The sequence below is a fragment of the Caproiciproducens sp. genome (assembly GCF_053840905.1).
In genome coordinates, this window is the sequence record NZ_JBNLXQ010000004.1 from 56,110 (window position 1) to 112,931 (window position 56,822).

The 56,822-nt window shown below is 51.1% G+C and carries 60 protein-coding genes and 1 riboswitch (2 of these 61 only partly in view); of the genes, 14 read left to right on the plus strand and 46 right to left on the minus strand.

Annotated elements, in window-relative coordinates:
• The 22 genes from ACQGQ5_RS04975 to ACQGQ5_RS05080 form a co-directional block, all read right to left on the minus strand.
• On the minus strand, positions 1–177 hold the 5' end (the start) of the coding sequence (locus ACQGQ5_RS04975) for a hypothetical protein (protein WP_455735470.1). 294 nt of this gene lie to the left of the window's left edge; 177 of the gene's 471 nt are visible here — the first part of the coding sequence; its start codon is at positions 175–177; its stop codon lies off the left edge, out of view.
• Positions 178–190: 13 nt separating this feature from the next.
• Complete coding sequence (locus tag ACQGQ5_RS04980; protein ID WP_455735471.1) at positions 191–1,891, minus strand: hypothetical protein; 1,701 nt, start codon at positions 1,889–1,891, stop codon at positions 191–193.
• Positions 1,892–1,957: 66 nt separating this feature from the next.
• Complete coding sequence (locus ACQGQ5_RS04985; RefSeq protein ID WP_455735472.1) at positions 1,958–2,530, minus strand: DUF6550 family protein; 573 nt, start codon at positions 2,528–2,530, stop codon at positions 1,958–1,960.
• Between the two features lie 108 nt (positions 2,531–2,638).
• Positions 2,639–3,184 carry a hypothetical protein gene (locus tag ACQGQ5_RS04990; RefSeq protein WP_455735473.1) on the minus strand — a complete coding sequence of 182 codons (546 nt, stop codon included), beginning with the start codon at positions 3,182–3,184 and terminating at the stop codon, positions 2,639–2,641.
• Positions 3,185–3,192: 8 nt separating this feature from the next.
• Positions 3,193–3,588, minus strand: coding sequence for a DUF4320 family protein (locus tag ACQGQ5_RS04995; RefSeq protein ID WP_449290493.1), 396 nt, complete (start codon positions 3,586–3,588; stop codon positions 3,193–3,195).
• Entirely contained in the window at positions 3,582–4,238 is a 657-nt protein-coding gene (locus ACQGQ5_RS05000) for a hypothetical protein (protein ID WP_449290492.1), read from the minus strand. The genes ACQGQ5_RS04995 and ACQGQ5_RS05000 overlap by 7 nt, the downstream gene beginning before the upstream one ends.
• Before the next feature lie 11 nt (positions 4,239–4,249).
• On the minus strand, positions 4,250–5,122 hold the full coding sequence (locus ACQGQ5_RS05005; protein ID WP_449290491.1) for a secretion protein F: 873 nt from the start codon (positions 5,120–5,122) through the stop codon (positions 4,250–4,252).
• A 10-nt stretch (positions 5,123–5,132) separates the two neighbouring features.
• Complete coding sequence (locus tag ACQGQ5_RS05010) at positions 5,133–6,062, minus strand: type II secretion system F family protein (protein ID WP_449290490.1); 930 nt, start codon at positions 6,060–6,062, stop codon at positions 5,133–5,135.
• A complete protein-coding gene (locus tag ACQGQ5_RS05015; protein ID WP_449290489.1) occupies positions 6,059–7,591 on the minus strand; it encodes a type II/IV secretion system ATPase subunit in 1,533 nt (510 codons plus the stop codon). The genes ACQGQ5_RS05010 and ACQGQ5_RS05015 overlap by 4 nt, the downstream gene beginning before the upstream one ends.
• Positions 7,585–8,400 carry a ParA family protein gene (locus ACQGQ5_RS05020; RefSeq protein WP_449290488.1) on the minus strand — a complete coding sequence of 272 codons (816 nt, stop codon included), beginning with the start codon at positions 8,398–8,400 and terminating at the stop codon, positions 7,585–7,587. Before ACQGQ5_RS05020 ends, ACQGQ5_RS05015 begins: the two co-directional genes overlap by 7 nt.
• Complete coding sequence (gene cpaB, locus ACQGQ5_RS05025; protein WP_449290487.1) at positions 8,400–9,224, minus strand: Flp pilus assembly protein CpaB; 825 nt, start codon at positions 9,222–9,224, stop codon at positions 8,400–8,402. Before cpaB ends, ACQGQ5_RS05020 begins: the two co-directional genes overlap by 1 nt.
• A gap of 32 nt (positions 9,225–9,256) precedes the next feature.
• Positions 9,257–9,385, minus strand: a complete 129-nt coding sequence (locus tag ACQGQ5_RS05030; protein ID WP_449290486.1) for a hypothetical protein — start codon at positions 9,383–9,385, stop codon at positions 9,257–9,259.
• The gene (locus tag ACQGQ5_RS05035; protein ID WP_449290485.1) at positions 9,382–9,834 is read right to left on the minus strand and encodes a prepilin peptidase; all 453 of its coding nucleotides are present in this window, start codon (positions 9,832–9,834) and stop codon (positions 9,382–9,384) included. Before ACQGQ5_RS05035 ends, ACQGQ5_RS05030 begins: the two co-directional genes overlap by 4 nt.
• Complete coding sequence (locus ACQGQ5_RS05040) at positions 9,824–10,054, minus strand: DUF6133 family protein (RefSeq protein WP_455735474.1); 231 nt, start codon at positions 10,052–10,054, stop codon at positions 9,824–9,826. The genes ACQGQ5_RS05035 and ACQGQ5_RS05040 overlap by 11 nt, the downstream gene beginning before the upstream one ends.
• 11 nt (positions 10,055–10,065) lie before the next feature.
• The gene (locus ACQGQ5_RS05045) at positions 10,066–14,010 is read right to left on the minus strand and encodes an S-layer homology domain-containing protein (RefSeq protein WP_449290483.1); all 3,945 of its coding nucleotides are present in this window, start codon (positions 14,008–14,010) and stop codon (positions 10,066–10,068) included.
• 10 nt (positions 14,011–14,020) lie between these two features.
• Entirely contained in the window at positions 14,021–14,377 is a 357-nt protein-coding gene (locus ACQGQ5_RS05050; protein WP_455735475.1) for a SpoVG family protein, read from the minus strand.
• A gap of 33 nt (positions 14,378–14,410) precedes the next feature.
• Entirely contained in the window at positions 14,411–14,674 is a 264-nt protein-coding gene (locus ACQGQ5_RS05055) for a DUF6133 family protein (protein ID WP_449290481.1), read from the minus strand.
• Between the two features lie 55 nt (positions 14,675–14,729).
• Complete coding sequence (locus tag ACQGQ5_RS05060; RefSeq protein WP_455735476.1) at positions 14,730–15,281, minus strand: YodL domain-containing protein; 552 nt, start codon at positions 15,279–15,281, stop codon at positions 14,730–14,732.
• Between the two features lie 41 nt (positions 15,282–15,322).
• A complete protein-coding gene (locus tag ACQGQ5_RS05065; protein ID WP_449290479.1) occupies positions 15,323–15,895 on the minus strand; it encodes a hypothetical protein in 573 nt (190 codons plus the stop codon).
• A 64-nt stretch (positions 15,896–15,959) separates the two neighbouring features.
• The gene (locus ACQGQ5_RS05070; RefSeq protein WP_449290478.1) at positions 15,960–16,790 is read right to left on the minus strand and encodes a DNA adenine methylase; all 831 of its coding nucleotides are present in this window, start codon (positions 16,788–16,790) and stop codon (positions 15,960–15,962) included.
• A gap of 8 nt (positions 16,791–16,798) precedes the next feature.
• Positions 16,799–17,131 carry a hypothetical protein gene (locus ACQGQ5_RS05075; RefSeq protein ID WP_449290477.1) on the minus strand — a complete coding sequence of 111 codons (333 nt, stop codon included), beginning with the start codon at positions 17,129–17,131 and terminating at the stop codon, positions 16,799–16,801.
• 139 nt (positions 17,132–17,270) lie between these two features.
• Entirely contained in the window at positions 17,271–17,561 is a 291-nt protein-coding gene (locus ACQGQ5_RS05080) for a hypothetical protein (RefSeq protein ID WP_455735477.1), read from the minus strand.
• Positions 17,562–17,836: 275 nt separating this feature from the next.
• On the opposite strand from ACQGQ5_RS05080, the gene ACQGQ5_RS05085 reads away from it, so the two are divergent.
• Genes ACQGQ5_RS05085 through ACQGQ5_RS05100 form a run of 4 tightly spaced genes read left to right on the plus strand, consistent with a single transcriptional unit; the run spans position 17,837 to position 25,350 of the window.
• The gene (locus ACQGQ5_RS05085; RefSeq protein ID WP_449290476.1) at positions 17,837–18,049 is read left to right on the plus strand and encodes a helix-turn-helix domain-containing protein; all 213 of its coding nucleotides are present in this window, start codon (positions 17,837–17,839) and stop codon (positions 18,047–18,049) included.
• Between the two features lie 42 nt (positions 18,050–18,091).
• Positions 18,092–21,085, plus strand: a complete 2,994-nt coding sequence (locus ACQGQ5_RS05090; RefSeq protein ID WP_449290475.1) for an Eco57I restriction-modification methylase domain-containing protein — start codon at positions 18,092–18,094, stop codon at positions 21,083–21,085.
• Positions 21,086–21,101: 16 nt separating this feature from the next.
• Positions 21,102–22,727, plus strand: a complete 1,626-nt coding sequence (locus ACQGQ5_RS05095) for an Eco57I restriction-modification methylase domain-containing protein (RefSeq protein WP_449290474.1) — start codon at positions 21,102–21,104, stop codon at positions 22,725–22,727.
• 19 nt (positions 22,728–22,746) lie between these two features.
• On the plus strand, positions 22,747–25,350 hold the full coding sequence (locus ACQGQ5_RS05100; RefSeq protein ID WP_449290473.1) for a TrlF family AAA-like ATPase: 2,604 nt from the start codon (positions 22,747–22,749) through the stop codon (positions 25,348–25,350).
• Positions 25,351–25,692: 342 nt separating this feature from the next.
• On the opposite strand, the gene ACQGQ5_RS05105 is transcribed toward ACQGQ5_RS05100, so the two are convergent.
• The 7 genes from ACQGQ5_RS05105 to ACQGQ5_RS05135 form a co-directional block, all read right to left on the minus strand.
• The gene (locus tag ACQGQ5_RS05105; RefSeq protein WP_455735478.1) at positions 25,693–26,283 is read right to left on the minus strand and encodes a helix-turn-helix domain-containing protein; all 591 of its coding nucleotides are present in this window, start codon (positions 26,281–26,283) and stop codon (positions 25,693–25,695) included.
• 428 nt (positions 26,284–26,711) lie between these two features.
• Positions 26,712–27,059, minus strand: coding sequence for a tyrosine-type recombinase/integrase (locus ACQGQ5_RS05110; RefSeq protein WP_455735479.1), 348 nt, complete (start codon positions 27,057–27,059; stop codon positions 26,712–26,714).
• Entirely contained in the window at positions 27,052–27,975 is a 924-nt protein-coding gene (locus ACQGQ5_RS05115; protein ID WP_455735480.1) for a tyrosine-type recombinase/integrase, read from the minus strand. The genes ACQGQ5_RS05110 and ACQGQ5_RS05115 overlap by 8 nt, the downstream gene beginning before the upstream one ends.
• Positions 27,976–28,107: 132 nt before the next feature.
• Complete coding sequence (locus tag ACQGQ5_RS05120; RefSeq protein WP_455735481.1) at positions 28,108–28,467, minus strand: hypothetical protein; 360 nt, start codon at positions 28,465–28,467, stop codon at positions 28,108–28,110.
• Positions 28,468–28,481: 14 nt separating this feature from the next.
• The gene (locus ACQGQ5_RS05125; protein ID WP_455735482.1) at positions 28,482–28,703 is read right to left on the minus strand and encodes a helix-turn-helix domain-containing protein; all 222 of its coding nucleotides are present in this window, start codon (positions 28,701–28,703) and stop codon (positions 28,482–28,484) included.
• A 44-nt stretch (positions 28,704–28,747) separates the two neighbouring features.
• A complete protein-coding gene (locus ACQGQ5_RS05130; RefSeq protein ID WP_455735483.1) occupies positions 28,748–29,302 on the minus strand; it encodes an amidohydrolase family protein in 555 nt (184 codons plus the stop codon).
• A 16-nt stretch (positions 29,303–29,318) separates the two neighbouring features.
• The gene (locus ACQGQ5_RS05135) at positions 29,319–29,918 is read right to left on the minus strand and encodes an oligopeptide/dipeptide ABC transporter ATP-binding protein (protein ID WP_455735484.1); all 600 of its coding nucleotides are present in this window, start codon (positions 29,916–29,918) and stop codon (positions 29,319–29,321) included.
• Positions 29,919–30,036: 118 nt separating this feature from the next.
• Here ACQGQ5_RS05135 and ACQGQ5_RS05140 point away from each other — a divergent pair, with 118 nt between their 5' ends.
• The 5 genes from ACQGQ5_RS05140 to ACQGQ5_RS05160 all read left to right on the plus strand — a co-directional run bounded on the left by ACQGQ5_RS05140 (position 30,037) and on the right by ACQGQ5_RS05160 (position 35,559).
• Positions 30,037–33,288 (plus strand): RHS repeat domain-containing protein, encoded by a 3,252-nt coding sequence (locus ACQGQ5_RS05140; RefSeq protein ID WP_455735485.1) that lies wholly within the window; start codon positions 30,037–30,039, stop codon positions 33,286–33,288.
• Between the two features lie 718 nt (positions 33,289–34,006).
• Positions 34,007–34,228, plus strand: coding sequence for a hypothetical protein (locus ACQGQ5_RS05145; RefSeq protein WP_455735486.1), 222 nt, complete (start codon positions 34,007–34,009; stop codon positions 34,226–34,228).
• Positions 34,229–34,231: 3 nt separating this feature from the next.
• Positions 34,232–34,636 (plus strand): hypothetical protein, encoded by a 405-nt coding sequence (locus ACQGQ5_RS05150; protein WP_455735487.1) that lies wholly within the window; start codon positions 34,232–34,234, stop codon positions 34,634–34,636.
• A gap of 141 nt (positions 34,637–34,777) precedes the next feature.
• Positions 34,778–35,224: a VOC family protein gene (locus tag ACQGQ5_RS05155; RefSeq protein WP_455735659.1), complete on the plus strand. Its 447-nt coding sequence runs from the start codon at positions 34,778–34,780 to the stop codon at positions 35,222–35,224.
• Positions 35,221–35,559 carry a helix-hairpin-helix domain-containing protein gene (locus ACQGQ5_RS05160; protein WP_455735488.1) on the plus strand — a complete coding sequence of 113 codons (339 nt, stop codon included), beginning with the start codon at positions 35,221–35,223 and terminating at the stop codon, positions 35,557–35,559. The genes ACQGQ5_RS05155 and ACQGQ5_RS05160 overlap by 4 nt, the downstream gene beginning before the upstream one ends.
• Positions 35,560–35,721: 162 nt before the next feature.
• Here the strand turns inward: ACQGQ5_RS05160 and ACQGQ5_RS05165 are convergent, their stop codons facing one another.
• From ACQGQ5_RS05165 to eutJ, 17 genes are all read right to left on the minus strand, one after another.
• A complete protein-coding gene (locus ACQGQ5_RS05165) occupies positions 35,722–38,082 on the minus strand; it encodes an HAD-IC family P-type ATPase (protein ID WP_455735489.1) in 2,361 nt (786 codons plus the stop codon).
• 59 nt (positions 38,083–38,141) lie between these two features.
• A riboswitch (Fluoride riboswitch) is annotated at positions 38,142–38,202 on the minus strand.
• A 309-nt stretch (positions 38,203–38,511) separates the two neighbouring features.
• Positions 38,512–38,793 (minus strand): EutN/CcmL family microcompartment protein, encoded by a 282-nt coding sequence (locus ACQGQ5_RS05170; RefSeq protein ID WP_455735490.1) that lies wholly within the window; start codon positions 38,791–38,793, stop codon positions 38,512–38,514.
• 47 nt (positions 38,794–38,840) lie between these two features.
• Positions 38,841–39,626, minus strand: a complete 786-nt coding sequence (locus tag ACQGQ5_RS05175) for a flavoprotein (RefSeq protein WP_455735491.1) — start codon at positions 39,624–39,626, stop codon at positions 38,841–38,843.
• 95 nt (positions 39,627–39,721) lie between these two features.
• Positions 39,722–40,300, minus strand: a complete 579-nt coding sequence (locus tag ACQGQ5_RS05180) for a BMC domain-containing protein (protein ID WP_455735492.1) — start codon at positions 40,298–40,300, stop codon at positions 39,722–39,724.
• 59 nt (positions 40,301–40,359) lie between these two features.
• Positions 40,360–41,808 (minus strand): aldehyde dehydrogenase family protein, encoded by a 1,449-nt coding sequence (locus ACQGQ5_RS05185; RefSeq protein WP_455735493.1) that lies wholly within the window; start codon positions 41,806–41,808, stop codon positions 40,360–40,362.
• An 80-nt stretch (positions 41,809–41,888) separates the two neighbouring features.
• Positions 41,889–42,179: a BMC domain-containing protein gene (locus tag ACQGQ5_RS05190; RefSeq protein WP_455735494.1), complete on the minus strand. Its 291-nt coding sequence runs from the start codon at positions 42,177–42,179 to the stop codon at positions 41,889–41,891.
• A gap of 29 nt (positions 42,180–42,208) precedes the next feature.
• Positions 42,209–42,547, minus strand: a complete 339-nt coding sequence (locus ACQGQ5_RS05195; protein WP_455735495.1) for a BMC domain-containing protein — start codon at positions 42,545–42,547, stop codon at positions 42,209–42,211.
• Positions 42,537–43,190, minus strand: a complete 654-nt coding sequence (gene pduL, locus ACQGQ5_RS05200) for a phosphate propanoyltransferase (RefSeq protein ID WP_455735496.1) — start codon at positions 43,188–43,190, stop codon at positions 42,537–42,539. Before pduL ends, ACQGQ5_RS05195 begins: the two co-directional genes overlap by 11 nt.
• Before the next feature lie 36 nt (positions 43,191–43,226).
• Positions 43,227–44,003, minus strand: coding sequence for a propanediol utilization microcompartment protein PduB (gene pduB / locus ACQGQ5_RS05205; RefSeq protein WP_455735497.1), 777 nt, complete (start codon positions 44,001–44,003; stop codon positions 43,227–43,229).
• A 47-nt stretch (positions 44,004–44,050) separates the two neighbouring features.
• Positions 44,051–44,329 (minus strand): BMC domain-containing protein, encoded by a 279-nt coding sequence (locus tag ACQGQ5_RS05210; protein ID WP_455735498.1) that lies wholly within the window; start codon positions 44,327–44,329, stop codon positions 44,051–44,053.
• Positions 44,301–44,777: a EutP/PduV family microcompartment system protein gene (locus ACQGQ5_RS05215; protein ID WP_455735499.1), complete on the minus strand. Its 477-nt coding sequence runs from the start codon at positions 44,775–44,777 to the stop codon at positions 44,301–44,303. Before ACQGQ5_RS05215 ends, ACQGQ5_RS05210 begins: the two co-directional genes overlap by 29 nt.
• A gap of 1 nt (position 44,778) precedes the next feature.
• Positions 44,779–45,054, minus strand: coding sequence for a BMC domain-containing protein (locus ACQGQ5_RS05220; protein ID WP_455735660.1), 276 nt, complete (start codon positions 45,052–45,054; stop codon positions 44,779–44,781).
• Between the two features lie 77 nt (positions 45,055–45,131).
• Entirely contained in the window at positions 45,132–46,118 is a 987-nt protein-coding gene (locus ACQGQ5_RS05225; RefSeq protein ID WP_455735500.1) for a glycyl-radical enzyme activating protein, read from the minus strand.
• A gap of 81 nt (positions 46,119–46,199) precedes the next feature.
• On the minus strand, positions 46,200–48,836 hold the full coding sequence (locus ACQGQ5_RS05230) for a glycyl radical protein (protein ID WP_455735501.1): 2,637 nt from the start codon (positions 48,834–48,836) through the stop codon (positions 46,200–46,202).
• Positions 48,837–49,047: 211 nt separating this feature from the next.
• Entirely contained in the window at positions 49,048–49,587 is a 540-nt protein-coding gene (locus ACQGQ5_RS05235; RefSeq protein WP_455735502.1) for a BMC domain-containing protein, read from the minus strand.
• Positions 49,584–50,933, minus strand: coding sequence for a 4Fe-4S dicluster domain-containing protein (locus ACQGQ5_RS05240; protein ID WP_455735503.1), 1,350 nt, complete (start codon positions 50,931–50,933; stop codon positions 49,584–49,586). Before ACQGQ5_RS05240 ends, ACQGQ5_RS05235 begins: the two co-directional genes overlap by 4 nt.
• A complete protein-coding gene (eutJ, locus tag ACQGQ5_RS05245; RefSeq protein WP_455735504.1) occupies positions 50,923–51,792 on the minus strand; it encodes an ethanolamine utilization protein EutJ in 870 nt (289 codons plus the stop codon). Before eutJ ends, ACQGQ5_RS05240 begins: the two co-directional genes overlap by 11 nt.
• Positions 51,793–52,204: 412 nt before the next feature.
• Here eutJ and ACQGQ5_RS05250 point away from each other — a divergent pair, with 412 nt between their 5' ends.
• From ACQGQ5_RS05250 to ACQGQ5_RS05270, 5 genes are all read left to right on the plus strand, one after another.
• A complete protein-coding gene (locus ACQGQ5_RS05250) occupies positions 52,205–53,446 on the plus strand; it encodes a sensor histidine kinase (RefSeq protein WP_455735505.1) in 1,242 nt (413 codons plus the stop codon).
• A complete protein-coding gene (locus ACQGQ5_RS05255) occupies positions 53,443–54,552 on the plus strand; it encodes a helix-turn-helix domain-containing protein (RefSeq protein ID WP_455735506.1) in 1,110 nt (369 codons plus the stop codon). The genes ACQGQ5_RS05250 and ACQGQ5_RS05255 overlap by 4 nt, the downstream gene beginning before the upstream one ends.
• A gap of 183 nt (positions 54,553–54,735) precedes the next feature.
• On the plus strand, positions 54,736–55,050 hold the full coding sequence (locus tag ACQGQ5_RS05260) for a hypothetical protein (RefSeq protein ID WP_455735507.1): 315 nt from the start codon (positions 54,736–54,738) through the stop codon (positions 55,048–55,050).
• Positions 55,051–55,177: 127 nt separating this feature from the next.
• Positions 55,178–56,476, plus strand: a complete 1,299-nt coding sequence (locus tag ACQGQ5_RS05265) for an acetyl-CoA hydrolase/transferase family protein (RefSeq protein ID WP_455735508.1) — start codon at positions 55,178–55,180, stop codon at positions 56,474–56,476.
• Between the two features lie 74 nt (positions 56,477–56,550).
• Positions 56,551–56,822, plus strand: partial view of a hypothetical protein gene (locus tag ACQGQ5_RS05270; RefSeq protein ID WP_455735509.1) — the 5' portion only. Its footprint extends 55 nt past the window's final position; the window shows 272 of its 327 coding nt (coding positions 1–272); its start codon is at positions 56,551–56,553; its stop codon lies off the right edge, out of view.

A 56,822-nucleotide genomic window follows, 5' to 3' on the forward strand; every position in this document is an offset into this window, starting at 1 on the left:
TTCCTTCATGACGGTCATTTCCATAAGCCTCAGGGTGTCTGCGAGAGAAATGCAGAACCAGCACTCACGATCTCCAAATCGCCGGATGCGCCCATCCTGCAATATTGCATCCAGCCGGTCCTTTTGCGTGTAGTGGTACAGGCTGCCTTTTGGTGCCTCAATTCGTTCATATGCCATTGTATCCTCCCTGTTATGGCTTCTTAGGAGCGACGTGCCAGTCCTGCCACAAGTTGCCCCTTATGGTCAGGCTGTCTGTAAGGTTGGCCGACAGCATTCCATCCGGAGTCCACCCATCAATGAGCCATGTGTTAACGGTATATGCTCCGTCCGGCATCCAGATCGGGCTGAAATGGGTGCGGTTTTTGTAGGTGGAGTAAGGGTTTTGCTGAAGCTCAAACCGCCCCGATCCCATGCGCTCCAAGAGCCGCCAATAGGTTTCATAGGCAAATTCGGGAAAATAGCTGACCGCATTCTGCGGCTGGGTAACCGCCGAGCTTTGGTTGGAGCTGATACTTCCGGTGACGGTCTGGTTGATGCCATATCCCGATTTCATCGTTCTTCCGCTGGCAGTCGGATTCATGCTGTCGCATTTGATGCTCATGGCGGCGGTCAGGCTGGCACTGTAACGGTCCAGGTCAAACTCCCACCATCCGTGATCGCACCAATATCCGTTATCATTTCCTTCATCGTCATAATCACTGTGCCACACCCAATATTCCTGCCACCACGGTCGCCAGACACTCCAGCTTGCCGAGCTTTTTGCAGCTCTGTTTGGTACTGCAGAGGCACGGAAGCTATCGTTGCGGTCATCGGCTACGGGATTGGGCGGAGGGTTCTTATCAAGGTCAAGGATTTTGACGTTGAGGGTCGTTTTCGCCGTACTGCCGGAACCGGATACCGTCACCTGAATTGTCATGTTCTGCTCAGTATCGGGGGTCTTCCATTTTACCCACGCAAGCTGGCTATCGCCTTCGGGGTAGTAGACATTGCCCACACTGTAGGTTTGCCCACCGATATTAAAGCTGACGCGGGTGGGCCTGTCGGGATCGGACTGACCTCCGCTGATCCTCACCGCCGTGATGACATTGGTGTTTACCCGGTACTCATAATCGTAGGCGTCAATCTGAGGTTCCTCCGGTTTCTCCGTAAAACGGACAATGCCAAGTCCAAGGCTGGACTTGATATCCGCATTGGATGCGGCGCTGCTTTTGCTGCCTCCCCATGCGGGATAGCCGAGGTCGCCTACCTCCAAAAACATGGCGAGGGGCAGATTCTTGTGGGTAAGAGACACCATTCTTCTGCGGAGCAGACCGCTAACCTGTTCATCATATAGGGCGGCTTCGGTAGCGGTGGTGGCAATCATAACTCCCTCAAATTTGTAGTAGGCAATGGGCTCCAAGAGGATTTTATACTCACCGCCGATGAGAACATCGTAATTCATGCCTGTTACATCTGCAATGCGTTTGATGACATATTCCGAGCAGAAATACTTCTTGATGGCGGCAATATTGTTACTTCCGTTGGTACTGATAATGCGGGGTATGGTTTGAGCTGGATTGATATAATGGTACACACTTGTGGTAGGGCTTAATTGCTGACCGGAGCTATAGAACAGTTTGCTTACCTTTCCAAAATGAACACGAATATTGTCCGGTTTCTTATTTGTAAAATCTACCGGCGTGGTGACCGTTGTGTGATCACTTGCCCGAACCACAGTAATACGCACACCTTCGTTACCGCCGCTCCATGTGTTGGTGCTGGTTCCACTGCCCATGTCTCCACCGCCGCCATCGATATTTCCGCTGCCGCCGGTATCAGCAAATGCGGTTAGGGGGCAGAATAGGCAAAGCACCAGCATAAGACTGGCTATGCTCTTGAATAATTTCTTCATTGCGGCCTCCTTTTTGCAAAAGTAAAGGCACGGTCTGTTTCAACCGTGCCTTGTGAAAGTATTCTGTTATTCCCCCATATTGCCGACTTGTTTATTGATATCGCCGTCACCGTCTACAGTTGTGCCTTGACCGCCACCGCCGTTATCGTCAATCCACCCGAAACCCGGCACATAAATCTTGCCGTCCTTGGTTTCGCCGCCCTGCGGCTGATTGTCATTTTTGGGGGTATTCTTGGGCTTTTCCACCTTATCATGGTCGACGGGCTTGGGAGGCTCCGTGACCTTTTCGCCGTCAGGTTTCTGCGTGGGGTCTTTGAGCTGTTCCTCAGTATGTTCCGGCTTGGTTGCATTGCTTTGGATGGTCTGTTCCGTGCCGCTGGAAACTGCACCGTTGTCGATGTTTGTCGGTTGGGTGGTATCAGGCGGGGCTACGGTGCTCTCTTTTTCTTTCTCTGTGCTATCCGGCATCCTGGGGTCCACCGTCACATTGCTCACCTCGGAGCTTTGGGGCGAGGGCGGGGTATCCACCGGCTTTGGGGTTATGAATTGCTGTCCGATCAGTACCACAAGCACCGCACAGAGGGCGAGGCATCCGGTTACGGCCAGCCATTTCTTCGTTTTGGCATTCATATTTTTCATAAGAGTGTCCTCCTATTTGTTAAATTTTGATAGGTTCCTGTTAAGTCACACCCTACCACGAACTTTTCAAAAAGTCTATCATTATTCCAAGAAAACTTCTCCACAGGGTTAAAACCTCGGTGTGTATCCGGCGCTGGTCTTGACTTTGATTGTCATGGGGGGCAGCAGTTTTCCGCCAAAAGACACGGGAACCTCCAGCATGATGGTACTGTCAGCTTCAAAGCGGGAGGAGGCTTGGTCGCCCGATGCAAAGGGAGCGTTTCGGATATCCACCTCCAGATTCCACACCTTAAATTCCAGCTTGCCGTCCGGAGTGCGTTTTTCATGATAGCCGCCGCTGTAGGAAAGACCGAGTACACCATCCAGCCTGTCATAGATATCGCCGTAATCAATGCTTTCCTCAAAATCCTCGGCAATGGGCTGGTAGGCTCCCGAATAACCCTCCCGCACGCCGTGGTACACATCGTCATAATTGTCATTGACGGTGGAAATAACGGCGGTCTGCACCGCATCCCGCACACCCTGCGCCACGATCGTAAGCCTGAAATATTCCGAGATGCCGGTGAAGACAATCATCAGCGACAGGGTGACGGCGATGATGAGGGGAAAGCCTGAGCCGCTTTTGTCCTTGAGGATACGCTTGATTTTTTCCATCTCATCACCTACTTCCAATAGACTTCTGATTTTCCCGCGGCATCAGACCTGAGTGTAATCGGGAAGGAGCCGAATCCACCAAACAGTCCGATGTCGGTTTGGTAGGTGACCGTCACCGAAACTTCCTCATTGAGCTGAATTCTGCCGGTTTTGGACCATGTAACTGTGGGGATTAGTCCGGTCTTTTCCCTCAGAAACTGCTCCCGGCGGCTGGTTTCGCTGCCGATCTGTCCGGCAATTTCCGCTTCCCGCATGAGCTCTACGGCAAAGGTGTCGATCTGCTGCTTTTGGATATAGACGGGGAACACCTTCACACCAAGGGCAATGACCAGCATAGCGCACAGCACCAGCACCGCCACATCAATATATCCCTCGCCACGCTTGTTTTTCAGAATTTTCAGCACATGGTCACCCCCTGCTCAAAAGGAGGCTGCTCCTGTTCCGGCTCCCGAATGTAATCGCTTAACATACGCCAGGTACCCTTACTAAAACTGACACTACGGACTTCCTGGTCCAGCAGTTCTTCTGCGGTGATTTCCACGGCATATTCAGGATCACCGGGATGCCCTTTTATGCTCTGTCCGGACAGCAGAAGTTGTGCTTCTTCCGGTGTCAGGTACACAAAGCCTCCGGGAGTCATCATGTCGAGATTTGCACAGGGATGGCGCTCAATGAATTCCCGCACGGTGATTTTTTTATCCGTTGCAGGGATCGGCGTATATTCCGGGTCAAGGGCATAATTCTGTTCCGCATCGCCCTTGTCCATCAGACTCCAGAGTGCATGATTCAGTTCCTCGCTGAAATCGACCGATTGCTCTGATATCCACTGATCCCTTGCAACCTCCAGGGGATTTTCAAAACGCAGGAGGTATTCCATGTAATCCTCCGGATACCCGCCGCCGTACAGCTCGTTATATACAAAGCGGGCGGCTGTGATCTCATCGCTTTTTCCAATGAGAACGCCTTTTGAAAGTCCGTCCAGCTCACCCACGTAATCGTTCCAGTTGCGGTCGAGCTTTTCCCGCAACGTATCTATTATCTGTTCTCGCTGCATTTGGCACCTCCTTAGAACATCCCGCCGAGGGATGTGATGATTTCATAGACAATAATCGCCATGTAAGTCATAAGAAAGCACATGAGCATGGCAAAGGAGAACACGCGGATTTTGGGTGGTATCTTCATAGCCTGCGCCTTGAGGCGTTGGAGCTCCAGTTGCTTCATGTCGTGTGCCAGCATCTGAAAATACATCCCACCGTCATCCCCGCGCAGTACGCCGATCAGCCCTCGCGTGATATCTGAGAGCATAGGCGAATTGAACCTCGCCTCAAAGCGGGTCAATGCCGCTTCGTAGCTGGAGGAACGCATATCCGCCGTGAGGATATCAAGCTCTGCGGCGAAGTCCTCGCCCGCATTCCTCTTGAAATTCTCCAGCATAGATAGCACATCCCGGCTGGCTTTCAGCTCCTGGGTGATGGTTACCACAAAGCGGGGCAGCTCCTGTTCGATTTTACCGCGCTTGGCTGCCAGGGCTTCATCCGCCTTGCGGATTTCCTTGAAATAAACCAGTATGGCGGTGAACAGCACAATGGGCGCCAGCAATGGCAGGACGATCAAGCAGGGAATGATGCAAAGCGCAATACTCATCGCCTTGACGATTGCCATTGCCGTGAACAGCTCCGGCGAGTCGGAAAGCCCTGCGGCCGACAGCACATTTGCCATCCTGCTTTTCTTATACTCATCCATATGGATGTAGCGAGATAGCCGGACGGCAGCATTTCGCAGCAGCGCATCGGTGGCTTTAGGTTTTGCTTTGGCCTGCTTTCCTGCCGACAGCATCGCCTTTTGAGTAGCGAGTGTGGGCAGCCGCAGCAGATCGGCGGCAATGAAAAAGAGCCCTGCCGACAGGAGGACTCCGAATAAAAAGAGATAGATTGTCATGGGCGTCCTCCTATCTTCGATATTCAATGGGCTGGGTGAGCTTGATGACAAACGCCGTGGAAACGAAAATCACGGCAGCGCAGATGGTCAGGATAATCTGCCCCAGAGGTGTGTGCATCAGCGTGTGGTACCAGTCCTGATTCAAAAAATACATAAGCGGGATATTGCCTACCACCAGAATCTGCATGATGATGAATTCCTTTCTCGGCTCAAAGACCATATTATCAAGCTCGCCGTTGACCACCCGCATATCACTGAGCTTGCTGACGATGGGGGTCAGGGTAGTCTTGAGGCTGCGGTCATGCTGGCAAGCGATGAGGGCATCGCACCACTCGGCATATACAGCGTTGTCAATCCGGTCTTTCAGGTCATGGAGTGCTGCCGTCACATCGGGGTCAACCAGCCTGACACGGGACACAAATCCCTTGAACACCGACAGCACAGGCGGGTTCAGGTATGCGATGTTTTCCTCCACCGCCGTCAAAATGTCCTCGTTTCTGAGGTAGGCGGTGGTGATGATGCTGAGTGCCGTTTCCAGCTCCGCCGCAATATCCCGCTTGAAGTGGCTGGCCGTGAGCTTTACCCACCAGAAGGGCAGGAACATACAGCCTGCCGCCATGACAGGAACAAGGAAAAAGTTCGGGAGCATGACGGCGATGGAGGCGCCCACGGCAAAGAATAACAGGGACAGGGCGCAGAGCATGGGAAAGCATGCCGTCCTGCCGGTTACCTTGAGGATGGATTGCACCTCGGCAATTTCACGGCGCAGATAGGACAGTTTTTTCCTGCGAGTGAACTCGCCCACCTCGTCCCGAAGGGACTTGGGCCTGTCGGTGAGCTTTTCGAATACTGCAGCCGTGAACTCCATGGGTGTGAGACCGAGCAAAATAAAAAAGCCTGCTATCATTCCGATACAGGCAATCAAAAGTACCGTTGTCATGCGCTGTGCGCCTCCTTTCCCCGCAGGCTCTCAATAACCGCCTGGGGCATACCGTTCTCCAGCAGCCGTTTGGAGAGGCTGTCCGAGATGGTGTTCACCTGTGCGTGTGTACCCTCTATAATGAATTTACCATCCTCCATGCGGTTTTCGGTAATGACATACTGGAACAGCGGGCGGTAGCTCCTTGAGCCGTCCGGGAGGATCTCGCATTCCTGAATTTCCATCATGCGGCGCTGCTTGTTTTCAAGCTGCTTGCAGAACACCACAATAGGATAGGCTTCGGTGACATAGTCCATGAGGGTCTGGTCCGACATATCCACCGCACGTTTGCACAGGGATACCATTCTTCGGTAGGTGGCTTCACATGAGTTTGAGTGGATGGTAGTCAGCACCGCCACGCCGGTTCGGGCGGCTTCTTGGGCGGCATTGGCTTCCGCACCGCGCATCTCGCCCACCACAATGATATCCGGATTAAAACGGAGTGCATAGTCCAAGAGGTTGGTCTGATCAATGCGCTGGCGGTCATTGTCGCTGTCGCGGGTCAGGGTATGGATGACCGAATTGACCACCTTTCCGTCCTTTTCTCTGACGAGAGCCAGCTCACGGGAGCCGTTTTCTATGGTGTAGATTCTTTTGTTGTCCGGCACAGTAGTCAGTACCCAGCCTGCCACGGTGGTCTTGCCGGAGCTGGTGGCTCCCGCCACGCAGACCGATATGCCGTAGCGGATGCAGAGGGATAAAAAGTCCAGCATGGGGTCTGTCGCAGTGCCGCTCCTGACAAAGTCCTCTTTCTTCATACTCTGCGGGTTTACAATACGGATGGAGGCCGCCACACCCACATCCTCGTCCACGATGGGGCTTTTCAGCACGGCGATTCGGATGTTTTTGGAAAGATGCCCAAGTACAATGGGGCTGGCGTTGTCTAAAACCATGCCACTGATGTGGAGCATCCTGCGAATCACATTGACGGCGTGTTGGGGGCTTTCAAAGCGTTCCTCCAGCTTGACCGTGCGGCCGTCAGAATACTGTACTTCAATATCCCGCCACGAGTTGATGTCGATTTCCTCGATACCTGTGCCGAAGATGTATTTCGTCAAAAATCCGAACTCCGCCATTTCGGTGTAGAGTGCCTCTGCCAGTTTTCCGCCGCTCATGTCGTTTACTGAGACACGATGGTCCTGGACGTATTTGGTGATGTAGCGTTTGAGCTGTGCCTTGGCATCCTCGCCGCCTGCGGTGATGAGGGTGCTGTAATGCTCGGAGATGTACTCCTGCACATCGGCAAGGACCGATGAGAAATCCTTGCCCTCGGCTTCAGGAGTGAAGAACAGCGTATGGGCGCGGTTTGCGCCTGCAAGATCCACTGGGCGGCCCGTTGCGGACTCTTGCTCTCTGATGTTGTTTAAAGCGGGAGCCGCTGTTGGGGGGATGGAAGAGTGGTTCTGTGCCGTTTTTTTCTGCTTCTGTTCTGCCTGCAGCTTATTTTTCTGCCCCTCAAATGCCGGGGTATTTCTCTTTTTGCCTAACATCCGAACACCTCCTTTGCGATTTTTTCGATTTCCCTGCGGAACAGGCGGCTGTCCTTCAGGGATAAATCCGCAAGCAGATTCCCTGCGAGATACTGTTCCTCCAGCTCCTGAGAATGGGTCAGGGTAAATGCCACCGAGCCCAGCGCCTGTCCAATCTGTTCCCCGGCCTGCTGGGGTTTTATATTGCTGGCAACCTTGTATTGCTTATCCGTATCCCACTTGGAATCCCGAAGCAGTGGGAGCTGACTGGAGAGATAGCTTACCGATTTGAGGTCGGCATTGGCGAGGCGCAGGACGCTGTCGGCCTCCATGAGCGCCACAGCGGAGAGGATGTCGTTTGCGATATAGCTGCCGCAGTCCACCACTGCGAATGGGGCGATTTCACGAAGCCCATCCAACAGCTCTTGCGCCTGTATCTGCTCATAGGGCGGGTAGGTGTATTCGTTCTCGCCCTTTTTCATGCCGAGGATGGTGAGGTAGCTGTTCTTTTTCAGCGTTACCAGATTGTGTTTGATGAGAGCTTCCGTCACATGGGTGGCGGCAAGAATACTGCCCAGCGAATGCTCACACTCCAGCTCGGAGGGTGGAAAGATGCAGGGCAGCATGGGTGCGGTCGCATCACAGAGCAAAAGCACCACGTTTTTCTTCCGGTCGGCAAGGTGCTTCGCAATCTTTACGGCTGTAACCGTCTTGCCGCTGCCGGGGGAGCCCCAAACGGCAAGAATGCCGCCCTGCGGCTCCTGATCCGGCTGGGCATCCTCTCTCGCAGGCTGGCGGGTGAAGATGCCCTTTTTCTTAAAGTTCAGCATCACTGCACCCCGCTTTCTGTGGGTGCTTCGGATACGGCACTTTCCTCCGATCCCTGGGACTTCGGTTCAGAAGAGCCGTCCTCCGGCTGCTCCGTGGAGTACAGGGCGGCGATTACCTTATCCTGCGCCTCTATAAATTTGGCGGTATTGGCAGGAGTGCCGCGATAAACGAGGGACAGGTGGAGCTTGCCGTCAGCCTCCAGCTCCGCCAATACCTTGCTCTGTTCCGGGGAAACCAGCAAGGTCACCGTGGAGGGCAGCTCACGCTCGTCCTTCTCGGACTTGGCTTCTCCGGTGTTGGCGTCATAGCCGGAGGAGGCGGTCACGCTGATGACCTCCACATATTTCAGCTCGGCAGGGATGACAGTCATTCCTTGCTTCTTATAGTCGGCGGCAATGACCGACACGATGTCGCCGCTCTGGAGCTTGCCGGAAAGACCGTTTGCAAAGCTCTTGATGGTCACCGACATGGCCTGCTTGGTACCGTCCAGATTGTAAAGGTAGGCATTTTCCGCAGCCGGGGTGTCGGACAGCTTGGTATTTAAGATATAGTCACCGATGGAGAGGTCGGCTTTGGCGTATTTGCCGATGACCGTTTCGCTTTGGCGAATGACATTTTCGGGCAGTCCGAAACCGCCCACCTCCACGGTCTGGACCATATCTTTGGTGATTTCATCGCCTGCCTTGATTTCCTTGGTCACACGGACAATCTCGGTTTTTTGGCTGACGGATTTATTGAACAGCGGCGTTACGCCGAAGCAGATAAGCAGGGACAAAAGGATGCAGATTGCACCGACAACCGTGCGGTTTTTGAAAAAGCTCATGAGTTTTCCTCCTTGATTTCATTTGGTGTTGCTTAAACGGAAGTGTGTTTCCTGCGGCTGTGCGCCCTGACCGCCATGGGAATAAAGGCTGCCGCCGCCAGCGAAACGGCGATACCGGCAATGAGAATGGTCCTTTTTCTGCTGATATGGATTCTTTTCATAGGATGTTTCCTCCAATATTTAGAATGGTTACGACAAGAAAGCCGAGGGATAAAAACGGCGCCATGGGCAGGGATGCCTGTGCCGCTCTCTGCGGCTCCAGTTTTCGGAGCCTTCTGATGGTCTGATTCAAGAGATAAAAAAAGAGGGATGCAGTCAGGCCGAGTATCAGCCCTGCCGTGCATCCCCAAAATCCCAAAACAATGCCTGCGGCAGCAGTGAGCTTGATGTCCCCGCCTCCGATGCCGTCCGGCTTGCATAGGGCAGCAATCAAAAGCGGAAGCGCCGCAAGGATTCCCAAAAACTTGACGGGGCTGAAATCAATCAGCCCCGTCAGTGCAATCAGGAGGCAGATGCTGTCCGGGATGATCCGTTTGCGGAGATCCCACACAGAAGCCGCCATAAGCAGGAAAGAAAAAAGCACCGCCTGTGCGATGCCATTAGCCTCCATAGTTGAACATTTCCTTGATCCGCTGAGTCAGGGTCGGCAGCACCGTTTCTCCGAACAGGGCATAAAGCCCCGCAAGGAGCAGGGCGCCAAGGACAACCGCCAGCAGGATTTTGATGGCTGTGTCAATGTAGCCCTCCCCGCTGATATCGGAAAGGATATAGCGGGTTTTGGAAACTGCTGTGACGGTCTTTTTCTTCAGCTTGCAAAACAGAAATTTCATGGATTTCCCTCCTATTCAAAGTGGTAGGTCACCGAGTAGGTGATGTTTGATTTGTTGTACATACAATCATGATTCGTATAGTAGTAAAACTCCAGTTTGGTATACACGCCTGCGCCAAGGGTGCGGGTGAAGGTGATGCCGTTTGAGGTCGTACCATAGTCAAGCTGATCCCACTGGCCGGTCAGCTTGTTATATCCGCGCACTCTGCCAAAGTCAGAGCCGCTGTGACCGCTGACAGGCGGAACGGTGAAGGTATACTCCGTGATGGTGGCACCCTCAAGGCCGTTTTCCAGAATCACTGAATCGGGGCCGGTGAGAGTCATGCCGCCGCTGCCGTTTGAGTCAGCCACAAAGAAAACGATGGCAGACCAGGGAGATTCAGCTCCTGCGGAATCCACTGCTTTGACACGCACCACATTCCTGCCCAGCGGGTAGGTCTGCGTTTCGGCATTTCTGCCCTCCCAAACGAGGGTGACAGGATCGCCATCGGGGTCGGAGCTGGTTGCCTTGATGGTGACCGCTGTTCCCGGCGGTACACTGTTGCCGCTTGGCGTCCTGGTGATGACCGGCGCAGTCGGCGCTGAGTTTGTGATTGTAAATGTCCTCGATACCCACTCCGAATACAGCCCTGTTGCATCCTTGGCACGGACACGGATGGTGTGGGTACCAACGGCGTAGTAGTTGTCTGACGCCTTGTTTTCCCATTCCAGCGTGGTTGCGTCGCCGTCTGCATCGGATGCTGCGGCGCTGATATTGACAAGGAATTTACCGTTATTCGCTGTTCGGGTGGGGGTTGCGGTCAGGGTTACAGTCGGTGCGGAGCTGGTGATGGTAAAGGTTTTTTCTGCCCAAGGGGAATAAGCTCCGGCAATGTCTTTTGCACGGACACGGACGGTATGGGCGCCTGGGGCATAGTAGTTGTCTGACGCCTTGTTTTCCCATTCCAGCGTGGTTGCGTCGCCGTCCGCATCGGACGCCTGGGCGCTGATGTTGACAAGGAATTTGCCGTTCTTGACCGTGCGGGTCGGTTCGGCTGTCAGGGTAACGGTGGGGGCGGCATTGGTCACGGTGAAGGCTTTCTCGGTCCACGGTGAATAAGCCCCGGCGATATCCTTTGCCCTGACGCGGATGGTGTGGCTGCCCGGTGCATAATAGCTGTCAGCCGTGGTGTCCTCATATTCCAAGGTCACCGCATCCCCATCGGGATCGTCAGCACTGGCGGTGATGTTTACAAGGAACTTGCCGTCCTTTGCTGTACGGGTGGGAACCGCCGTTACCACAGGGGCATTCGGCGCAGTGTTGGTTACCGTGATGCTCTCCGAATGGGAGGTTATACGCCCTGCGCTGTCAATAACGGAAGCAGTCAGGGTAAATTCTCCGGTGTCGCGGATGGCGATTCTGCCGCCGTCATTGCCCAGGGTGCCCTGATACGGTGTGGTATTGCCATCCTTTTGAAGCGTCCAGGTCACGGCATAGCTGCCGATATGCTGAACATCTTTTGCGGCAACATCAAACTCCACACCGTAGTGAACAGTCTGCGGCATGGTGAATGCGTATTGAACCACCGGCAGGATGCGGATGCTTTCACTATGGGAGTAGCTGCGGTTGAGGTAATCGGTCATGGCTGCGGTGAGGATATATTCGCCATCGCTTCGGAAAGTGATTTTGCCGCCCTGGGGGGTGAGGTTTCCGCCAAACGCCTCGGAGAGCGGAATGCTCTTGTCGTCCTTACTGGCGGACCACTCCACAGGCAAAACATTATTGTTGCCGTGGGTTCTGAGATCAATGGCGGTATCGGTGTAGGCAAAGGCGGGAAGTTCAAAGCCGATGGTCAGCACGGGAAGCACCTCGCATCTGTCCTTGCTTTCGTACAAAAATACCCGGCCTGTTTCATCGGTGATTCTCGCCACCAACTCATAGATACCGGCTCTCTTAAATCGGATGGTGCCGCCATCGTTTGTGAGGCTGCCACTGACATAGGTCGGCCAATCCTGAAAACCATAGGTGTTATCCACCAGCCATTGGATGGTGAGACCGTCCAGATCGGCAGTTTCAGTTTGGACCACCACATCGGTGTCGGTATGGGCGTGCTTTGGCAGGCTGTAGCTTACAGCAGGCACAGGATATACCTTGAAACTCTGCTCATAGCGGTAGCTTCTGCCGCCATCATCGGTAAACTCCGCTTTCAGGACATAGCTGCCCTTGGAGTGGAACTTCAGCTCTCCGCCGCTATTGCCCAGCGTACCCTCTGCCGCATCGGTGAGGGTCACCTCTTTGCCGTCACGCAGCAGCGACCATCTGGCGGTATGGCTTCCGATCTCCCCGAACACCGCTTCTACTATCACGGTTTTGTCGGTGTGGAAGATTTCGGGCAGATAAAATCCCGCGGAGCCTACCGGATAGACGGTGATGCCCGCGGTACCGGCAAACACTCTGCCGGTTGCGTCAGTGAGAGAAGCAGTCAGTGCATACACGCCTTTTCCCTTGAAACGAATGCTGCCATTGGAGGGGTTTCCTTCAATCCATGTGCCGATTTCGGCGGGTTCGCCATTTCGGGTCAGGGTGTAGGCCAGCGTGAGACCGTCCGTTTCTTTTGTTTCTGTCTGTAGGGTGATGGTTTTATCGGTATGGGAAACTGCTGGCAGGGTGAGTGTTACCTCCGCCACAGGATAGACGGTGATACTGCTTTCGGCAGTGATGGCTTTGCCCAGCTCGTCTGTGATGGAAGCCGTCAGCGTATAGCTGCCTTTTTCCTTGAACAGCACCGTACCGCCGGTGAAATCCAGCTCTCCGGTGAGGGCTTTGTCTATATCAGTGGCAGCCCCGTCTTTTTGAAGGAACCACATCACCGAATTGATGCCAAGGTTTTCAGTGGAAAGCTCCACCGCCACGGCTGTGTCGGTGTGGGCAGATTCCGGCAGCGTGAAGTCAGCCGTCACCACCGGGTAAATGCCGATTGTCTGCTCATGGGTTACCATGGTGCCACGGCTGTTTTTTGCTGTGGCAACGAGGGTGATGCTGCCTGTCTGCGTGAATTTCACCTTGCCGCCGTTTGCGGTCAGCGCACCGTCTGCCAGATCGGAAAGCTCGGCTGGAAGTCCGTTTCTGAGAGCTGACCATGTCACACCGCTCACATAGCGGCTTTCCGGCTTGATCTCAATTTCATCGGCAGTGTAAGCGGTTTTGGGCAGCGTAAAACTAAACTGCGGTGCGGGGACATAGGAAGAGCCACCGCCGCCAGAGTCGCCGGAACCGGATGGCTTATCCTCCGGCTTGGTGGGTACAGGCGGCTTGGGTGGTTCTTCTTTCTTGATTTGCTCCTTTGCCTTATCCGCATCCACCAGCATTTCAAAGGCTTCTGCGCGGGTGGCTTTGCCGTCCGGCTTTACCGTACCGTCCGGGTAGCCATCCACAATGCCGTACTTTTTACCGGAGCAGATACAGGCTTTATCCTTATCACGGAGCCCTCCGTCATCTGAAAAGCCGGTAACGCAGGAACAGGATGCGTCATGGTCGCCTTTGCCGATGGCCCTCACCAGCATACGGATCATCTCCATGCGGGTGATGGGTTCGTCCGGCAGGAACTTCGTGCCGTAATCGTCCTTTTGGATGACTCCCGCAATGATGAGAGCCTCCACATGATGCTCTGACCAGTGACCGGCAATGTCGGTAAAGTGAATGGTGACTTCACTTTTACTTGGCTCCGGCAGCTCCATTGTCCTGGCAATCAGGGCTGCAAACTCACCTCTGGTAATGATTGCATCGGGGTGTACCAGACCATCGGGATAGCCGCTGATGACACCCTTATCCGTAAGGATTTGAATGGCTTCCTCCGCCCAATGACCTTTGGCATCCTCAAAATATCGGTTTACCGCATAGGCGCTGCCTGCAAACAGGAAACCCACGAGGCAAATTACGAGGAGGATGCCGAGAGGTTTTTTCATCTTCTCATTCATAGGTTACCTCCTACATCCCGCCCATAGCAGGCTGGTTTTGCTCCTGCTGGGGTTCGGGAGATTCCTGTTTCTGTGCGGCGGCCTGCCCCTGGGTGAGCGCCTGCTGGTAGGCTCCGATGACCGCCTTGTCAAATTCCGCTTTGGCCTCCTTCGTACAAGGGAAGCAGATATCTTTGTATTCGTTTCCGGCCTTATAGCTGGGCATGGAAACGAACAGCCCCTTGGAGCCCTCCATGATCTTTATGCCCCGCACGGCAAAATCGCCGTAGACGTTGACCGAGGCGGTGGCCTTGCAGCTTCCCTCCGGGCGGATGGAGTGGATTTTCACATCGTACTTGGGAACGGCCGGTGTTGTATTCTTAGGCATGGTTTTTCCTCCTTCTCAAAATTTCCGGCATCTTTAACCGGCGTAGTTGAACATCTCTTTGATGCGCTGGACCAGGGTCGGCTGCACAGTTTCCCCAAACAGGGCATAGAGCCCCGCAAGGAGAAGGGCGCCAAGAACAACAGCCAGCAGGATTTTGATGGCCGTGTCAATGTAGCCCTCTCCGGCATTGCCTGAGAGGATGTGTCTGCCACGGAATGCGAGGCTGGCGGCGGTATCCTTAACCGCCGTGATCTTGTGTGAAACTGCGGCCTTCGCCTTTTGGATAAAATGAACCATATTGTTTTCCTCCGTTCTATATGATGGGGCATAAGAAAAGACAGCCCAAGGCTGCCTACATACTCATGCCCATGGTTTGGGTCTGCTCCGGGGACTCGAAGCTGATTTTCTGGAATCCGAAGCGGTCGCAGTAGTGGTACTCGCTACCCTGTGTGTCGTAAAGCTCCACCACATCCGACATGGAAAGGGAATGCCCGTTATATCCGGACGGGTGATTCACATTGCACCTTGCATAGATAGCTTCAGGGTCGTTGGTATCAAGCTGTCCGTCATAGGCGATGCGGTAAGCCTCAGGAGACGGCGCTCCGAACTGCCGCACCATTTCTTCATAGGGTATAAACTTCATGCATACATCCACATCGGGTTTGAGCTGCCAGATGCGGACATTTTTCAGTGGAGCGGCAGTTTCGCCACCCAGCCGTTCCCCGGCGAGGAGCCGCTCCATCACGCCATCCGTCCACTGGGGCGTTAGGGAGCGGCTTTTAAGCCAAGTGGACAGTTCATCGTTTCGGAAGATGCTGTCCACCACCGCTTTTTCTTTTTCTGTATAACCGGCCGGGTTTCCATAGTAGGAAATGAGGCCGTTTTTCAGGGTAATCCCTGGCATATTCTCACCTCCCAAGCGGTGTCCTGGAGAGCAAAGACGGGTTATTTGCCATAGATGATGCTTTCCTGCATAATCAGTTCATCCAGTGCTGCAAGGCAGATGCCGCTTTGAGCCATCACCGGAAGGATAAAGGGCGGCACATCGGTGATATCCTGCTGGATGTCGGCCATCGCCACCGTAATTTCTCCGCTGTCCTCATCCGCGTAGGCTTCCAGTTTGGCATCTGTGGGAATGCCCGCTTCCTCCAGCAGATAGTCGGGAATGTGGATGCTCTGGCTCTCGTCCAGCAGATCATGGCAGAGGGAGCAGTTTGCTACCCATTCTGCGGGGTTGTTGCCGAAGCCGCATTCCGCACCGGTTTCAGGCTTTTCATCGCCGCAGTTATTACAGAGGCCGCAGGCTTTGGCAAGATGGATCGTCATATCGCTTGCCAGTTCACTGAGTGTAGTGATAACATGGATAAGCTCCAGCGCCGTCAGCTCACCTTTGTGGATGATACATACACCATCGGTGGCCGTCACTGCGAGGGTTTCGGCATCGGTAAACCCGCAACGCTGCTGGATCGCAAGAGGGATTTGCAGGGGCTGCTCGGCTTTTTTCTGATTTGTTTTCATAGGGTCTATTCCTCCTTAAAATATTTGCCCCTGATAGGGGGCGAATTTTGTTTTCTGCTTCCGGTCAGAGTTCAATTCCGCCATCATCAAATAAGTTGAGCTGTGCAGGAGCCTCCCTAATTCGTTCTTGCATATCGTAGTTGGCAATGAGGATTTCGGCAAACTGCGCCCCATTGTCATACCGCTGTTTAATGTTGTTGATTCGGGTATAAGAGTCGATTTTAATGCCCGGTGCATCGTACAAATCCCGGATAAATTCGCAGTCATTGTAGGATAGCAGGAATTTGCCCTCAATCCGCATCAGTGCATCCCGTAGGCGGATGTGGTCTTTTTCTGTAAAGCCATCCTCGCCTACATTTTTGTAATAACTTTCGGTTTCAAAGTACGGTGGGTCGCAGTAGAAAAAGCTGACAGGGCGGTCATACTGCCCAATCAGCTTTTCGAAGTCCTTGTTTTCGATAACCACCTTGGCAAGCCTCCTGTGGGCCTGCTCAATGAGAGGAAAATTGGTACGGATGTCGTGAGGCTGGCTGCCGTAACTGGTCAGCCCCGATGCGTAGCTGTAGCGGATGAGCTGGTAAAACCAAGCTGCTTTCTGCACATCAGAGGCAGGGCTGTCACGGGCAAGGGTATTTTTCACAATCTCAAAATCCTCACGGGAGTTGAGGCAATAGGAAAGGGCATCCATCAGCTCCTGGGGCTTTTCCCGCACACAGCGGTACAGATTGACCAGCAGACCGTTGAAATCGTTATATACCTCGAAGTCATTCCCGGGGAACTTGTGGAACAGTATCCATCCGCCTCCGCCAAACACCTCAATGTATCGTTCGTAGTAGAGAGGAAACAGGGTGACGATCAGCTCACGCAGGGATTTCTTGCCGCCGATCCATGACATAAAGCTGTTCAGGACTCATCACCTCCCTCCAGCGGCAGACGTATCTGCATATCGTCAAACGCTGCGAGGGAACGCCTGAGACCTGTGATGGCGGCGCTGATTCCGCTGATGCGGTTTTTCATGTGCCGGATGGTCAGGCGTACTTCAGCTTCGGTTTTTGCGTAGAAATAGCCGCTTTGGTCGCTTGCAATAGGGATACCCTCACGGCGCAGGGCATTGACAAGGTCGCGCAGCTCCTTGCCTGAAATGCGAAATGCGTATTCCAGCATTCTGCTTGTGACGGTATTTTCAGCGCCGTGATGATAACGGTGCAGGTACTCCGCAAGCTGCTCCTTGAGCATCGTTGCCTCCTTTCCGGTTGTTTCCCCGGAAAGGAAGTAAAGGCAAAATGGGCACAAAAAAACAGGGCCACCTCCTGTCGGGGAAACGGCCTTGTTTCTATATTGGGGGTCTAAAAAAGCACAGACATCATTGCCTGTGCTACTTGATCACGCCAAGCTCTCTTAAAACTGTCACGCAGTCCTTGGCGCCTTGGATGTATAAATACTGTTGGGCTTTAGCCTCTATCTCTGTATGTGCAGAAAAATATTCTTTAATCAGCTTCTTATCTTCCTGCCGGATCGTAGGGCTATCCTGAATGGCTTTGCTGATTTCAATGAGCTGTGCCACCAGCTTTTCGGTTTGAGGTTCTTCCTGACGCATGGATGCATACGATAGCTGAAAGCGTTCCGCAAGCACCATATCCAGTAAGTCCAAGAGCTTTTCGTCCAACTGCCTCACCTCCTTCAAGCACAACACCATGCCACAATTTTATGAAAATAGCTATATAAAATAACGACAAAAATTCTACTATTTGATTTTCATGACACTTAATTCTGTTGCCGGCGTAGTTGTGCCTGTATGTTGTCGTAAAGCTGCATTGTATCCCTCCTTCAATAGAAAAGCTGGGCAGTTTAAAGCCGGGCAACTAAGTTGTTTATGAATAAATTTTGGCTATGAATCCTCTATAGCATATGCTATAATATACACTATGAGGTGATGCGTCCATGAAACTTGATGAAATACTCAAAGAAGTCCGAAAAGAACTAAATATATCACAGGAACAGTTTGCGCATGAATTGAGCGTAAGCTTTACAACGCTCAATCGCTGGGAGAATAATCGATCTGTCCCAAGCCGTTTGGCGAAGCTAAGAATTATAGATTATTGCAAAAGCAAGAACATTTCAGAGGATATAATCGCTGCAATGGAGCGCTTTTAAAATGATTGTTTTAAAAAAGAAAAATGAAAGGCAGGGGGTTTTGTGAATAGATTAAATACGCTTAAAGCACTAACCGACAAGTTTGCGACAAATCTGGCGTACTACAAAGACCAGAAAAACTCATACAATGAGCACTCTTGCCGTATCGAATACATTGATCCTCTATTGGTTTTGTTAGGATGGGATGTCGCAAACACGAAGGGGCTGGCCCCTCAATACCGCGAGGTCATCGCCGAGAATTACTCTTCTGAGACTGATCGCCCCGACTATTCCTTAACTCTGCGCGGCGTAGCGAAGTTATTTGTCGAGGCGAAGAAACCTGCAGTTGATATCTTCCGTCACCATGACGCAGCACTGCAAGCTCGGAAATATGGCTGGAACGCTAATCACAAGGTCGCTATCTTAACCAACTTTGAGTACCTAATCATATACGACACCACTGTTGTTCCAAAGGATGGCGATGGGTGCACAGTTGCGCGGTATCGTTTTTATCATTTTTCTGAGTACGCCAGCAAGTTAGATGAGATATGCTCCTTGATTTCAAGGGATGTTATCTATTCTGGTGAATTTGACGCTTATTTCGATGAGCATCTTTCGGCCGGTAGTTCTCAAAAGCAACAGGTCGATACTCTCTTCTTGGAACAGATTAACCGTTGGCGCGTTTCGCTGAGTAACGAACTTTACCACAAAGACAGCAAATATCAGTCGCTGGACATCTTGAACGATGTTGTTCAGAACTTCATAAACCAGATTGTTTTTCTTCGGATTTGTGAGGATAAGAATCTGCCACTGTACCACAATCTCCAAGAAACCATCGGTGATTCGACGCAATTGAACCGGCGCTTGGAAGAAATGCTCCGCGCCGCAGATCGCCGATATGATTCCGGACTGTTTTCAAGCAATACGATTGTATTTGATCTGAGTAGCGCTGTAATTACTGAGATTGTACAGGGTTTGTATTATCCGCAGAGTCCTTATCTATTCAGCATCATTGAGTCTAATCTGCTCGGGAAAATCTACGAGATGTTCCTAACGGAACAATTGGTTGCAATGCCAAACGGCAACATTGGCCTTGCTAAGAAGAAAGACTGTGCTGACCGCTCCATTGTCACTACACCAACAGAAATCGTCAAATACATTACTGAGCAAACCATGTCGCGGCTCTGCGTGGGACAGTCCCCGCAAGAGCTTTTAAGTTTGCGGATTGCTGACGTTGCTTGTGGCTCCGGCGTGTTCCTTGAGGCAGCGTTTGATTATCTACAGAACTACTGCATCGAGTGGTATGAGCAGAACGAACCTTCTCATTTAATCGAAATCGGAAACGGCTTCTTTAAGTTACCCTTGGAAGAGAAAAAGCAGATTCTATGCTCCTGTATATACGGAATTGATATTGATATTCATGCCGTGGAGGTTGCGAAGTTCTCGTTGATGGTGAAGCTTATTGAGAATGAAACTACGCCCTCCGTAGCGGATTCCACTCCGATTTTGCCTGAACTCAGTGCTAATATCTTTCATGGAAATGCACTAATTGGTGGACGGGAGTTGATAGGTAGAACGCTCACTGCCAACGAGCTACTTGCCGTTGTTCCATTCAACTGGTCAGAGATGGGGCTGGATCGCCCTTTTGATGCCATTATTGGGAATCCGCCTTACGTCAGTACGGAAGACCTCCACGCCCTGCTTCCAGGAGTCGAGTTTGGCATCTACAAGGACAGATATAGCTGTGCATACAAGCAATTTGATAAATACTTTATCTTTGTGGAACGCGCCATCCAGCAGGTAAAAGACGGCGGTCTGGTTTGCTATATCGTGCCAAACAAGTTCTTTAAGGTTGATGCCGGACAGAACCTACGGAGGCTCATCGCTGAAAACCGTTTACTTGTGCAGTTGGATGATTTCGGTGATGCGCAGCTTTTTGGTGACAAAACTATCTACAGTTCGATTATTCTGCTAAAGAAGCAGCCGCAGGAGAAGTTTATTTACTCTAATGTTACATCTGCCCCAACCCTGTGGGCAAAAGAAGCTGTCGCATCTATCGTGCTCAAATCATCCACATTGGATGACTCTCCGTGGAAGTTGACAACTGATATAAATTTCATGGTGATGTTGCAAAACATGGAAGAAAGAACTGTCCCACTGGAAACTCACGCTGAGATATTCAACGGCATCCAGACCAGTGCTGAGCGTCCTGTTCCCGTATACTGGTTTGCGGCTGGAGAAGTCAAGAGAGAAAATGGAAAAGCTGTCATCATTGAGCGAGATGGCCGAGAGTTCGCCATTGAAAAGGCAATCCTTAAACCATATTTCAAGCCTACACTACATTCGGAAAAAGGCTCAAACTCCTACAGCTTATTGAGCACTGACAAGCGGATTATCTTTCCATACGATAAAAATGGCAAGTTGATCCCCAAGGAAGTTATGGAGACCAGATTCCCCGGTGCATATACATATCTGAGTCATTATTACGACAGACTGGTACCGAAAAATGTATCGCCGTCCGGCGTTCGGGATGTTCAATATGCTACGGCAGACACATGGTATAAATATGGTAGGACGCAGGCGTTGACAGCGTTCATCAACACACCTAAACTTATTGTGGGTGTCTTAAGCCAAGAACCAATGTATGCCTACGATGGCAACGACATGCTGATTGCCTCCGGCGGTACGGCTGGATATTGTGCGGTGAGTCAAAAGCCTGGAAGCCCCTATGCCTTGGAATACCTGCAGGCATGGCTATCCAACCCATATACCGAACAGTACATCCGCATTTCAGGTAGCTATTTTGAAGGCGGCTTTGTTGCCAGGGGGACGTTTATTCTATCGTCCCTTCCTTTTGTAGAACTGAACTTTTTCGTCCCCGCGGAAAAGGCTATCCACGATGAAGTCATTAGGTTTACTCGCGAGGTATACGCTATAAATGAAAAGCTGGCATCTGCTCCGGCCAAAAGTGCCGAGAGCGTTTTGTTGCGTCAAAAGAAGGCTCTTATCGAAAAAATCGAGAGCCTAATTTCCCGTGTCTATAAATTAGAATTTTAAGGAAGGAGGGGACGGTATGCGGCTAAAAAAAGATAGCTCTGAGCAAAAGCTCCGGGGCGCGTATTACACACCATTGATGCTTGCAGATGCAATGGTCGGCCTTTTTGTGGACGACTCCCCTCGGAGCATTTTGGAACCAAGCTGCGGAGATGGTGTTTTTATTGATAGTCTATTTTCCATCGGCATGCTTGATAGAGCCGATTCATTGACGGCTGTGGAAATTGAAGAGTCGGAAGCACAGAAAGTTCAGGATCGCTATCACGAAGCAGAAAATGTAAACGTTTTGGCTGAGGACTTTCTTGTATTTTACGAGCGTTGTTATCAAAAAGAACGCTTTGACTTGATTCTTGGCAATCCCCCTTACATCAGATACCAGTATTTGACCGAAAAACAGCGAGAAATTCAAGCACAAATTCTGACCTCTCACGGCATGAAGTCAAATAAGCTGATTAACTCTTGGGTATGTTTCCTTGTCGCCTGTGTACAGATGCTTTCCGACACAGGCAAACTTGCCTTCGTCATTCCAGCGGAGATTCTACAGGTTGCCTACGCTGAAGATCTGCGGTTATTCCTTACAAACCAGCTTTCGCGGATTACGTTGATAACATTTGAAAAGTTGATTTTCCCTGAGATTGAACAGGAAGTGCTGGTCTTCATCGGAGAAAAGGGTGGTGAAGAAAAGGGAATCCGCATCATTGAGATGGATACCCTTGAGGATTTCAAGGCTTTGGACTTGAGAAAAAACGGCTTCCTGAAGGCCCAACATGTCAAGGAGAAATGGACAAAGTATTTTGTTTCCGCAAATGAAGCGGAGCTCATACAAACCATCCGCGCTGATACTCGCTTTGCACCATTCAAGCAGTACGGGGTAATCAACGTAGGAATTACTACAGGCAACAACGATTATTTCTCTATAACCAAAGAAACGGAAACAAAGTACGATTTGCAATCCGTTACCTTGCCGCTAATTGGACGAAGCTCTCATGCCCATGGCATATATTTTACCGAGGAGGACTGGCAGTCCAACATTGACGCAGGCAAGAAGGCAATGCTGATTAGCTTCCCCGATACTCCATACGAAGCCTACCATGACAAGCATAAAGACTACATACGCTTAGGCGAGGAATCTAATCAACATGTCGGCTATAAATGCTCTATTCGCAACCGCTGGTATATTGTGCCTTCTGTATGGGTGCCGGATGCGTTTTTCCTGCGCCGTAATAACATTTACCCCAAATTTGTTCTCAATCGTTGCGGTGCTGTTTCCACAGATACGATGCATCGCATAAAATTCCACTTGGATGTTGACCCGCTGAACGTGCTGCTTTCCTATTACAACAGCATTTCTTTCGCTTTTGTTGAAATCTGTGGACGCAGTTATGGCGGCGGAGTTTTGGAAATTCTTCCAGGTGAAATGGGCAATATCCTGCTGCCTAAAATTACAAGTATTGAGCCTGCCCGGCGTGAACGCTTGCTTCGTCGCGTGGATGCAATTGTTCGGCACGATATTGATATTGAACAAGCGCTTGATATCGTAGACAAGGAATTGCTTGTTGATACATTAGGCATTGATGCCGAGTGGTGCCAAAGATGCCGTATGATTTGGAGAAAATTAAAACAGCGGCGACTTGGCCGTTCGTGAAGGCAAAGGAGGTAAGTGCATGGCAAAGTTTAGCTTTGGTTCCGAGGTTCTATGTGTGGATTTCCACCTCCATACTCAGCGAGATAAGGAGTTCAAATATACGGGTGAAGCGGATGCCTTTGTTGGCAACTATATCAATGCTCTAAAGCAAAAAGAGATTAGCGTCGGTGTGATTACAAATCACAACAAGTTCGATCTTGAGGAATACAAAGCCCTGCGCAAGAAAGCGCGGCAAAGTGATATATTTCTCCTGCCGGGGGTGGAGCTTTCTATTAAGGAAGGCAGTAATGGGCTCCATACACTGATTATCTTTAATCCTGACGAGTGGATTAGCAACGGCGATGATGCGATCAGCAATTTCATCACAGCCGCTTTTCAGGGGATTCCCAATCATGAAAATGCAAACACCAGATGCCTATATGATGTTCGACAGGCACTCGAAGCACTGGAGAGGTATGGCAAAGGCTATTTCATCGTCTTTGCCCATGTGGAGCAAGACAATGGGCTTATCAAAGAGTGCGGCGGTGGCTTGATACAGTCACTTGCACAAATTGAGCTTTTTCGGAAGCGGGTACTTGGCGTACAGAAGCTACGAACTCGTGACAATATTCCGAAGCTTGCCCAATGGCTCGGTTATGATATCGCCTATGTCGAAGGATCAGACCCCAAGCGGATCGAAGAGATTGGTAAAGATTGCTGTCAGACATACATCAAGCTGGGAGAGTTTTCTTTCGATGCGTTGAAATATGCTCTTGTTGATCATAAGGGCCGCATATTTGATAATTGTGAGCATTTACGCCATAGCTATATTGAATCCATTAGCTTTACAGGTGGTAAACTCAATGGTATTTCGGTGAATATGTCGCCCCACCTAAACACTCTTATTGGCATCCGTGGAAGCGGGAAATCATCTATCCTTGAGGTATTACGCTGGGTGCTGGATTTGCAAGCATCCGCTGATCAAAAGTACAAAGACAAGCTGGTAGAGTTCATTTTAGGCTCCGGCGGCAAAGCAATCGTGCGTGTCGTCGACCAGTATGGTCGAAAATATGACATTTCACGAATCAATGGTGACCGTGCTTATATTGTGGACTCCGACGGCAAAGATGTCACCGCACAGGTAAGCTCTCTTATTAGAAATCCTCTCTACTTCGGGCAAAAAGACCTTGCGCGTTCTGACACAGAAGAAAACTACGAAAAAAAGTTGTTGGACAAGCTGCTCGGCGGGAGAGTTGCTATCCCAGTAGCCGAGCTGGAGCAAACAGAAACACAGCTTATTGAAGTTATCAAGGGTTTGCTGGATGTCACGCAGATTCCCGAAAAAATCAAGGAGCTGGAAACCCAAAATGCTGACCTCAATCATAAACTCAGGATATTTGAAGAAAAGGGCATCACACAGAAGTTGGAGAAGCAAACGGAGTTCGGCAACGATAAAACCAAGCTCGAAGGTACAATCAAAACAATTGAAGCAATCGCCACAAGGTTGGATGAGTTCATCCTGATATCCTCACTCGATGGTGTCGCACTCTCGTCCTACACTTCAAAGTACAATGCTGCTCTTTTCACAAGGGCAGAAGCGGTTATAGAGCGTATTGCTGCGATTCTCAAAAAAGTTTCTGATCTTCGCACAGAGTTGGGAACCGAGAAAGATATGCTCACCGTGTTGCAGTCTGAACTGAAGCAGTTTATCGATGGATTGAAAGACGAGTTTGCGGAAATCCAGCGCGAAATCAGTGATGATACCCTGGACATCAAGGGCTTCTTAAAATATACGCAAGACAAAGCGAAAAATTTGGAAGAGATTGAGCGGCTTAAGCGCGAGGCAGCTTCGGCAGATGAAATTAAAAAACGAATTCTTGGGTTGGCGCGCAAACGCAATGATGTCTTAAAGTCTGTTTTCGATGCTTACCAAACAGAGATTGACAGATTGAACGGAAAACAAGACGCCTTAACAATCACTATCGCTTTTAAAGGAAATACCGAAGCCCTCTCTCGGTTAGTAGCACAATCATTTAGAGGAACTATGATCAGGAGTGCGGAAATCAAAACAGCCCAGATATGCGAAGTCCTTCGGGATGGAGTCGCTGTCCTGTTGGATATCTTGATGGATGGTGGCAAAGAATTGAAAAAGATTCTTGCCGAAGCGGAATATATGAAGTTCTCAGAAAAAGTCCAGCATGAGTATGCACAGTATATCCGTTGTCAGAGCGATGATTACATTGATATTCTTTATCACGGTAAACCGCTCACTGAGCATTCTCTTGGACAGCGGGCATCGGCGTTGATTCTTTCTATTCTTACCCAAGATGACAGCGATATCATTATCATCGACCAGCCGGAGGATGATCTGGACAATCAGGTGGTGTATAAAGAGTTTATCAAGACTGTAAAATCCAAGAAGGCCAATGTTCAGTTTGTTTTTGCGACGCACAACCCCAACATTCCCGTTCTCGGGGATGCGGAGCGTGTGATTGCCACGGCGTTCACAGAAAGTGCTATCACAACTTCTATGGGTAATATTGACAACGCAGAATCCCATACACTCATAGTCGATATTATGGAAGGTGGTCAAGAGGCATTTCGGCGTAGGAATAACATATATCAGGCATGGCATAAATACTAATAGTGTACTGGCTGATCTCTCATGTGAGTTCCTCCTTTTTCTGCTTATTTTTATTATGAATCCTCTGCATATCCGTTTTCAGGCAGTCACCCTCGGAGCTGTAGCAGATAAATCCATGCGAGGGATATGGGCAGTTGCCGCAGCTTTTGAACGGGCCGTGGGGGCGCTCGTCTGGCGGTATCCTCCCTATTGTTATGAGGGCATGCGAATCATAACAAGCTGGTTTTTTATTTTTCTTGTAATGCACTAACATAATTTCCTCCCTTCTGAAAAACAAAAAAAGCCGGAGAATTGAAGCGCACTCTGCGCTCCGATTCTCCGGCTCGTTAAATGAATTATTATTTATGAGGTTTTTCGACATTCATTCGGTGTCTGTCCAACTTGGTACTGTTGTATCAAGTCCATATGCTTATTTGATTTCTGATGAATGCGGTGAGCTTTAGTTGCCATGTATTCTATCAGGTAGTCCTTTGGTATCAGATATTTATTGTAGTACCACACTCCGAATAATTTTTCTTTGGATATCCATTCTGATATTGTTGTTTGGCAGTAGCCTGTCAATTTTATAACATCGCCAACGGTAAGGGCATCCGGAAAGCTGCTCCAATTTTTCTTCAGCATCTCCATAAATTTATCCGCATCTATTTGAACCTCTGCCCGATGCTTTGGTCTATATTTTATTCCGCTTGAAAAAATTCCGGGAGGTGTCAGCAGGGACTCCGGAGAATCTTCTAAGTGGGTAAGGTATTCTATCACATCCGTTATTCGGATTTTGAACCTGCGGGTCTTTTTCCCTGTATCCTCGCAGGGGATATGCCCGTTCTCTAAAAGCCACGTGGCTTTTCGTTTGCTTATTCTGCAAATCCTGTAAAATTGGTCTTGACATATCTTTTCCGGGTACTCAGCCAGAAGATGAGAGTAGTCAGTTGCCATGTCCATCCCTCCAATGCATTGATGGTGCAGACAGATATCAGCTCTGCCTGTTTTGCGTTATTCACTTTTAGTCAATGTCAATGGTAGGGTGCGCTGTGGTTGATGTTCTTGAAAATGCCAGGAAACTAAAGTATCTTAAGGTTATTTCGCTGGTCGTTTTTCTACGCTTTTTCTACACTTTGCTCTGGAAACCGTTAAATTCGGGGTTTGAGCCGAAGCGTGGTAAATTCATGGTTTATGCCCGAAAAGCCTTGATTCATGCGGGTTTGCTCGATACTATGGTGTCTCAAAGTTACCTTGATAATCTCATCGAAACTTGCCCTCAAATAACTCGAAATGCGGTAGCCGGTTTACGCCGGGCAAGAGTTCGAATCTCTTCCTCTCCGCCAACGTCAGCCATGGAAGAATCATCTTCCATGGCTGGTTTTTTATATTTTTGCTTCTTTGTCAGGACCTTTATCTGGCATACACTGCTTTGTTTTGTCCGACGTTCCCTCCTCTTCAAGTGACCCATCCAACAAGCTACCTATCACCGCCCCGGTTTCGCGTTTACTTGCAAAATCCAGATGTGCGTAAATGTCGGCGGTGGTGGAAAAATTGCTGTGGCCCAGCCAGATCTGAATGCGCTTCATATCTACGCCCTCAGCCACCAGCAGGCTGGCGCAGGTGTGGCGCAGATCATGAAAACGGATATGGCGCATGTTGTTCTTTTTGAGGAGATAGGAAAAGTGCGCGCTCAGAAAGGCCGGACTCAGCAGGTTTCCAAGACTATCCACACAGATACACTCCAGATACTTCGTGCAATATCCCCTTCCTGCGTGCCCTGCGGTACTTCTCCTGACGGGCCTTTGCTTCCAGAAGAACACGTTCCGGGATTGGAAGCAGCGGAAGTGTCCGGCGGCTGGACTTGGTTTTCATTTCATCCATCAGCAAAATGCCCTCCTGCCCCGCGGCGCATCCATCAAAGACCTTGTGTTCGATGGCAATTGTCTTTTTCTCGAAGTCGATGGAACTCCAGCGGATACCCAGAACTTCGCTTCGCCACAGTCCGTAATAAGCCGCCAGAAGGATCGGCACGTACAGCACATCGTCCGTCACTGTTCGGAGTAACCGGTTCAGTTCATCTTTGGAGTAATAACTGGGCTTGTACCTGTTTTTGTGGGAAGGCTTCTCCACTGCGCGGTCCGCCGCGTTGATTTGTATGTATTCCTTGCGAATGGCATAGTCCAAAGCCATCTTGAGCATAGCATGGTATTTGACCACCGAGTTTTCACAACACCCGTCCTTCCGAATGGAGTTATAGAAGTCGTCCAGCTGATGGTAATTGAGTTCTACTAACAGCGTCTTCTGCGGACTGAAATAGTCTGTTACTCGTCCTTCTATCATGCTGGTGTAATTGTGAAAGGTAGTCGGCTGGATATGGGGTTTCCGGGTGGCAAGCCACTCATAGAGAAAATCCAGAAGAGTCATATCCACCGTCCTGGTACAGGCCGGCTGGCTACGCTTTGATGGCGGCAGTTGCGTGCTGTACCGCCGTGTAAGCTCATTCAACACCTCCTGTGCCTTCTTTTTGTTTCCTTTGACCGTGTACCCTGTGCTAATCCATTTGGGCCGTCGCTTGCCCGTATGATCGTACAAGTTGAGAACGGCATAGTATTTGCCGTTTTTCGGCTGTATGCTGCCGGTTATCATGGTAACGCCTCCTTGGTAAGGTGATGCTCTTTGCTGCCGACATCTACAGCATATCAGGAGTTTTTATTCTACGCCAATGTGTCAGATTAGTTTGCTTTGCAACAGGGAGTCAATCACATAAGTTTAGGAGTTTTATTTATCCTTGCGATTTTTATCCTCGTAAATTTTCCATATCACGGCCGCCAGATGAGAGCAAAATCCCGTGTTGCATGTGCAATGGATATTCTCCAGGAGTCGGCCTTCTACATCAAGATCCACCTCAACAAACAGTAGATTTTCGTTCTCGATTATTTCGGCATCGTAGCATTCTACGTCATTCTGGTTTAGAGATCTAAGACTTCCACAGCTTAATAGGCCCTCAATATCCCTTTTCAACCACATTGGATATTTGGCGACAACCTCTGTAAGACTTACTACACTTCTTTTTTGGCTGGTTGTCCTTTTCTGTGATACGAGTTCTTCATTGGATACGGAATGTTTGATATTTTTCATACAAATTCTTCCTTTCAATATGTATTTTGTTCGTTATTTATTTGTGCCGATGGATCGGATTCTTCATTTTGCAGCAAAAAGTCAATCACATAAACCTTCGGGATTTTATACGACTTCCCAACCTTACGGCCTTTGATCTGACCGGAAGTGATAAGGAGATAAGCGTGATGGCGGCTGATACCCAGCATTCTTTGAAGCGTATGTACGTCAATTACATCCGGGTATTGCCGAAACATGTACTTATAGGCAGTGCGTGTCTGTAGTATATAAATCCCTCCTATTACAATAATTTAGGAACCAGATCCCGGCAGAGTCCCGAGGACATCCCCAAAGCGCCATCTCCCAGGCCGTTCCGTATATGAGCTTTCATTTCTTCCAATTCCTTATTGGTGGGATGGCGGTTTTCATAACCCATAACCGCGGCGCGCACCGAGCCGTGCGGGACAAACAATGCCAGATTAATACCCAGATAGACCTTTTCCAAGTCCCTTATAAAGCTTCCGAAGTCCGCATATCGGCGCGCGTTTTTTTTGTGCCTGTCAGGATCAGAGGGCGCGGGGCCTCCTCCGCACTGCCCCGCGAGTTCCGTGGTAATACCCTGCTCCAGCTTACAGGCAAGCAGTGGATCGTCCAATACGACCCGATCACTGTGTTCGTGGCTGTCTATGAATCCTGGAGACAGGGTCAGCCCCGCCGCGTCCACCTCCAATCCGGCTTCACCCTCCACTTTTCCCAGACGGACGATCTTACCTCCCCGGATTCCCACGTCTCCCCGGTACCCGGGTTTTCCGGTTCCGTCAATGATTTGGGCGTTTTTAATGATCACATCGAACATGACGCATCCCTCTTTCTCATTGGTTATTCATCGGCCGACGTCCCAACGGAGGAGCCTCGACCCGTTTCATACAAATTACATGCCGTCTTGTGGCCGGAGATATTCTGAAGATCAGGGGTCCGCCGCGCACAGACAGCCGTTGCACAGGACACCTCGTGTGAAATACACAGCCTGCAGGCGGATCGAGAGGCGAGGGGGGATCCTCTTCCAGGAGTATCCTCCTGGTCCGTCCCGCAGGATTGACACAAGGCACCGCGGACAGCAGCGCCTGCGTATAAGGATGCAGCGGGTTGGCAAACAGCTCCCGGGTGGGAGCCTCCTCTACGATATGTCCCAGGTACATCACGCCGATGCGATCGGAGATGTGGCGGATCACGCTTAAATCGTGTGCAATGAACAAATAGGTGATTTTCTCCTCTTCCTGCAGATCTTTCAGCAGATTGATAATCTGGGATTGGATCGAAACATCCAGAGCGGACACCGGCTCATCGCAAATAATCAGCTCGGGCCGTAGCAGCAGGGCTCTGGCAAGCCCGATGCGCTGACATTGTCCCCCAGAAAATTCATGTGGAAAGCGATAAAAATGTTCCGGAAGCAGCCCCACCCGCTTCAACAATACCACCAGCCTCGCCGTTTACAACGGGAACGGAATATTTGGGACTCATGACTGGCAGAGGACTTCTCTTACGTTCACCGTGCCTGAGAATACGACCCGTGTAGAGGTCTACGGCGGCTTGAGCTATGCGAACGGCACAGCTTGGTTCGACTGTCTGCAGCTTGAAACCGGAAGCATTGCAAATATTTATAATCTGCTGGAAAACGGAGATTTTCGTCTCAGTGCAAACTATCTTCCTACGAATTGGGAATTTACGAATTTCACTTCCGGCGACGGTATGTCCAACGGAAATGTGAGAATCGGTGGGAACCCGACCTTGAATAAGAATTTCTATCAGCAAATCTACATTAACAAACCGGCCAGCAGCATTGCTTTCGTTGTTTCGGCAAAATCGACGGGAAGCTCCGTACCCACTGGCAGGGATGGCCGCTACTATGCAATAGATGTAGGGTTGTATTACACGGATGGGGATTCAGAGTTTGTTGTTGTTCCCTTTAATCCTGATACCAATGGGGAACAGTATACAAGCGGCCCAGTAGCCGCATCCCAGGATAGACAGATCAGCGGCAAGATCATTTCCAAAGTAATCTATCACATCATTTACTATAAAAACGCAAACGAAGCAACCTTTAAGTTCCTGCAGATGAATATGGATGAAACCGGAACCACTTTTGCCTACGACAGTAACGGGAAACTGGTCACATCGGCACAAAACACAAAGAACACAAGGGTATACACCTATACGGATGCGCAGGAACTCAGAGACGCGAACATCAAAAATAATGCCACGAACTTCAATCAGGGTTATATCTACTTCTACGATTCCGATGACAGTAACAGCTCGACTAAAAAGCCACACAGATTGGTTTCCGCACGCTCTGCCCAGACAGGAATCGGGTTCCATTATTATTATGACAACTATGGAAACGTAGGGAATACGTCTATGGGGAGCATCAGCGAAGAAGGCTATGTTTTATATGATTTTCCCTATTTGGAAACACTACAAAACTTTAGCCCGGATGGGAACTATCTCACTTCCAGCTCAGATCAGCGGGAAAAAATGACAACATATAGCGTGGATACCACAACGGGTCTTACCAACTCGGTGACGGACCCGAAGGGGAATACGACAAATTACACCTACAACACGCAAAACAATCTGCTGATGGGGGTCAGCGCGCTGAGCAGCGCAGGATTGGTTGAAACTGCCTACGAATACGATGTGGCCGACCGGTTGAGTCAAATCACACACAATGGGTTTGCCTATGCCTTCCAGAAGGACGGCTATGGGAACACTACGGCGATCAGTGTTGGCACACAAAATCTGATTACCAATACCTTTGCTCCCGGCAACGGGAACTTGCAGTCCTCCACCTATGGGAATGGGTTTAAGCTGGGCTACCTGTATGATTCCTACGATCGTGTGAACATGGTATTGAAAAATGACAATTTAACCTACGAGTATCTTTACGATGCGCGCGGAAACCTTGCAAAGATCACAGAATATGATCAAGGCTCGATAAAATCAATCAATTTCTACTACGACATTGGCGACCGGCTGATCAGGAAACTCCTTTCCGACGGCAGTGAAATTCAATACGTCTACGACAATATGGACCGTCCGACAAGGTATGTCTATACCTTTGCCAATCAATCCAAATCCGCAACCGCCGACTACAGCGTGGACTACCGGAAGCATAATACGTATATGCTGTCCGGCGGAGAAATCACCCATGCGTATGACGCTACCTTGAACCGTGAGTTCCAAACGGATATTAACCCGATTCCCCTGCAAGACCCCACGTTCCGGGCAGAGCGAAGTTTTGTAAATGTTTTGAATGCAAAAACAACGACCCTGGTGGACACTTATTACAACCATAGAAGAATAGGCGACGTCAACAGCACGCTTTCCCAGTATCACTATACTTATGATGACAACGGTAATATCAGCTCTACAACCGATATCAACGGTAATGTAACCACCTATGCCTATGATCAGTTAAACCAGTTGGTTCGTGTGGATGATCAGAAGGCTGGGGTCAGCACAGTCTATAGCTACGATGTCGGTGGAAACATCACGGCGATCACAACCTATGCCTATACCACAGGCACGCTGGGAACGGAAACCGGCAGCATTGCTTACGATTACGGCAATACCAACTGGAAGGACCTGCTGACCGGCTATGATGGGCAGAACATCACCTATGACGCGATCGGAAACCCGCTTACCTACCGGGACGGCATGAGCTTCACCTGGGCAGGTCGACAGTTAAAATCTTCCATTGTAAATAACCAAGATGTAGAATATACTATAGAATATACATATGACAGTAATGGAATCCGCACCAGTAGAACTGTTAACGGAGTAACGACCAATTACTTCCTCGACGGCAGCACCATTGTTGCCCAGCGGGCCGGCAGCGACGTATTATGGTTCCTGTACGACAGCGACAACACTTTGGTCGGATTTACTTATAACGGCACGGCTTATTACTATACGAAAAATGCACAGGGCGACGTGACCGGCATCGTCGACAGCAATGTCAATTTGGTAGTCGAATACGCCTATGACGCTTGGGGCAAGTTACTCAGCATCACGGATAACTCGGCTGATCAGGTCGGTCAAAAAAGTCCGTTCCGCTACAGGGGCTACTATTACGATTCCGAAACGGGCTTATATTGTCTCAACAGCAGGTATTACGATCCGCAAACCGGGAGATTTCTGAATGCGGATGCGCAGATCGGAGCAAATCAGGATATCAGAGACTATAACTTGTTCGCATACTGCGGCAATAACCCTGTAAACCGCTCTGACCTTGGCGGCCTGTTTTGGAAAGAGATCGGTGATTGGTTTAAAAGTGTTGGAACAGCAATCGTAAATTTTGCGAATGCTACTTTTGGTGCAAGTAGCTCAGCAGTGATACAAGAAGAACCCCAAATTCCCCCTATTATACCAGACCCGTATCCTATTACAGTTAAACCCGGCACTAGAACTACTACGACAGTATCCGAACAAGGAAGCTCATCAAAACTAATTTCTGTTTATGCAATAGGAGTGAGCGATAATACTGCATCATCATCGGTCGGATTAAAAATTAATGTACCTAATTTTACTTTGAATATAAGCTTTGGACTTAACAACACAGGAGTATCAGGATCAATAAAAAATGGGACCGCGTCGAATAGTTTTGGATTGCGGGCTTCGTTAGCAGAATTAAAGTTGAGATTTGAAAGTGCGACTACAGCTCAATTGAGCGATAAAAGCAATCAAACTAATTATTTAAATGTAAGTGTCAGCGGAATGTTTCTTGCAGCAGCAGCGATATTTGTCCAAACAGGACAGCCGATTGGTTCACTACAACCATCTTAAGGGAGAAAACAAAATTGTGGTATGGTATTGTTAGAATATTTATTTCCATATTACTCTTTCTAGGATTTCTGGTCTTCTACAAAAAGCATAAGAAAATCTTAAAAAAAAAGCTAATCGTTATTTCTTTTTTGGTTGCAATGGCCCTCTGTTCCATGTCATCCTTAATGCCTGTTGAAAATCTCTTCATAACTTTTTTATCCCCGCAAAATGTTTTTAACTATTCGGTTATGGGTAATATGGGTACGGTTATTGAAGGAAAAGATTCCGCTCTGATTTCTATATTCTTATAAAGGATCGGAATCTTACTCCATCATCCCGAAAGCTAAAAATGGCTGGAAAATCGGAACCTACCTATCATATGAGGAAGTATTCACAAAGACGTGGCAGAACGGTGACGAAAAAATTTATATGATTAGAGTCTATGAGTGTAAACATACGAATGATTATTATGTTGTCATACATAACTTTTTTTCAAAGAATCCAATCAATATTTCAGACAATAGGAATTCATTGTTTCAAAAAAATAAGTCATCTATAGATCCAAGTACAACTTATTATTCGTATGTTGAAGATATCGGGCAAAATTATGAATTATCTATTGATGGAGAGATCATAAAAATTAACTAAAAGTGACAAGGCTTTACGGTTAAAACTATTGTTAAAGCAGCGTACCATCTGAACCAATGTATTGGACTCATGGATAGGGCGGTAAGATAAAGTGGATTTAGATATTTTGATATATTCTTATGTTGTTTTGGCAATTGCTCTAATCGTTATTTATTGGGTCGTAAGGGCAATGGTTTCTAAGGTGGCTTTAAAACCTGAAAAGGCCTTTCCATCCAAACGAGAATTTATGACTCAAAATGTGAAAAAATTAAATTTATTTGCAAGGTTGGTTGGTACCTTTTTCTGTATAGTTTTAGTCGAATTAGGATGGTAATTTATGTTCCAATCAATATTGACTATACTACTTCTTTTCTTATTAACATTTTTCCACCTTAGAGGCTTATATTGGAATATTATCGATTATCAATTAAACAACAGTGCTAGAAAAAAGATGAGAAAAGGCCAAACATTTAAAGAGTGGTTCTTGTATAGTCGTTATAGAGCCGAGATTCCAAGAATTTTGGTTTGTCTTTACTTTGTGGTTATTATTGTTAATGTAATATTTTTTTTACTTGATCTATTATTTTTTTATTTAAATTATGATGACTATATGTTGTTCGAATTAATGATAATATTTGATTTGGGAGTGATGGTGATTTTAGACATTGCTTTTTATGGACGTAAAAACGGTAAAGTTTATTACAAAATTGAACGGTGGATTAAAAAAAGAAGAAAGAAATAGTATCACAAAAATGGTTTTTATAGTACCAATGCCGTGAGGCATTGGTACTATCATTAAATGCTAAAAAACAAATTTGAAATATCATACTTGAGTTCGGAATCTAGACAGCTACAGCATTATTTATTGCTATGGCAATACGAACTGGAAGGACTTGCTGACCGGCTATCGGACTTGGAACGCTCTAAGACGTTTTACAAGAAGTATCTCGGCTTGGACGTCGTGACAGACTACGGAGCGAATGTTACACTGACGGGTGGTTTGGCGCTTCAAACGCTCGAAACATGGAGCGGGTTCATCGGCGGGCTGAATGTGTCATTCCGTGGGAACGATGCCGAACTCTACTTTGAAGAAGATGACTTTGATGACTTCCTTGAAAACATCGGCGGTTTAGAACTCGTTCATCCGATGAAGGAACATCGTTGGGGACAGCGAGTTGTGCGGTTTTATGACCCAGACAACCACATTATTGAGGTCGGTGAGAACATGGTGGCGGTAACACACCGTTTTGCCGACAACGGGATGACCGTTCCCGAAATTGCCGTCCGTATGGATGTACGGGAGGAGTATGTGAGGGAAATGCTGAAATGACCGACCTGACGAAAATTTCCGGCATCGGCAAAAATATGGCGCAGCACCTGATTGCCGCCGGATACCCGAATATTGATTTCCTCAAAGGGCAAAGCCCCGACGAAGTTTACGCCAAGGATTGCTTTGCACATGGCGTTCAGATCGACCGTTGCACCTTGTCCAATGGCTGGGAAGTGTATAACGAGCCGATTTATCGTAATCGCAACTTCATTGGGCAATACATTAAGCCCATCGGCAATTCCAATGGGCAATCGGGGTGTTCAAATTCAACGATTGCTTTCGGGGTGTGCATTTTATCAACAGGTAGTACCTTTGCCAACAACAAACCCGCGTAAATCAAGGTTTACGCAGGTTTTCTTTTGTTTTTTGTGGTGCAGCTGCAAAGCAATCCGGCCCGCGCCTCGGGAGATCTTCATGCCCTTTTTATGATCTTGGGTAAGGTCAGTTCGAAAAATCGGACCAGGGCACAAAACCAAACAGAATAACGTTAGTGGAAATTATTCACGCGGACGTCTTTCTGTTCCTAAAATACCCGTGATTCTGTAATACAGCCTTTTCAGACTGTCCAGCAGCAGCATGGCGGCGACGGTGACAACGAGCAGCAGGGTGATGGACTGCCAGGAAACAGCGCTCATCGCCCAACCGAATACAGCCATCAGCGTAGCAAGAATAAAATTGACGGCGACCATGCCGCCCACCCATTTGCTCGGCGCGAACGACCAGAACGGGCCGCGCGTCCGCGTCATCAGAATGGTTTCCATTGCCGAGTAAATCAGATAAAGGAACATCAGCGAGCTGATCTGCGCCGCGCCTAAATTCTGTACGCTTCGGTAAAACCAGAGAAGTCCCAATCCAAGGGCCAGCCAGCCGGCGGTAAAAACAGCGGATAACCTGGCCAGTTGGGGCATATCCCACTTTTCGGGGACGGCCGTCGGCCATGCCTTGTCGGTACCGAGCGTCAGGGTGACCATGTCGTTCATGACAACGATAAACACGATTAAGCTTAGTGAAACCGGAAAAAATCCGGTGAAGATAAATCCAAAGGTCAAAAGCGCCGCCAGCTCGGCCGTGCGCGCCAGCTTGGTAATCGTCCACGTCATCATCCGGCGGTAGACGCGGTGTCCGCTGTCGACTACCTTTGCGATATCCGACAGATCCGGTTCGGTCAGGACGACCTTGGCGGCCGATTTCGCCACGTCCGTGGCCGTGCTGACGGCGACACCGACGTCCGCCTGTTTCAGCGCCGGCGCGTCGTTGATGCCGTCGCCGGTCATTCCGACCACCATTCCGGTCTCCTGCAGCGCCCGGACGATCTTATATTTGTCTTCGGGGTAGACGTTTGCAAAGCCGTCGAAATCCAAAGGGTGGGACTGCGCGTCTTCCAGTTTCCCGATTCGGCCGCCGATCCCCACCTGCTCGGCAATGGCTTTGGCAGTGCCCGCCGTATCGCCTGTGACCATCAGGACGCGGATCCCCAGTTCCCGGATCTTTGCAACCGATTCCTTGGCGCCTTCCCGCGGGGAATCCGCCAGCGCGACGAGCCCCCGGCAAACCAGTTTCTCCTTTTCTCCGGAAGCAACGGCAAGAACCCTTGCGCCTTTCGAACTCAATCGGTCAACCTGCTCCATGAAGTCCGCGGGAATTTCCGCCGTCCCGGAAACGACCGCCGGGGAACCGAGCTCCACGTTCGGGAGGATTCCGTTTTGGACGATCCGGGCCCGGGACACTTTCCGAACCGGGTCGAACGCGGTAAAGGAGGTTCTCTCCGGCATGGTCAGTTCCCGGCTGCGAAGCTCCCGAAGGATTGCCGTGCTGATCGAATCCTTTGACGTATCGTCGCTCGCGGCGGCGGCCAGCCTCAGCAGCTCCGGTTCCCCAACGTTCCCGAACGGAAGAAGCCCGGCAATTTCAGGCTGGTTATTCGTCAAAGTCCCCGTTTTGTCAACGAGCAGGACATCCATGCCCGCGGCTTCCTGAATTCCGGTCAGGCCCGAGACCAGAACATGCTCTTTTGCCAGATTCCGCGCTTCCAGCGAATTTGCCACCGTGAAGCTTGATGGCATGGAAATGGGGATCGTCGCGATGATCAGTACCACAAGGAACGGCAGCAGTTCCTGCCAGGGAGTTCCATAAACGAGCGCGGCGATTACAAGGATCACGGCTAGAACAACATCCAGATAGGCAAGATAGCGGACGATGTGAAACAATAAGGTCTGCAGTCTCCCCGGAGCCTCTGCGGTCCGCACCAGCTCCGCGGTTTTTCCGTAGGAGCTTTGTGCGCCTGTCGCGGTAACTTCTGTAATTGCCTCGCCGTGGCTGACCGTAGAAGCGGAACAAACGATTTCACCGGCCTTTTTTGTGACGTCGATCGACTCGCCGGTCAAAACGGATTCGTTTACACTGACGATGCCGCCGATGATTTTCATGTTGGCCGGAACGATATCCCCGACTCTGGCATGCACGATGTCGCCGGGAACCAGCTCGCGCGATTGCAGCGTTTGCCATGTTCCGTTTCTCAAGACCCGGACGTTGATCTGCAGTTGACCATGCAGGTAGACGATCGCCTTTTTCGCGCGTTCCTCCTGAAATTCCCCCGTAACCGCCGAAAAAACAAGCAGCAGAAAAACGACGCCGGCCTGAACGCCCTTCCCCAGAATCAGCTCAAAGATCATAGCCGCCTCCAGCAGCCAGGGGATGGGACCCCAGAGGCGTTTTAAGGTCCCCATGACCGGCCCCGTCCTCTTTTCGGAAATTTCATTCATGCCGTATTTCTTTCGGCGGCTCTGAATTTCCGCATCGTTCAGCCCCCGTCCCCGATACGAATTTTCAATGCTGAAGATTGTTTTCTCCTGAGGCACCGCAATTTTCCCCTTCCTCCGCCAATTTTGCTGAAAATAAAAAAGCCGACAGTTCTGTCCTTCCGACAGAAGCCATCAGCTTTTTAAGCAATTACAGTGAGCTTCATCACTTTAATATTTTACATTTCATCAATCATTCCATAAAATGACTTTGCCTACAGTTTATCATTTTTTCCCCAATTGTCAAGCTCCAGATTTTTTCCTTATGGGAATCAGACATATTCCGAACCTCCGCGATCTCATTTTGAAACGTCGCGTTTTCCTCTTGCCGTTTTGGATGACACTGCACCTCAAATCGTGCAGGCTAAACGTAATTGATGCTCTGCTTCCCGAGAGCTTATCAATTGAAAATCCAGAGGGTGTATTGTTAACACAGCTGTGGCTCTTTTACACTGAAGCTGCGAAGGGAAGCCGATAGAAATTTTGCGGTCAGCCGTTCGCCGCGTCGCCGATATCCATCGTGTCGATGATGCCCACAATAGCTGAGTCGATGGGTGCTTCCTGCTTTCCCACCGCCTGTCTCGCAGCGAAACCGTCCACAACCAGCACTTCCTCTCCGATTCCTGCTCCAACGCCGTCAATTGCCACCCGGACCGTGTCGCTATAGACACCCACATTCTGCAAAGGGCAAATTGTCAGCAGCTTGAAACCGATCATCCGATCATCTTTTTTGGTCGATACTACATGGCCTGTCACTTTCGCGATATACATAGCAGTCTCCTCGAATAAGCCGGTTTATTTTTTAACAGTCATTCCCCTCAGGAAAAATCCGATGCGGCAGTCAGCCTGCACAGTTCAATTCCCCGTTCACCGGCCGCGTCCATCGCGGCCGGTGTCACAACCGTACCCGGGGGCAGACGGAGAACATCGCCTTTCCAGCCCGATACTTCTGCACGTGTAAGCAGTTTTCCGGCGAAATCGGCTGCGGAAGGGAAATTCTCCCCTCGGGAGATGTCCGTTCCGGACCGCCGGATATTCCGCTTAACTGCTCCGCCGATATACGCCGCATCGGTAAAAAGGACTCCATATTGTTCCAACTGCCGAATGTTTGCGGTCAATCTGCTCTTATAAACCGGATTCGCTCCTGCCTTCTGGCTGACATCGCAGGCTTCCCGCGCCGCAATGACCGGCTTGCTCTGAAGGAAAGCCTGTGCCAGCAGACGGGTCACCAGATTATCCGCAATTCCGTAAGTGGCTTTGGCCGCGCTATTGCGGGTAAAAACAGGAATCACCAGCAGATCAGCTTTACCTATGAGTTCGATTTCTGATTGTTCGTCACCGTCGGTCAGCAATTCTTCCGGGGACAATTCGGAACGGATGCGGTCCGTCCCCAGGACCCTTTCCGCCCCCGGAGTCAGGACCGCGCAAGTCGTGCATAAGTCCCTGCAGCTCTTCAGCGAAGCGATGGCCTCCTTCGCGCCGGAAAGGCCGCCGCAAAACAGAGCCAAAACCTTCTGTTTTCCGTCTTGGCCTTCCTTTTCCGCACGGAGCCTGCGCATGACTTCCTCTGTAATCAGCCGCACCAATTCCTTTTCTTCTTTCATACGAAAATGCCCCCTTCGCAAAATGGAAAAATTTTTTCGCAGCCTGTTCGGAAAAGCCTGCAATGCAGTCGGGCGCTCTCCTTTTCCTGCTTACCTTACCGATTCCCTTTAAAGGTCTCTCCATCCTTATAGTGGATACAATCTCTTCGTGGCTGCCCTTTGGTTCTCGGACATTTCGGGTCGCCGCACAGGTTGCAGGCTGCCTGCTCCGGCTCCTGACGCACTTGGGCTATCGGCTCCGGAATTTCCTCCGTTTCAGAAAGTCCGACGGTACCCGGAGAAGCTTCCTCCTCCGGCTGCGGAGACAATGCCTCAGATTCCACCGAGGACTCCGGGGGGACGTTTTGCGCGGCGGGCGATTCCTCCTCCGGTTCCGGAGATCTTCGTATCTTGTTGTCTCTGGAATATAAGATTTTCCCCACGTCTTCATGCGGGCGGGCAAGGATAAGATGACCGGCCGCTCTGCCGATCGGCTGCGCCGCCAGAAGACCTGCGTCCATTGCCGCCTGCACCGCGCTGACATTCCCGGACAATTTCACCGTCACAAGACCGTTGCCTGTGATTTCGTAACCAGTCATCCGGACGTCGGCCGCCTTGACCGCCGCATCCAAAAAAGCGATCGCCGCCGTCAAACCGGTAAATTCTGCGGCTCCCACTGCTACTTTTTCGATCATAAGACTCCCCCGCCTTTTCCTTCCGCACAATTATGCCCGTAAGTATTTTTCTTCCCGGATTATTTCCAGAGATCCGCAAGCTTGTTCTGGCTCCGCATATTGAAACTGCCGATCAGGGCACAGCACTGCCTCCGGGTAAATGTGCGCGGCACAGTCAGCCCTTCGCCGGTCGGTCCGGCAATACTCAGGGTCATATGCCCTTCTCCGCCCATGCCGACCCCGGCAAAGGACGGTCCGTTTTTAACAAAAATGGTCGTGGAAACGGCTTTTGCAAACGTCGACATATTGTCAATATTTTTGGAATGCATGATCGCCGTATGCCGGCGCCCACCCTCATAATTCACGGAAAGTGCAATTGCTTCCGCGACGTCCTTTGCACGCACAATCGGGAGCAGCGGCATCAGATATTCTTCCGTTACGGTAATGTGATCCCTCGGCGCCTCATAAATAATGGACTTTGCCGACGGATCGGCGGAAATCCCTAGATCCTTCAGGATGATCCAGGGTGCCCTTCCCACATATTTGCGGTTGATGGATCCGTCCTCATTGGTGACCATTTTGCTGAGGCGTTCAATGGTTTCCTTGTCTTCAATAAAATATGCTCCGTTTTTCCTCAGTTCCTCGATCAGGCGGTCAGCGACGGAATCGACAACGACAATTTCCTTTTCACAAATGCACTGCAGGCCGTAGTCAAACATATTTCCGGCCAGAATGCACCGGGCGGCATTGGCGATGTCCGCCGTTTCGTCCACCAGCACCGGAGGATTGCCCGGGCCCGCGCCAATCGCCTTTTTCCCGGAACTCAAAACCGCCTTTACCACTCCGGGTCCGCCAGTCGCCATCAGCAGGGACACCTTTGGATGCGTCATCATTTTTTTGGAAATTTCCATTGTGATTTTACTGGGCGAAGCAATCAGGTTTTTGGGGCCCCCTACGCTGCTGACGGCCTGATTGACCAGTTCCACCGCGCGCAGCGTCGTTTTGAGCGCACCGGGGTGGGGACTGATGACCACGCTGTTTCCCGCCGCGATCATGCAAATGCTGTTGTGAATCACCGTAGCTACAGGCGCAGTGGACGGCAGGATGCAGTTGGCGACACCAAACGGCATATGTTCCACCAGCGTCAGCCCGTAATCGCCGGAAAACACCTCCGGTCGGATGTCCTCAATGCCGGGTGTGTCCGTAATGGCCCAAGAGATTTTGCGCACTTTATCTTCCAGGCGTCCCATAAGCGTTTCATCCAGTTCCATGCGGGCCAGAGTCTCGATCTGATCCTTGAACTCCGCGCGGATGGCTTCAATCATTTCCTCCCGCTGCTCAAGCGTCATGGCCAGCATTTCCTTAAAAGCCCCGTATGCGGCTTCCACCGCTTCCTCCGCACTGTCGAAAATTCCATTTGCAATCTCTTTTTTTTCACCGATTCCCTGCCCGGCGGAGATTTGAGGTCTGTCCAGGGCCTGAAGCACCTGCTCCGTAATGAATTTTACTGTGTCTTCATTCAAGATCATATTTGTACTCCTCCTTTAGAAAGGCAAACGCCGTTTTCCGATTCTACGGAAAAATGTAAGAAGCGGAGAGACTCCTCCCCTTACGGAGCATCAACGCCGCCCTGTGATAAAATCTTTTCTGTGTCGCCGTGCGGACGGGGAATAACATGGACGGACACGACCTCGCCGACTCTCTGTGCAGCGGCACTGCCGGCATCGGTAGCCGCCTTGACGGCGCCGACATCCCCGCGTACAAATACCGTAACCAACCCTGCTCCTGTTTTTTCATATCCGGTAAGAGAAACATTCGCCGCTTTTACCATGGCGTCCGCAGCTTCAATCGCCCCTACCAGCCCGCGTGTCTCAATCAGGCCCAGTGCTTCCTGCGTCATAATGATTTCCTCCTTGTATTAATTTTCCGTCATGACTTTGTGATGGGAATCCGTTCAAAACGCATGGTTCCCGACAAAAAAGCCATTACCCGTTCAAGTGCGCTTTCCACGGACGACAGCGATCCGGTAACAAGCAAAGTACCCAGATACCGGTCCACAAAAACAAGCTCGACCGATGCCGCTTTGGTAACAAAATCCGCCGCAATGATGGAGGCCTCGGCAGGCGTAAGCGTGAGAATTGCCACCGCCTTGCCCGCCAGGCCGAGCAATTTTGAAATCCTCTCATCCGGGCTGCAGAGGATATGGCACAAAGAAATCTGTTTTCCCTGTACTTCCTCCGAGATCTGGCGCAACGGATCAGGGTTCATACAGCGTCACTTCAACCTCATCTCCATTTTTCAGCCCGCAGGCATTTGCCTCATCCGTGTCAATATGGAACTCCGTAGTCATAAGTGGTCCGACGCGGACAGCCACCTGCTCAAAGACCAGACCCCGCCGCCCGCCGATATGCACTTTCGCCATATTGCCGTCCTCCGCGCCCACGCCGGAAGCGAACACGGGGTCAAGATGAATGTGGCGCCACGCCACCATCACACCATGGTCAACCGTCACAACGCCTTCCGGCCCGATCAGCACGACGGTCGGCGAAGGTTCCCATTTACCGGACTCACATAGCGGCGGGGCGACGCCCAGCAAGTGCGCATCGGAAGCAAGCAGTTCCACCTGCGTATGCTTCCGTACCGGTCCCAGCACGCGCATGCGCTGCGCGCCCCGCGTGCCGGCGACCAATACCGTTTCCTCCGCTGCGAACTGTTTTTTCTGGGACAGGTCTTTTAACGCATGGAGTTCATATCCTTTCCCAAAAAGGATATCCTGATCTTCCTGTGAAAGATGCACATGATGGTTGGATATCCCTACGGGAACGGTAAACGAATCTGTTCTGCCTTTGTTTTTTAAGATACTTTCGACGATGCCGCGAACCAGAGTGTCACGATCCACTTCATCCGACATGGTACCTCACCTTCGATCACTCGTATTCTTTTTTGCTCAGAAATAGACCGGCGCGGCAGGCTCGGGTTTTTCGCCCAGTGTGCTCAGCAGCGTGTTTCCAATTTCGCGCGCTTTGATGACAGCCTGCTTGACAGCGCCGGAATCTCCGGTAATCATAATCATGAACTCATTGGTAAAGCTTGTGCCGCTTGCCGGGCTGGCCGCCGAAACGATGCTGACGTCCGCAGCCTTGACGGCGGCATCCGCGATGACCATGCCGATGCTGGCGGGGCATCCACAGACAAGTCCCCAGGATTTTCCAAGAGTCGCGCCCATATATTTTTCCAGCATATAGCTTGCGCGGGCGGTGTACTGAACCTCAATATGCCCCGCGCTGTTCATGGTGACTCCTCCGAACGACCACTCAAGGGATTTCAGGGTGATTTCTACGGCACGCTTTGCATCAGACACTTCTTCGGCGCCGAAAACGACCAGCGAGCCATGTCCCCCGCCGCCTTTGGTATCGCGGGGCATTTCAAATTTTATGACTTCGACGTTGCTGGCCTTGACCGCCTCATCCGCGGCCATCGCCTGCGGACCCGCGCCGGTTCTGGAGCCGACGATGCCGAGGGAATGAAATTTCTTTTCAATACCGAGGGACTCGTGCAGGCTCTCGTCAATGTTTGCAATGACCAGGCCGATGGTATCGCCGGGTCCTACGCCGACAAACTCCGTCCGATTGCAGTCCGATGACGCTTTCGGGGATTCCTGTTCGGCGGCGCTCTGCTTTTGCAGCTCTTTCATGACCTGCTGAACGATTTCGTTGTTATCCATGAATACATCCTCCTTGTCTCTTTACGAAATGAATGGGAAAGCCCGGATCAGTGAATCTGCGGAAGTATTTTTTCCGTATCGCTGTGAGGACGGGGAATGACATGGACAGAAATCACCTCGCCGACCTTCTGGGCGGCGGCGCTTCCGGCATCGGTGGCCGCCTTGACGGCGCCGACGTCTCCGCGCACAAATACGGTAACCAGTCCCGCCCCAATTTTTTCATAGCCGGTAAGAACGACATTCGCAGCTTTTGCCATGGCATCGGCCGCCTCAATCGCTCCGACCAGACCGCGTGTTTCAATCAATCCTAACGCTTCCTGTGTCATAAGAATTTTCTCCCTTCATAATTTCAATTCGATCCTTCCACTCTTTCAGTCCGTCCTTCCCGATGGCGGAAAGGACGCTGTAAGGCGGCCGGATCCCTGCAAACTTCAACAGCGCTCTGGCCCGTTTCAGATCCCCTTCGGCAAGATCCGCCTTACTGACCGCGCCGAATACCGGGCGCGAGAACATCCGGGCGATCCCACCGGGAAACGGCTGGCCCTTCTGGTCGGCGCCAACCAGAAAAAGGATGGCGTCGGCCTGCTGCTCACAGATAATCAGCGCCGGGTAAAAGCGGGAATATTCGAGATAAATACCCGGCGTGTCGATATAATTGCCAATAAACGATAACATCTGGGTGCGCCGCAGGGCATTCCAATCCACGGTGCCCGCCATTGCGTGACAAAACGCCGTCTTACCCGCGCCGGAGGGACCGATCACCATCCAGCGCATGTCAGGAGCGAGTCAGTTCCACCGTGTCAAAATGCAGGGCGGCATACAGAAAATGCCTTGCCTGTTTGAGAGCGGCTTCCAGGGAACTGACCGTCCCGGTGATGACCAGCGAACCGGTAAACCGATCGACAACCGAAAGCTGAATGTCGGCCGATTTCAATGCGCAGTCCGCGGCGATAATGCTCGCTTCGTAGGGTGTGATCGTCATGATGCCGATTGCCGCCCCGCGCTCCAGGCCAAGCTTATCAGACATTTCCTCATCGGGATGGGCGATCATATGGCACAGAGTGACCTGTTTCCCCGGTACCGACTCCTGAATGATCCTCTGTTTGACTTCCGGCAAAGCGATCCCTCCTATGTCAGTCTGTTGGTTGTTCCGGCCATTGCCGGAACGCCGTAAGACCGGAGTTTTTCCGCTATTTTCCGAACGTTTTTCAGGTATTCGTCCGGGTTCGGCGGATCGACATCCGCCATCGGGTAGGGAATTCCCAAGGCTTCGTATTTGTCGGTTCCCAGCAGCCGGAAAGGCAAAAGCTGAAGCTGCCGGACGCTTCCCCCGACTTCCAGCCGGATAAAATCCGCCGTCGCCTTCAGGTTTTCTTCGCTGTCGTTGATTCCCGGAATCACCGGGATACGGATGACCATCTGGGCGCTCTTCATCCCGGCATAACGGATATTTTTCAGAATCTGTTCATTGCCTGCGCCCGTGTATTTACGGTGCACCGCAGAGTCCATGTGCTTAATATCCGTGTACAGCCAGTCTGTGTAAGGCAGGATTTCCTCCAGAATCTCGGTTTTGCAGAGCAGCTCTGACTCCACACAGGTGTTGATGCCGAGGTGCCTGCACCATTTCAAGACCTCCAGTACCCACTGCCACTGCACCAGCGGGTCACCGCCCGAAAAAGTGACGCCGCCGCCGGATGTGCCGTAAAAGGTACGGTCTTCCTCAATGATTTTCAGCGCTTCGGAAACAGTCATTTTCTGACCGAATATCTTGAGGGAATCATTGGGACAGGCTTTGGCGCATGCACAACAGTGCAGGCATTTTTCACGGTCGATGGTGGCAATTTTTCCATCCGCCACATACAGCGTCCGAATTCCCTTTTTCATCTGCGGACACGCCTCGATGCACCAGCCGCAGACGTCCACCCCGATACAGAACTTCGGATAAACCCCCACCTGCGAAAAAGGCAGGATGCTCTCGGGGTTGCTGCACCACCGGCAGCGCAGCGGACAGCCTTTCAGAAAAAATTCTGTCCGGATGCCCGGGCCGTCGTGCACGGTGAACTTTTGTACATTGAATACCGTAGCAGTCAAATCGTTTTCAACAGCAAATTCCATATGTCACCTCCAACCTGATTTAATCGTTCCCGCAGGGCCGATTTCTGCGCTTCACAACGGGCGTTCTGCCCGGATTCCGCATCAGTCGAAAGAGGAATATTCGTTTCTTCCGATCAGGTCATCCTGCAGTTCTTTGCTCAGACGTACAAAATAGGCGCTGTATCCCGCCACACGGACCAGCAGGCCGGGGTAGTTCTCCGGATGCCTCTGCGCGTCGCGCAGCGTTTCCCGATTGACGATGTTGAACTGGCAGTGCATGCCGTGACGGGCAAAATACGCATCGATATAGTGGACGAAATTGTCGCGTCCGGTTGCGCCGGAAACACAGCCGGGGGAGAACCGTACGTTCAGCAGCGCACCGTTGGTCGCACGGTACTGGTTGATCTTTGCCACGGATTTTGCCATTGCGGTCGGACCCTTGAAGTCATGGCATCCCACCACCGTATGTACCGGAGCAAGGCTGTTTGAAACCGGCTCCTTCGCAATTCTTCCGTCGGGAGACGCTCCCTGCACCAAGCCGATGCCGACGTTGCCGGACACGCTGTAAAGACCCGGAAGAATTTTTCCGCCGCGGGAATTTCTGTGCTTCTCGCAGGCTTCGCAATAGACATCGGAGGCAAACTGGGTGAATGAATCGGCGAGATCGTCGTCGTTGCCGAAATGGCGGACCTTGTCGCTGTTGATCAGGGTATACAGCGCCTCGTAGCCCTTCCAGTTCGCGCGCAATGCCTTGAGCAACTCTTCGCCGGTAATCTTTTTCTCTTCAAAGACCAGCTGCTGGATCGTGCACATCCCGTCGCCGACGGTCGCCATACCAACGCCCTGCGGCCCGGTAAAGTTGTATTTCGCCCCGCCCGCATTGACCTCAACACCCTTTTCAACACAGTTCTCGATCAAAAGGGAAAGGTACGGCAGCGGCTTAACATCCCGGTGGCCCATTTCGTTGGCGTTCATGAAAGCCACCATTTTCGATACCCAGTACTCGGTCTGAATCTCGTAGGCCTTCTTGACCTCTTCGATAGACTTGAAGTCGACGAGGCTGCCCGTAGCCGGACCCAGCCGCCCGCCGACTTTTCCGCAGTTTTCCCACCGCGGGCACTCCGGACCGCAGTCGATACATCTGCCGTCGTTGATGGCAAGCTCCAGCGCCTTCGCCATGCTGAAATAATCGGCGTCGTGCTGGCTGTACTCCAGCCCGCCGGTATCCAGCTCGACGCAGCCGACGACGGTGTAATCCCTGGATTCCTCCAACGTCCTGCCCGCGCTGATCATATTCGGGATAATGCACTCGTCACTGAAAATTTTCGGCTGGCCGGTCCCGACCTTGATGACATTGACGACCTTGACCTTAAACTCCCACGGTGCATTGACGTGCCACCGCACCGCGAACCACGGGTCGGGCGTCTGTGTGTGAGCATGGGCTTCCAGCGCAAGGTAGGTCAGATCGTTGGTGGCGTCCCGTCCGTCCTTATCCTGACCGCCGACGATCAGGCAGGTTCCGCCCATGCCGACCTCACTGTTGAGGATTGCAGTGGTTTCGTCCCGAAGCTTGGCAAGCTCGAAAACCTTAATGAAGAAATTCTCAATCAACTCGGAAGAAAACTGTTTTGTGATTTTGTTTTCTTTCATGTCCTTCTCATAATAAGGATAAAGCAGCTGGTCAAACCGGCCGTAGGAAATCGAGTGCCCGTTTGACTCGATGAGAATCACGTTGGTCGCCAGATGATACAGTTGGATTGCTTCCCAGAAGGTCCGCGGCGGGTTCTCCGATACCCACGCAAGGTTCTCGGACATCTGCAAAAGCTCCGCCTTTCTGGTCCCATCGGATTCTTTTTCCGCCATCTCTTTGGCAAGCTTGCTGTAGCGCAGGAAGAAGTTGATCGTCGCATTCAGGCAGATCAGCTGTGCGGTGTAGAATTCCCTCTTTTCAATGTCCTCGGCACGGGACGCGTCAAGTTTGACCATCTGCTCAACAACCAACTGCTTGAGTCCTTTGTAGCCGTACTGGAACAGTTTCTGATACCTCGGTGTCGTGTGGCCGATGCCGCCCATCAGGTAAAGATTCGGATGGAAGACCGGGCGGGTCGTCTGGCCATACGCTGACGATCCTTTGATTTCCTCATCTGTCAGCGTACCGATGACCGCGTCTTCGACCGTTTTGCCCTTCCAAAAATCACCGATGCTCAGCAGGTTCTTTTCCGCTTCTTTCGATAGTGCAAACCGGTCGCTGGCACGGTTATCCCATGGTTTGTTCTGCAATTCGTCCGTACACCAGTCGTACGAGAATTCCGGAAAAACCGGAGCGCATCTGGGGGGAGCCGCCATTTCCCCGACTACGATTTCGTCCGGCCAGATGTGGATGGTGACGTTGTTCAGCACATTCTCAAGCGCTTTCGCGCATTTGATGATCTGCGGACCCTGAAAATCTTTGTAGGCCTCCGTCACCAGCATGGCTCTTTCGTCATCCACCGCCTGCTCAATGACGTGGACACGGTGCAGGATCCGGTTGATGCGCGGGTAAGGGGACGTATCCGCCTTCAGCGCATAATCGGTGATGTTGTAATCCAAGTCAAAGGGTTCCATTCCGCCGGTGCCCAGTTTCTCATGTCCACTCTGCCCGACTTCCTTCTTTGCAGGAGCGTTTTTACCGCTGTTCAGCTGCTGCATGACCTGACTTACAATCGCTTCTACCTGTTTTGAATCCATAGGTATTGCCATTCTTGTCACTCCTTTTCATATTTAGAAATGATTCCAAAATCCCGTGGAAGCGAAAAGACACTTCGCCCTCGCAGGATGACCTCCATAAAAAATAGTTTCCACGCACAAAAAGTTCGGGAAACCGGAACGCGGGCATTCTTCCCGATTCCTCAGGGACGGAACCTCTTTTGTCCGATAAAATCGGTACCGCGCCGGAAAACTGCGGCTGGGATCAGAACTTCAGATCCGGGTGCGGGGATGCAATCACGGCGGTAGCCAGCAGCATTCCGTCCCCGCCGACCCGCTCCCGGACGAACTTCATCGCATCCTCCACAGAATTCAGCTCGCCGCAGAGAAACACATAAGCTTTCCCACCCATCCCCCTGGCAAGCCGAATTTCAATCAGAGAAATGTTGGCTGCTTTTGCCGCGGTATCGGCGGCGACGACGGCGGAAGACACATCTTCGGTCTCAATAATGCCGAACGAATCGCGGATTTCTTCCTCCACCGAACCCGTTAGTGCGGAGAGTACCGAGGGATGGATGTTCGGCAGCACAAAGGAGGATATGGCAAAAGCAGGTTTTTCCGCAAAACCCGTTTCCACCGCTTTCTGCACGGCCGCCAAATCCCCGCTCACCATGGCAATGTATTTGCCAGGGCAGAGCACGGCCGACTGGATCAGTTCCACGCTGCCGTTTTTGAGCATTTTATCGGCCGCAACCATTCCGTAAGCGACACTGCGATATTCAATTAAGCCCAATGTATTTTTCATACCTGTCCCTCCTCACTTCCGGAGTGGATGACAATTGCGGTTTCCGTTACGGAAACCACCCTGCCGGCGATAGATGCAAACAGATTGCTGGAGAGACTTCCCTCCTTCGGAATCCGCGCCACGCACTGTCCCGTTTCCACCAAATCGCCCGCGGCAACCACGGCAGATGAGGGAACGCCCACGTGCTGCTTCAATGGCAGCGTCACTTTCTCCGGCTGAATGGAATCATCAATCAGCCGGGCCGGACTTTCGTATCTCTCCAGCTCCAGCCGGGACATCAGGTGCCGGACAGGAATGCGGCGGTAGGAGCGCCATTCATTTGCCACCGCCGGCCTTCCACGGTAGGGATTTGGAATTTTTCTCCGTCCCAGCTCCCCTTTGAGCATCTGATTGACCCTCCGCGGCGACAGGCCCATCGGGCAGGCGTAAAAATCACAGGCCCCGCACTCGGAGCAAAGCCAGGCTTCCAGAATACTTTTCTTTCCCGCTTCAAACCCATAGCTCGCCGCCAGGATCGTGCGGTTGGGATGGATTTCATAACCCAGCAGATTCCGCGGGCAAAGATCCGTACAAAGCTGGCATTGGCAGCAAAGCGACTGCGCCCGGCGCAGCACCTGGCTGAGCGGAAGCGTCCGATTTCGCGCGACCGGGCCGGATTTGGGCAGAACAAGTATCCCCTTCGTGGTTTTCGTCACCGGTTCGTCAAGATCCGTTACGAGTTTCCCCATCATCGGTCCGCCGTTGATAACGGCATATTCCGACAGTCCGGTCCCTTCGGCGAGCGCAATCATTTCCCGCATACGAACGCCCAACGGGACTCGATAAGTGCCCGGACGCTCCACCTCTCCGGCGACAGTAACCCATTTATGGGTGAGTGGATGGCCCTGCGAAGCATGATACAAATTGTAAAGCGTCTCCACATTGATGACGACGGCGCCGCAGTCCAGCGGAAGCCCGCTGTGCGGGATCTGTTTGCCGAGCACCTCGTAAACCAGGACCGCCTCGTCCCCCGCCGGGTAGAAATCTCCCAGTTCGTACACCCGCTGCTCCGGATAGCCGGCCACCGCCCGTTTCATGGACCGCACGGCCTCGGAATGTTTGGATTTGATGGCAACCACCGCTTCCTTTGCCCCCATCGACCGCCTGACCTTTTCCAATATAAAGGCGAGCTCGCCGGCATAGTTTAAAATGAGCACCTGGTCCACGGTGATCAGCGGCTCGCATTCGGCTCCGTTCACAATGACGCTTTCCACCTGTGCATTTAATTTCACATGCGTGGGAAATCCGGCTCCGCCGGCGCCGACAACGCCGGCCTCCCTCGCAAGCATCTCCATTTCATTCTCCAAAACGCAAGCCCTCCCCGGCAACCCTTTCCCTGCATACCTCCCTGCACGCCAGCGCGATACCAAGCGGCGTTACATAAAGAGGATGCTTCGGAAGGTGTGTGCGGATTCCCGTTTCTTTTTCCACCAGCGCAGAAAATCCCGGATAACTGCATGTGCCGCCCACCAGAAACAAATCCCGGACATCGCGGCCCGCGACATGATGCAGGATGATTGAAGAAATTTTTTCAAATACCGGACGGACAACCACAAAGTACTTTTTTTGCAGCACGGGGTCACATTTGATCCTCTCCGCTTCCTCGGTGGAAACCCCCAATCGGCCCGCAAGCACGAGATCGAGATGGAAGCCCCCGGTCGGCTCGTCGGCAATATAGACGACTTTTCCCTGTTTCAAGACGGAAATTCCCGTTGTGCCGCCCCCAACATCGACGACCGCTCCTTCCGTGATGCCCAGAACTTTAGATGCCGCAGTCGGCTCATCCACAATCAGGGGCACGGTAAGCTCCACGGATTCCAGGATGTTCTGCGTGACCCTGGCGTTGCCCGCTGCAGTTCCCGGCGGAATTGCCGAAGCTCCGACGGAGATCTCCGTTCCAAGCCTTTCCCTCAGAGCACGGACCTGCTTCTCCACAAGATCGACCGCCCCCAGATAATCGATGATCATTCCTTCCTTCACCACGCGTGCCGGCGTGATCTCCCCGCCGAGCGGAGTTCCGCCGGCGTCGACCGCGACACTGACCACATTGGCGGTCCCCACATCCACGCCGAGATAGACCGGCCCCTGCGATTCCGGAAACAAACCGCTTTCCATTCCTTCGGAAAGTTTCCCGATCAGACGATCCGCTTCTGCTAACCGACTCATGTTTTCTCTCCTTTACTGCCGTGAAAACCCTTGTTATTTATGTCTAGTATACACGTTAAAATTTCACATATCTTTGTGAATTATTGCGCCATTACGGACTTCTTTTGTTGTTTTTAAAAACGGATCATTGAAACCTGCGGCAGAGGAAGATTGTTCTATTCTTGTCCTGTTCCGGTCATTTATTGTAATAATGTATAAAATTATATAATATAATTTAAAGTTTGTATTATAATAGCTATAAAACTATCATTGAGAAGTTCCAAAACACGGCACGAGCGGGACAATTTTGCACAGCATCAAACCTTTTTATCCACAAGAAAGGATCTCACCCTTGTTCTTAATCAAAATCTGTAACCGCATTGCGGATCCTTTCATCCAAAGCGTCCGATTTTGTAAATAGGGGGAAAATAAGATGGCCGAGCAGAAGTATATTTTCCAACTCAGAGAAATTATTTCCATCGATACTCTGGAAAAAATCCTAATGCATTTTTCCGAGGCAACCTCTCTTCCAGCCATCGTAACCGATTACTGCGGCAGACGCATGACGGCGATGAACCGATTCAATCCTTCCTGTAAGCAGTGCCGCGAATCCCCGGACGTCGTTCTCTGCGAAAAATGCGACGCATACGGGGGCCTTGAGGCATCCTTCAAAGGCAGCCCAGTTCTATACAAATGTCATCTGGGATTTCTTGATGCCGCGGTTCCGATTATTGTGGACGGCAATTACATCGGAGCCATTCTTACCGGACAGATACGGGTGGAAGAGCAGAATATGGAACAGTTCTCCTGTGTGCTGTCAGAAGACACCGGCGTGAAAAAGCACGCACCCGAAAGGGAAAGTGTCCGCATGCCGCTGAAGAAATTCGAGTCCTGCACCCAGCTCCTGTTCACAATGGCCAACCACTTTGCAGAAATCGGCGCGCGCAGCATGATTCAGAAGGAATTGAACGAACAGAAAATCAAGCTCCTGCAGGAAAGCAAGTCCCAGATGGAACTGAAAAAAAACCTGGCCCGCATGGAACTGAAAAACATGCAGTCCCAGATGAATCCCCATTTTCTGTTCAATACCCTCAACGTAATCCATCATCTGGCCGTACTGGAGGATGCGGCCAAAACCTCGGAGACGATTTCCGCCCTGTCGGAGCTGCTGCGGTGGCGCCTGAAAAATTCCAACGAGTTGGTAACGATCGGGGATGAAATCAACTACATAAAGAGCTACCTTCTGATCAAGTCGGTGACACTGCGCGACCGGGTCAAAGTGCAGTGCGACTTCGACGAAGCTGCTCAGGGTTGCCTGATCCCGCCTTACACGCTGCAGCCGTTGGTGGAAAACGCCTTTCTCCACGGGTTGGAGCCGAAAGAGGAAGGAGGCACCATTAAGATCGGCATTTCGCGCCGTGACGAACGCGTATTGATGAAGATAGAAGACGACGGTATTGGGATGTCGGGCTTTATTTTGGAAGAACTGCTGAAACTGAGACAAAAAGAGTCCAAGCTTACGATCCCATCTCTCGGTATCCGAAATGTCATCAAGACCCTGAGCCATTATTTTGGAGACAAATTTGAATGGGATCTGGAAAGCCGGCAGGGCATCGGAACCAAAATCAGCCTCTGCATTCCATATTGGGAAGACAAAAAGGAGGAATCGTCTTGATTAAGCTGCTGGTCGTAGATGATTATCCCCTTGAGGGAGAGGTGATTGAGCACATTTTAAAAAAGAATCGTCCCGAGATTCAGTATCTTGGCCAGACGCTTTCCGCTAAACAGGCGCTGTCCACGATCGAAAATTCCCCGCCCGACATCGTGCTCGTGGATATCAAAATTCCAGGGATGGACGGGCTGCATCTTTCGCAAATTCTGAAGGAGACCTACCCGTGGATGAAAATTGTCATTATTACGGCTTTTGACAATTTCGACTACGTTCAGAAATCCCTGCGCATCGGTGCGAGCGACTATTTTCTCAAGCCGCTCAGATCCTCCGATTTTCTGAATCTGGTCGATAAGCTCACCGGGGAAATAGAGGCGCAGACCACGCTGGAAGAGTCCGCCAAAAAAAGTTACGTGGAGAACATTCCTCCCGTCTTTCGGGAGATGTTCGACCAAATACAGCTTGGGAACGCCTGCGAATCCACCCGCCTGATAAACGAAATTTGGTGCGATATGAAAAGCACCTGCCGGCAGGACGTTCTTACATTAGGCACCCGCGTGATCGAGCTCTCCACCGCCCTGCTTTATTTTTCCGGCGGACGGAAAAACTGTCCGGAGGCACTGTACCTTGCCTACCACACTTTTGTCGACGAAATGGTGGCGGCCAGGTCGACGGACATGATTGAGCAGCGTCTCAAATCTTTCGTCTCAATGTCCGTCAGCATATTCAACCAATATACCCTTGACGTTGGGTATGAACAGGTAAACCGGGCCAAAGAACTGATTGAAGAAAATCTGGAGAATCATGTCGCCGTTTCGCTGGACAATATCGCCCATGAACTTTACCTCAGCCCTTTTTATCTGAGCCGTCTGTTTAAGAAAAAGACCGGGATCAATTTTGTGGACTACCTGATTAAGCGCCGTTTGGAAATGGCCAAACTCTTGCTGCTCACGACGAACGAGACTGTGGAAACGATCGCGCAGGAAACCGGATATAATGAACCGAGCTCCTTCCGGAGGCTTTTCAAAAAAAAGATCGGGATCTCGCCCAGCGGATACCGGCTGCTGCATATCAACAGCCAAGAAGGAGTGCGAAAAGGCCCCACCATCTGACTCCGCTGGAAAATCCCCGTTTTTACATTCCGCCCGATTCTGCAAAAGTTGTATGGATTTCAGCAAAGAAAGATCGTGTGCTCAAACCGAATTTTTTGTATCATACATATAAACGAGGAAATCGCGCTCCGGCCGACCGGCAGTCCGCATCGGCTTTTGTTTCGGAAGAAAGGAGATGCGTCCATGCAGAACAGCTGCGTTATTTACTCTCCCGGAAAGGATGTCGTGGCAATGCTCCGCCGGCGGTTGTCTGCGGAAGCCCGGTCCGTTCTGGATCAGATGCACTTCGAAGCCGTCGCCCTCATTCAGACCAGCGTGCCGAACCTGTTCTATTTTGCCGATATCGGGCAGAAATCCGGGAAGGTCTTTGCGGCGGAAATTACGGGCAGCTGTCCTCAGCATATTACCACCCTCGCCCTGTTCGGAAACACCGAATCTGTGAAGATGGCGATGAAAGCCATTGAACGGACGGTGCAAGACCCCAACCGCGGGGAGTGATGTTTCCGAAAGGAAAACCGGGCTGTCGCAGTTCCAGCCCCGGCCGCGGCTGATTCGCGCAGTCGGTCCGGAAGTACGGACTGTCCGGTTCGAGGGAAAGAATACTCGGGAGAAGGGGTAAGCAGCCATGGACATTTGCCGTTTATATGAATCCAGAAAATGTTCCATTGAAGAAAGCCTGCAGAGAATCCATTCCGGCGACGAAGTAATGCTCGGCTGCGCGGCCGGCATGCCGGTCAACATCGCCAAGCAGCTTCATACCATCGCCGGGCGTGTACAGAACGTGCATGTTTGGTCCTCTCTTGAAATCGATTCTTATCCGTTTATGACGGACCCGTCCATGGCGGGCAAAATCGAAACCAAATCGTTTTTCTTCGGCCTGGCGGCCCGCGCGGGCCATGACGCCGGTATCTGTTCTCTCGTACCCGTTCATCTGCACGACATGCTTTACTGTAAAGAAGGAGTCAGCCTGAAAGGCGACGTCTTTATCTGCTCGGTCAGCCCGATGGATGAGCGGGGCAACCTGTATATGTCCCTGAGCCTCCAGTGGGAAAAAGAAGCTCTCTCCACGGCAAAAACCGTGATTCTGGAGGTCAACCGGAACATGCCGGTTGTCTATGGGGAAACAGCGATACCGGTGGAGCGGGCCGACTGCATTGTTGAAGTTGATACCCCCGTTCCCTCGCTGCCCAACAAGAAGCCAACGGAGGTAGAAAAAGCAATCGCGCAGTATGTATCCTCCCTGGTCAGGGACGGGGACTGCATCCAGTTGGGGATAGGCGGCACTCCCAACGCGGTGGCCGGCGCACTGATGGAAAAACGACACCTCGGCGTACACAGCGAAATGATCACGTCGTCCATGGTGGATCTGATTGAAGCGGGCGCGGTCGACTGTACGCGCAAGACGCTCCATCCCCAAAAATGCATTGGCAGTTTTGTTTACGGCAACCGGCACCTTTATGATTTTATCGACCGGAACGATTTTATCGAGCTGCATCCGACCCGTTACGTGAACAACCCGGAAATCGTAGCAAAAAATGAAAACATGGTCTCAATCAATTCCGCTCTGGAAGTGGATCTGACGGGACAGGTCTGCAGCGAAAGCATTGGAACACGCCAATACAGCGCAAGCGGCGGTGCGACCGACTTTGCCTACGGAGCGTTTCACTCGAAGGGGGGACGCGGCATCATCGCGTTCAGTTCCACCGTGCACGGCGGCGAACGGTCCCGCATCCGGCCCTGTCTGACGCCGGGTTCCGTCGTATCCATCTCCCGTAATATTGTCGATTATATCGTCACCGAATACGGGATTGCACCGATGCGCGGCCGCACCGTCCGCCAGCGGGTCGACAATCTGATTTCGGTCGCCCATCCGGATTTCCGCTCTCAATTGAAAGAGGATTCCTGGAGGCTCGGTATCTGGTAACGGCACAAAGAAGGAGAAGAGGGGAAACGCCCCGCAGGATGGAATCTTTGTTAAAACAGAAAGGGGGAAAATTCATGACGGTTCTGGAAAAATATCTGGCAGGGATCAATCACGGCGACGCAAAGGAAATTTCCGGGCTTTTCACGGAGGAGGGCAAGTTCGACGACGGCGCAAGAAGGACCCATGGGCTTCCGGATTTAGTGGCCATCGGAGAGGAGCGCATCCAGGTTCTTTGGGCCGCTCTTTTCGCCTCCTATCGGATGAGTGCCAGACTGATAAAACTCAATGAAAACTCCATGGAATACGAAGTCCTGATTGACGGTTCGACTTTTCCGTGCATCGGCGC

What these genes read in the sequence shown, in the direction of transcription:
- ACQGQ5_RS04980 (WP_455735471.1), bottom strand. Translation starts at nt 1,891, where the DNA reads ATGAAGAAATTATTCAAGAGCATAGCCAGTCTTATGCTGGTGCTTTGC.
- ACQGQ5_RS04985 (WP_455735472.1), bottom strand. Translation starts at nt 2,530, where the DNA reads ATGAAAAATATGAATGCCAAAACGAAGAAATGGCTGGCCGTAACCGGA.
- ACQGQ5_RS04990 (WP_455735473.1), bottom strand. Translation starts at nt 3,184, where the DNA reads ATGGAAAAAATCAAGCGTATCCTCAAGGACAAAAGCGGCTCAGGCTTT.
- ACQGQ5_RS05000 (WP_449290492.1), bottom strand. Translation starts at nt 4,238, where the DNA reads ATGCAGCGAGAACAGATAATAGATACGTTGCGGGAAAAGCTCGACCGC.
- ACQGQ5_RS05005 (WP_449290491.1), bottom strand. Translation starts at nt 5,122, where the DNA reads ATGACAATCTATCTCTTTTTATTCGGAGTCCTCCTGTCGGCAGGGCTC.
- ACQGQ5_RS05010 (WP_449290490.1), bottom strand. Translation starts at nt 6,062, where the DNA reads ATGACAACGGTACTTTTGATTGCCTGTATCGGAATGATAGCAGGCTTT.
- ACQGQ5_RS05015 (WP_449290489.1), bottom strand. Translation starts at nt 7,591, where the DNA reads ATGTTAGGCAAAAAGAGAAATACCCCGGCATTTGAGGGGCAGAAAAAT.
- ACQGQ5_RS05020 (WP_449290488.1), bottom strand. Translation starts at nt 8,400, where the DNA reads ATGCTGAACTTTAAGAAAAAGGGCATCTTCACCCGCCAGCCTGCGAGA.
- cpaB (WP_449290487.1), bottom strand. Translation starts at nt 9,224, where the DNA reads ATGAGCTTTTTCAAAAACCGCACGGTTGTCGGTGCAATCTGCATCCTT.
- ACQGQ5_RS05030 (WP_449290486.1), bottom strand. Translation starts at nt 9,385, where the DNA reads ATGAAAAGAATCCATATCAGCAGAAAAAGGACCATTCTCATTGCCGGT.
- ACQGQ5_RS05035 (WP_449290485.1), bottom strand. Translation starts at nt 9,834, where the DNA reads ATGGAGGCTAATGGCATCGCACAGGCGGTGCTTTTTTCTTTCCTGCTT.
- ACQGQ5_RS05040 (WP_455735474.1), bottom strand. Translation starts at nt 10,054, where the DNA reads ATGAAATTTCTGTTTTGCAAGCTGAAGAAAAAGACCGTCACAGCAGTT.
- ACQGQ5_RS05045 (WP_449290483.1), bottom strand. Translation starts at nt 14,010, where the DNA reads ATGAATGAGAAGATGAAAAAACCTCTCGGCATCCTCCTCGTAATTTGC.
- ACQGQ5_RS05050 (WP_455735475.1), bottom strand. Translation starts at nt 14,377, where the DNA reads ATGCCTAAGAATACAACACCGGCCGTTCCCAAGTACGATGTGAAAATC.
- ACQGQ5_RS05055 (WP_449290481.1), bottom strand. Translation starts at nt 14,674, where the DNA reads ATGGTTCATTTTATCCAAAAGGCGAAGGCCGCAGTTTCACACAAGATC.
- ACQGQ5_RS05060 (WP_455735476.1), bottom strand. Translation starts at nt 15,281, where the DNA reads ATGCCAGGGATTACCCTGAAAAACGGCCTCATTTCCTACTATGGAAAC.
- ACQGQ5_RS05065 (WP_449290479.1), bottom strand. Translation starts at nt 15,895, where the DNA reads ATGAAAACAAATCAGAAAAAAGCCGAGCAGCCCCTGCAAATCCCTCTT.
- ACQGQ5_RS05070 (WP_449290478.1), bottom strand. Translation starts at nt 16,790, where the DNA reads ATGTCATGGATCGGCGGCAAGAAATCCCTGCGTGAGCTGATCGTCACC.
- ACQGQ5_RS05075 (WP_449290477.1), bottom strand. Translation starts at nt 17,131, where the DNA reads ATGCTCAAGGAGCAGCTTGCGGAGTACCTGCACCGTTATCATCACGGC.
- ACQGQ5_RS05085 (WP_449290476.1), top strand. Translation starts at nt 17,837, where the DNA reads ATGAAACTTGATGAAATACTCAAAGAAGTCCGAAAAGAACTAAATATA.
- ACQGQ5_RS05095 (WP_449290474.1), top strand. Translation starts at nt 21,102, where the DNA reads ATGCGGCTAAAAAAAGATAGCTCTGAGCAAAAGCTCCGGGGCGCGTAT.
- ACQGQ5_RS05100 (WP_449290473.1), top strand. Translation starts at nt 22,747, where the DNA reads ATGGCAAAGTTTAGCTTTGGTTCCGAGGTTCTATGTGTGGATTTCCAC.
- ACQGQ5_RS05105 (WP_455735478.1), bottom strand. Translation starts at nt 26,283, where the DNA reads ATGGCAACTGACTACTCTCATCTTCTGGCTGAGTACCCGGAAAAGATA.
- ACQGQ5_RS05115 (WP_455735480.1), bottom strand. Translation starts at nt 27,975, where the DNA reads ATGATAACCGGCAGCATACAGCCGAAAAACGGCAAATACTATGCCGTT.
- ACQGQ5_RS05120 (WP_455735481.1), bottom strand. Translation starts at nt 28,467, where the DNA reads ATGAAAAATATCAAACATTCCGTATCCAATGAAGAACTCGTATCACAG.
- ACQGQ5_RS05125 (WP_455735482.1), bottom strand. Translation starts at nt 28,703, where the DNA reads ATGTTTCGGCAATACCCGGATGTAATTGACGTACATACGCTTCAAAGA.
- ACQGQ5_RS05130 (WP_455735483.1), bottom strand. Translation starts at nt 29,302, where the DNA reads ATGTTCGATGTGATCATTAAAAACGCCCAAATCATTGACGGAACCGGA.
- ACQGQ5_RS05150 (WP_455735487.1), top strand. Translation starts at nt 34,232, where the DNA reads ATGTTCCAATCAATATTGACTATACTACTTCTTTTCTTATTAACATTT.
- ACQGQ5_RS05160 (WP_455735488.1), top strand. Translation starts at nt 35,221, where the DNA reads ATGACCGACCTGACGAAAATTTCCGGCATCGGCAAAAATATGGCGCAG.
- ACQGQ5_RS05170 (WP_455735490.1), bottom strand. Translation starts at nt 38,793, where the DNA reads ATGTATATCGCGAAAGTGACAGGCCATGTAGTATCGACCAAAAAAGAT.
- ACQGQ5_RS05175 (WP_455735491.1), bottom strand. Translation starts at nt 39,626, where the DNA reads ATGAAAGAAGAAAAGGAATTGGTGCGGCTGATTACAGAGGAAGTCATG.
- ACQGQ5_RS05180 (WP_455735492.1), bottom strand. Translation starts at nt 40,300, where the DNA reads ATGATCGAAAAAGTAGCAGTGGGAGCCGCAGAATTTACCGGTTTGACG.
- ACQGQ5_RS05185 (WP_455735493.1), bottom strand. Translation starts at nt 41,808, where the DNA reads ATGATCTTGAATGAAGACACAGTAAAATTCATTACGGAGCAGGTGCTT.
- ACQGQ5_RS05190 (WP_455735494.1), bottom strand. Translation starts at nt 42,179, where the DNA reads ATGACGCAGGAAGCACTGGGCCTGATTGAGACACGCGGGCTGGTAGGG.
- ACQGQ5_RS05195 (WP_455735495.1), bottom strand. Translation starts at nt 42,547, where the DNA reads ATGAACCCTGATCCGTTGCGCCAGATCTCGGAGGAAGTACAGGGAAAA.
- pduL (WP_455735496.1), bottom strand. Translation starts at nt 43,190, where the DNA reads ATGTCGGATGAAGTGGATCGTGACACTCTGGTTCGCGGCATCGTCGAA.
- pduB (WP_455735497.1), bottom strand. Translation starts at nt 44,003, where the DNA reads ATGGATAACAACGAAATCGTTCAGCAGGTCATGAAAGAGCTGCAAAAG.
- ACQGQ5_RS05210 (WP_455735498.1), bottom strand. Translation starts at nt 44,329, where the DNA reads ATGACACAGGAAGCGTTAGGATTGATTGAAACACGCGGTCTGGTCGGA.
- ACQGQ5_RS05215 (WP_455735499.1), bottom strand. Translation starts at nt 44,777, where the DNA reads ATGCGCTGGATGGTGATCGGTCCCTCCGGCGCGGGTAAGACGGCGTTT.
- ACQGQ5_RS05220 (WP_455735660.1), bottom strand. Translation starts at nt 45,054, where the DNA reads ATGATCGCCCATCCCGATGAGGAAATGTCTGATAAGCTTGGCCTGGAG.
- ACQGQ5_RS05225 (WP_455735500.1), bottom strand. Translation starts at nt 46,118, where the DNA reads ATGGAATTTGCTGTTGAAAACGATTTGACTGCTACGGTATTCAATGTA.
- ACQGQ5_RS05230 (WP_455735501.1), bottom strand. Translation starts at nt 48,836, where the DNA reads ATGGCAATACCTATGGATTCAAAACAGGTAGAAGCGATTGTAAGTCAG.
- ACQGQ5_RS05235 (WP_455735502.1), bottom strand. Translation starts at nt 49,587, where the DNA reads ATGAAAAATACATTGGGCTTAATTGAATATCGCAGTGTCGCTTACGGA.
- eutJ (WP_455735504.1), bottom strand. Translation starts at nt 51,792, where the DNA reads ATGAGTCGGTTAGCAGAAGCGGATCGTCTGATCGGGAAACTTTCCGAA.
- ACQGQ5_RS05250 (WP_455735505.1), top strand. Translation starts at nt 52,205, where the DNA reads ATGGCCGAGCAGAAGTATATTTTCCAACTCAGAGAAATTATTTCCATC.
- ACQGQ5_RS05260 (WP_455735507.1), top strand. Translation starts at nt 54,736, where the DNA reads ATGCAGAACAGCTGCGTTATTTACTCTCCCGGAAAGGATGTCGTGGCA.
- ACQGQ5_RS05265 (WP_455735508.1), top strand. Translation starts at nt 55,178, where the DNA reads ATGGACATTTGCCGTTTATATGAATCCAGAAAATGTTCCATTGAAGAA.